Annotated in this window: 41 protein-coding genes and 1 tRNA gene (2 of these 42 only partly in view); 20 read left to right on the top strand and 22 right to left on the bottom strand. The window is 40.9% G+C overall.

What is annotated here, in order from left to right; genetic code table 11:
- Nucleotides 1-2,425, bottom strand: partial view of a class I SAM-dependent DNA methyltransferase gene (locus SJY28_RS11410; RefSeq protein WP_379544537.1) — the 5' portion only. It extends 371 nt beyond the left edge of the window; only the first 2,425 of its 2,796 coding nucleotides appear in the window; the start codon lies at nucleotides 2,423-2,425; the stop codon falls past the left edge of the window.
- Between the two features lie 160 nt (nucleotides 2,426-2,585).
- On the opposite strand from SJY28_RS11410, the gene SJY28_RS11405 reads away from it, so the two are divergent.
- From SJY28_RS11405 to mcrC, 8 genes are all read left to right on the top strand, one after another.
- On the top strand, nucleotides 2,586-3,077 hold the full coding sequence (locus SJY28_RS11405) for a hypothetical protein (protein WP_379544536.1): 492 nt from the start codon (nucleotides 2,586-2,588) through the stop codon (nucleotides 3,075-3,077).
- Nucleotides 3,078-3,132: 55 nt separating this feature from the next.
- Nucleotides 3,133-3,798 (top strand): hypothetical protein, encoded by a 666-nt coding sequence (locus SJY28_RS11400; RefSeq protein WP_379544535.1) that lies wholly within the window; start codon nucleotides 3,133-3,135, stop codon nucleotides 3,796-3,798.
- 569 nt (nucleotides 3,799-4,367) lie between these two features.
- Entirely contained in the window at nucleotides 4,368-6,434 is a 2,067-nt protein-coding gene (gene zorA / locus SJY28_RS11395; RefSeq protein ID WP_379544534.1) for an anti-phage ZorAB system protein ZorA, read from the top strand.
- 18 nt (nucleotides 6,435-6,452) lie between these two features.
- Entirely contained in the window at nucleotides 6,453-7,184 is a 732-nt protein-coding gene (gene zorB1 / locus SJY28_RS11390; protein ID WP_379544533.1) for a type I Zorya anti-phage system protein ZorB1, read from the top strand.
- A gap of 5 nt (nucleotides 7,185-7,189) precedes the next feature.
- Complete coding sequence (locus SJY28_RS11385; protein ID WP_379544532.1) at nucleotides 7,190-8,563, top strand: EH signature domain-containing protein; 1,374 nt, start codon at nucleotides 7,190-7,192, stop codon at nucleotides 8,561-8,563.
- Between the two features lie 18 nt (nucleotides 8,564-8,581).
- Nucleotides 8,582-11,809 (top strand): DEAD/DEAH box helicase, encoded by a 3,228-nt coding sequence (locus SJY28_RS11380; protein WP_379544531.1) that lies wholly within the window; start codon nucleotides 8,582-8,584, stop codon nucleotides 11,807-11,809.
- Nucleotides 11,810-11,933: 124 nt separating this feature from the next.
- Complete coding sequence (locus tag SJY28_RS11375; RefSeq protein ID WP_379544530.1) at nucleotides 11,934-14,369, top strand: AAA family ATPase; 2,436 nt, start codon at nucleotides 11,934-11,936, stop codon at nucleotides 14,367-14,369.
- A gap of 3 nt (nucleotides 14,370-14,372) precedes the next feature.
- Nucleotides 14,373-15,503, top strand: coding sequence for a 5-methylcytosine-specific restriction endonuclease system specificity protein McrC (gene mcrC / locus SJY28_RS11370; RefSeq protein WP_379544529.1), 1,131 nt, complete (start codon nucleotides 14,373-14,375; stop codon nucleotides 15,501-15,503).
- Nucleotides 15,504-15,563: 60 nt separating this feature from the next.
- Here mcrC and SJY28_RS11365 read toward each other — a convergent pair whose 3' ends face one another.
- From SJY28_RS11365 to SJY28_RS11355, 3 genes are all read right to left on the bottom strand, one after another.
- Nucleotides 15,564-15,791 (bottom strand): hypothetical protein, encoded by a 228-nt coding sequence (locus SJY28_RS11365; protein ID WP_379544528.1) that lies wholly within the window; start codon nucleotides 15,789-15,791, stop codon nucleotides 15,564-15,566.
- Between the two features lie 157 nt (nucleotides 15,792-15,948).
- A protein-coding gene (locus SJY28_RS11360) for an IS3 family transposase (RefSeq protein ID WP_379544527.1) occupies nucleotides 15,949-17,114 on the bottom strand; the annotation gives its coding sequence in 2 pieces (ribosomal slippage) (nucleotides 15,949-16,856 and nucleotides 16,856-17,114; 1,167 coding nt in all).
- Nucleotides 17,115-17,176: 62 nt separating this feature from the next.
- Nucleotides 17,177-17,509, bottom strand: coding sequence for a hypothetical protein (locus tag SJY28_RS11355; protein ID WP_379544526.1), 333 nt, complete (start codon nucleotides 17,507-17,509; stop codon nucleotides 17,177-17,179).
- Nucleotides 17,510-17,870: 361 nt separating this feature from the next.
- Here SJY28_RS11355 and SJY28_RS11350 point away from each other — a divergent pair, with 361 nt between their 5' ends.
- On the top strand, nucleotides 17,871-18,206 hold the full coding sequence (locus SJY28_RS11350; protein WP_379544525.1) for a hypothetical protein: 336 nt from the start codon (nucleotides 17,871-17,873) through the stop codon (nucleotides 18,204-18,206).
- Between the two features lie 252 nt (nucleotides 18,207-18,458).
- Here SJY28_RS11350 and SJY28_RS11345 read toward each other — a convergent pair whose 3' ends face one another.
- Nucleotides 18,459-18,692, bottom strand: coding sequence for a hypothetical protein (locus tag SJY28_RS11345; protein WP_379544524.1), 234 nt, complete (start codon nucleotides 18,690-18,692; stop codon nucleotides 18,459-18,461).
- A gap of 97 nt (nucleotides 18,693-18,789) precedes the next feature.
- Nucleotides 18,790-20,211: an antiviral reverse transcriptase Drt2 gene (gene drt2 / locus SJY28_RS11340; RefSeq protein WP_379544523.1), complete on the bottom strand. Its 1,422-nt coding sequence runs from the start codon at nucleotides 20,209-20,211 to the stop codon at nucleotides 18,790-18,792.
- Between the two features lie 664 nt (nucleotides 20,212-20,875).
- On the opposite strand from drt2, the gene SJY28_RS11335 reads away from it, so the two are divergent.
- The 4 genes from SJY28_RS11335 (at nucleotide 20,876) to SJY28_RS11320 (ending at nucleotide 26,998) form a co-directional block, all read left to right on the top strand.
- A complete protein-coding gene (locus SJY28_RS11335) occupies nucleotides 20,876-21,436 on the top strand; it encodes a hypothetical protein (RefSeq protein ID WP_379544522.1) in 561 nt (186 codons plus the stop codon).
- Nucleotides 21,436-22,086: a hypothetical protein gene (locus tag SJY28_RS11330; RefSeq protein ID WP_379544521.1), complete on the top strand. Its 651-nt coding sequence runs from the start codon at nucleotides 21,436-21,438 to the stop codon at nucleotides 22,084-22,086. The genes SJY28_RS11335 and SJY28_RS11330 overlap by 1 nt, the downstream gene beginning before the upstream one ends.
- 294 nt (nucleotides 22,087-22,380) lie before the next feature.
- Entirely contained in the window at nucleotides 22,381-23,760 is a 1,380-nt protein-coding gene (locus SJY28_RS11325) for a hypothetical protein (protein ID WP_379544520.1), read from the top strand.
- Nucleotides 23,753-26,998, top strand: a complete 3,246-nt coding sequence (locus SJY28_RS11320) for a tyrosine-type recombinase/integrase (RefSeq protein ID WP_379544519.1) — start codon at nucleotides 23,753-23,755, stop codon at nucleotides 26,996-26,998. Before SJY28_RS11325 ends, SJY28_RS11320 begins: the two co-directional genes overlap by 8 nt.
- Before the next feature lie 214 nt (nucleotides 26,999-27,212).
- Here the strand turns inward: SJY28_RS11320 and SJY28_RS11315 are convergent, their stop codons facing one another.
- The 8 genes from SJY28_RS11315 to SJY28_RS11280 form a co-directional block, all read right to left on the bottom strand.
- Nucleotides 27,213-28,484 carry a tyrosine-type recombinase/integrase gene (locus SJY28_RS11315; RefSeq protein WP_379544518.1) on the bottom strand — a complete coding sequence of 424 codons (1,272 nt, stop codon included), beginning with the start codon at nucleotides 28,482-28,484 and terminating at the stop codon, nucleotides 27,213-27,215.
- Between the two features lie 171 nt (nucleotides 28,485-28,655).
- Nucleotides 28,656-28,732 (bottom strand) — tRNA-Ile (locus SJY28_RS11310).
- Between the two features lie 95 nt (nucleotides 28,733-28,827).
- On the bottom strand, nucleotides 28,828-29,640 hold the full coding sequence (locus SJY28_RS11305) for a pteridine reductase (RefSeq protein ID WP_379544517.1): 813 nt from the start codon (nucleotides 29,638-29,640) through the stop codon (nucleotides 28,828-28,830).
- 37 nt (nucleotides 29,641-29,677) lie between these two features.
- Entirely contained in the window at nucleotides 29,678-30,859 is a 1,182-nt protein-coding gene (locus tag SJY28_RS11300) for a tRNA nucleotidyltransferase (protein WP_379544516.1), read from the bottom strand.
- A 277-nt stretch (nucleotides 30,860-31,136) separates the two neighbouring features.
- The gene (locus tag SJY28_RS11295; RefSeq protein ID WP_160021186.1) at nucleotides 31,137-33,455 is read right to left on the bottom strand and encodes an NADP-dependent malic enzyme; all 2,319 of its coding nucleotides are present in this window, start codon (nucleotides 33,453-33,455) and stop codon (nucleotides 31,137-31,139) included.
- 366 nt (nucleotides 33,456-33,821) lie between these two features.
- Complete coding sequence (locus SJY28_RS11290; protein WP_379544515.1) at nucleotides 33,822-35,288, bottom strand: YdiU family protein; 1,467 nt, start codon at nucleotides 35,286-35,288, stop codon at nucleotides 33,822-33,824.
- Nucleotides 35,289-35,622: 334 nt separating this feature from the next.
- Nucleotides 35,623-36,801, bottom strand: coding sequence for an acyl-CoA desaturase (locus SJY28_RS11285; protein ID WP_379544993.1), 1,179 nt, complete (start codon nucleotides 36,799-36,801; stop codon nucleotides 35,623-35,625).
- Nucleotides 36,802-37,272: 471 nt separating this feature from the next.
- Complete coding sequence (locus SJY28_RS11280; protein WP_379544514.1) at nucleotides 37,273-38,001, bottom strand: glycerophosphodiester phosphodiesterase; 729 nt, start codon at nucleotides 37,999-38,001, stop codon at nucleotides 37,273-37,275.
- A gap of 331 nt (nucleotides 38,002-38,332) precedes the next feature.
- Here SJY28_RS11280 and SJY28_RS11275 point away from each other — a divergent pair, with 331 nt between their 5' ends.
- Nucleotides 38,333-39,271, top strand: a complete 939-nt coding sequence (locus tag SJY28_RS11275; RefSeq protein ID WP_201548627.1) for a hypothetical protein — start codon at nucleotides 38,333-38,335, stop codon at nucleotides 39,269-39,271.
- A gap of 132 nt (nucleotides 39,272-39,403) precedes the next feature.
- On the opposite strand, the gene SJY28_RS11270 is transcribed toward SJY28_RS11275, so the two are convergent.
- Nucleotides 39,404-40,000, bottom strand: a complete 597-nt coding sequence (locus SJY28_RS11270; protein WP_057760540.1) for a cob(I)yrinic acid a,c-diamide adenosyltransferase — start codon at nucleotides 39,998-40,000, stop codon at nucleotides 39,404-39,406.
- 231 nt (nucleotides 40,001-40,231) lie between these two features.
- Here SJY28_RS11270 and cysS point away from each other — a divergent pair, with 231 nt between their 5' ends.
- From cysS to pdxH, 5 genes are all read left to right on the top strand, one after another.
- Complete coding sequence (cysS, locus tag SJY28_RS11265) at nucleotides 40,232-41,692, top strand: cysteine--tRNA ligase (protein ID WP_379544513.1); 1,461 nt, start codon at nucleotides 40,232-40,234, stop codon at nucleotides 41,690-41,692.
- Nucleotides 41,693-41,844: 152 nt separating this feature from the next.
- Nucleotides 41,845-43,830 carry a mechanosensitive ion channel family protein gene (locus SJY28_RS11260; protein WP_379544512.1) on the top strand — a complete coding sequence of 662 codons (1,986 nt, stop codon included), beginning with the start codon at nucleotides 41,845-41,847 and terminating at the stop codon, nucleotides 43,828-43,830.
- 277 nt (nucleotides 43,831-44,107) lie between these two features.
- Nucleotides 44,108-45,580, top strand: a complete 1,473-nt coding sequence (gene guaB / locus SJY28_RS11255; RefSeq protein ID WP_057760534.1) for an IMP dehydrogenase — start codon at nucleotides 44,108-44,110, stop codon at nucleotides 45,578-45,580.
- Nucleotides 45,581-45,793: 213 nt separating this feature from the next.
- Entirely contained in the window at nucleotides 45,794-47,161 is a 1,368-nt protein-coding gene (gene glmM, locus SJY28_RS11250; RefSeq protein ID WP_379544511.1) for a phosphoglucosamine mutase, read from the top strand.
- A 105-nt stretch (nucleotides 47,162-47,266) separates the two neighbouring features.
- Nucleotides 47,267-47,938 (top strand): pyridoxamine 5'-phosphate oxidase, encoded by a 672-nt coding sequence (gene pdxH / locus SJY28_RS11245; protein ID WP_379544991.1) that lies wholly within the window; start codon nucleotides 47,267-47,269, stop codon nucleotides 47,936-47,938.
- A 130-nt stretch (nucleotides 47,939-48,068) separates the two neighbouring features.
- On the opposite strand, the gene SJY28_RS11240 is transcribed toward pdxH, so the two are convergent.
- The 7 genes from SJY28_RS11240 to SJY28_RS11210 all read right to left on the bottom strand — a co-directional run bounded on the left by SJY28_RS11240 (nucleotide 48,069) and on the right by SJY28_RS11210 (nucleotide 56,487).
- Nucleotides 48,069-49,331, bottom strand: a complete 1,263-nt coding sequence (locus tag SJY28_RS11240) for an HlyD family secretion protein (RefSeq protein WP_379544510.1) — start codon at nucleotides 49,329-49,331, stop codon at nucleotides 48,069-48,071.
- A gap of 85 nt (nucleotides 49,332-49,416) precedes the next feature.
- Entirely contained in the window at nucleotides 49,417-51,105 is a 1,689-nt protein-coding gene (locus tag SJY28_RS11235) for an MFS transporter (RefSeq protein ID WP_379544509.1), read from the bottom strand.
- Nucleotides 51,106-51,503: 398 nt separating this feature from the next.
- The gene (locus SJY28_RS11230) at nucleotides 51,504-52,133 is read right to left on the bottom strand and encodes a glutathione S-transferase family protein (protein ID WP_160021176.1); all 630 of its coding nucleotides are present in this window, start codon (nucleotides 52,131-52,133) and stop codon (nucleotides 51,504-51,506) included.
- A 30-nt stretch (nucleotides 52,134-52,163) separates the two neighbouring features.
- The gene (locus SJY28_RS11225; RefSeq protein ID WP_057760524.1) at nucleotides 52,164-52,841 is read right to left on the bottom strand and encodes a type 1 glutamine amidotransferase domain-containing protein; all 678 of its coding nucleotides are present in this window, start codon (nucleotides 52,839-52,841) and stop codon (nucleotides 52,164-52,166) included.
- A 239-nt stretch (nucleotides 52,842-53,080) separates the two neighbouring features.
- Complete coding sequence (locus SJY28_RS11220) at nucleotides 53,081-54,130, bottom strand: NADP-dependent oxidoreductase (RefSeq protein ID WP_379544508.1); 1,050 nt, start codon at nucleotides 54,128-54,130, stop codon at nucleotides 53,081-53,083.
- A 167-nt stretch (nucleotides 54,131-54,297) separates the two neighbouring features.
- Nucleotides 54,298-55,509 (bottom strand): iron-containing alcohol dehydrogenase, encoded by a 1,212-nt coding sequence (locus SJY28_RS11215; RefSeq protein WP_379544507.1) that lies wholly within the window; start codon nucleotides 55,507-55,509, stop codon nucleotides 54,298-54,300.
- Between the two features lie 378 nt (nucleotides 55,510-55,887).
- Nucleotides 55,888-56,487, bottom strand: a complete 600-nt coding sequence (locus SJY28_RS11210; RefSeq protein WP_057760518.1) for a TetR/AcrR family transcriptional regulator — start codon at nucleotides 56,485-56,487, stop codon at nucleotides 55,888-55,890.
- A gap of 428 nt (nucleotides 56,488-56,915) precedes the next feature.
- On the opposite strand from SJY28_RS11210, the gene SJY28_RS11205 reads away from it, so the two are divergent.
- A protein-coding gene (locus SJY28_RS11205) for an aldehyde dehydrogenase family protein (protein ID WP_379544506.1) crosses the window boundary here: on the top strand, nucleotides 56,916-57,671 show its 5' portion. 723 nt of this gene lie beyond the right edge of the window; 756 of the gene's 1,479 nt are visible here — the first part of the coding sequence; it begins with the start codon at nucleotides 56,916-56,918; its stop codon lies beyond the right edge, outside the window.

Below are 57,671 nucleotides of genomic sequence, written 5' to 3'. Positions count from 1 at the left end.
TCCAGTCGTTATGGATAATCGAAGTTAGTATTCCAAACTCGTATATTGACCCCTCAGGAATTATGTTGACTAAATTAGTTGCAATGACTTCATGGCTATAAAAACCTATTGGTACATACTTACGACGTTCAGAAGAAACACTAGGAATAAGAATGTAATTACCTGATGTTGGTTGGCTTATATACCAAAATAAATGAGGTGTTTCGGCCATTTCTCGAGTATCTTTGTTGCTACTCTTAAGACGATGTTCTCTCACTAAATTACATACTTGCATTAAAACTTCGGAATTTTCAATATCCTCACTTGTAGCGTCGATAAGCCATAAACACCAACGATCCTTTCCATTCAGGAACTCCTGTGAGCCCAATATTTTTTTTATGAATCTACTTAACCTAGGTTCTTTTTCTAATATTTCATCTTTTTCCTCATTGGTAAAAAGCAAAAAACCACCTTCATTTGGCATGCTACCGAAAACCATAGTCGAACCACCATGAAGTGGCTTTGATTCCTTTTCTACAGCTACGCTCGAGCCTTCAACTAAATAAGGGCTAATATTACTTACTGCCTTAGAGAGCCATTGTTTATCTGAAAAACTAAAAATAGTCTTTTTATTGCAATTATCTTTATGGGATAACCCCAAAATTACAACATGGACTGCTGCATTGTTTCTAGCATTGTTTTTCCAAGGGAATGATTGATAAGCAAACTCAATTTCAATACCTAGGTCGAACAAAGCTGGGAACAGCATAGCTACTTGCATTCCTTGAGCTATAGAATTTGTTGACACTAGAGCTATTTTAGATTTCGTTTCAGTAATATATTGAGCACCCTTCCAGAACCAACAAGAGATATAATCTAGCTTCTTGTAGGATTTAAAACCTTTGAACACCAGTCGCACATCATCAACTTGCTCATCACTACGATTCCCAGTACCCCCAAATGGTGGATTACCAATAATATAAATCTCATCACTGCCATTGTTTGGACAGACCTCATTCCAATCGATACGCAAGCTATTACCATAAACAATATGTCCACTGTCTTTGAGTGGCAGCATTGGCTGAGATGCACCGAACTCCTGCTCGAATAGCACATTCATTTGGTGTTCAGCGAGCCAAAGCGACAAACGCGCAATTTGACTGGCAAAGTCGTCATACTCGATACCGTATAAATTATCCAAGCTGACCACACTATCGAAGCCTAAACCTAACAGATTGTCTTTCGATCCTAGTAAATCGCGTTGTGCCTTTAATACATCAATTTCTACCTTGCGAAGCTCTTTATAAGCAATAATCAAAAAGTTGCCTGATCCACACGCCGGGTCAAATACTTTGATTTTGCTGATACGGGTAAGCAGAGTATCTAAGCGTTCGGCTTTATTATTCTTGTGACGATTGTCATGACTCAGCGCTATGACCGTGTCTAGCTCTGCACGTAGCTCATCTAAGAATAGCGGCTGTATGACCTTCATGATATTGCTAACACTGGTGTAATGCTGTCCTAAGCTGCCACGCTGCTCAGGGTCAATCACTGCTTGAAACATGGAACCGAAAATATCGGGGTTAATCTCGGCCCAGCTCAAACGTGCGCACTCTAGCAAGATACGGCGTGTCCGCGCATCAAACTCCGGAATGGCGAACTGATATTCAAATAAGCTGCCGTTTACGTAGGGGAATGCGCTTAGGTAAGTGGGCTTTGCATGACGCTCTGCGCTAGACTCAGGCAAGTCTAGAACTTCAAATAGCTCATACAAGACGCTATCGACGTCACTGCCATCTATATTGGTGGTTCTGTCAATAACGTCATAGAACTGGTCTGCTTTAAAAATACCCGTATCTTCGGCATAAAAGCAGAACAGTAGCCTCGTCAAAAATATATTGAGAGCATGTAAGTCATCAGCAGTATTAAACTCATTGAGCTTGCGGATGTGGTCAAACAAACGACCCATTTTCTCTGAGGCTTGCACATCTGCAGGGTGCTCTGAGTATTCGCGAGCACGCTCTAGGCCGGCAAGTGGCAATAGGAAATGGTAGTTTTTATAAAGATCAGCAAAATCGCAGTCAAGCGTCTCATCATACTTAGTATCGTTAATCAGTACGGTGTTGAAGTCTGTCACCATTACCATACGGATTTTATGCTGATTGATGATTGGGCTGCTTATCACTTCACTTAGGGCTTTAGCAAGGTCTTGGCCTTCATCTACAGGCTTGAAGTAGATACGATGCTTATTAGCAACCTCGCCAGCTTCAGGATTGGCTGCGACATTGAAACGCCCGTCGTTTTTTTTAAGTGATGTAATAGTAGACTTTGAGACATCTAGCAGCGTTAGGAAATCAAAGATAAAGTCTTCTTTCTTATTCTTATTAATGACTTTAGTGGTTAATTTTTCTAAATCTTCAAAAAACTGGGTTTGGTTAAATGCCATGGTTGTCTCTATAGATGATTTACTAATATAAAAAAGTAGGCTAATGTGCAATTATAGCGCTATCTTATAATATTTAAAGGCTTAGTTGCTCTAAATGGATTGATACAATGCATTATTACTTGTTTTGTTTAAAACAAAAGTTTATTAATAGGGCTTATCGATGATAGTTAGTGACTATTTTCACGGTGATTCAATTCGTATTAGATGGATACAGCATGACAGCTATAGAGAAGCGTTACGAATTATTATTGATTTTGCTGATGATAAACATCGCCACGCTGAAAGGATAGTTGATGTTCGCACCGAATTTAGTGATTTGCGTGACGAAATAAGAGGCTTTGACCATAGAACCTTACAGTGGTTGCATGATTGTATGGCAGCTGCGTTCCGTATGGAGTATTGTCTTAACGCAGATTTTTTCACTTATAAGATATCAGACCCTCATACACCCGAAGAGACTGTGACATTTTGGCTTGAATTTCTTAGAAAAGAGCTTGAAAGAGTGTTTGCTGAGTACTTGCAGCTTCCTCGATTAATTCTTACTGCAGCTCTCTACCCAAACCCTGATCAAAAAGATAAAGATGCAGAAGATAAGATCTATAAATTAACTAGACTGCTATATCCTGAATTGAAACGCTTTCAACTTGGATAATCATTAACACAATATACTGAAGCTTGAGCTTTGTTTGGCATACATAGAGAAACTAATGAATCATACTGAGAACGAGAAAAGTACAGTCGATCCACATCAAAGCAGGTCAGTAGAGTACGACCGCGCAAAGCCCGAAATTACCCAACCAAACTCTCAGTTCGATCATGAGCTATTTCTTGATGGTATAACTCTTGCCGGCGGGTATTTTGAAAGTGGTGTTCGTGACTTTAATGACTACGCCACAGCGATGATTGACTGCTTAGGTTCTAGTATAACGCCATATTTGCTTTCTTTTTGGGAGAGTATACGACGCTATCCGGGTCTTGATACTCAAGACATGACTAGTGTAGAGGATAGTAAAAAACTACATGAGGAATTATTATTAGAGCAGCGGCGTAGAAATGATACCTCAGTAATAGAGAAAGGGCTGAGTCTACAGATGGGAGCTAGTATAAAAAAAGAGCGGAAAAAATACGAGAATGAAGACGTAATACATAATAGGGAAATGCATCATCAAATATTAGCCACTTGGAAACGAGACAGCCCACAGATGACAAAACGACTTAGAAGTTTGCAAGTGTTGGACGAGATGGCATTTGTATGTCAGGAAAGAATGTGGCAAGCAAACGATGATTACCGAGCCAGTGGAATGTCACCAACAGACGCAAGAGAAACAGCAGAGAAGGAACATCTCATGCTAGAGCCTGAAAGCCTAAGATAATGACAGCAGCCCAATATACTGACAGTTTTTAACCCATCATTAACAGAGTTTTTAGTGGCATAATAAATTGTTAGCTATCCTATGAATCTGCCATTATAGGTCAACATTCTCATTCAGATGAGCGTTTCAATTCTAAATCAAACCGAAAACTTCATCTATCCATCTAAAAGGTGATTAATAAAATCCACAGTCCTAGGGTTTAGTTACTCAATTTTTCTAAGCATAAGCATAAGCAAATTCTCCATATATGCTCAAATAGGCTTTTACCCCATTTCCTCCAATCTAACGATAAGCTATATGTTTTTTATGAATATATTCTGTCAACTATTTTCTAATCATTTGTTTGTCACCTTCAGTCTGATTAAATTTTATAAACAATAATTGATTTATGTTACTATTCTATCTTTTAAGTTACAGCTTGTAATTAAGGGTATGTAATGCCGTCGGATATATTTATTGACGTACCTCTTTCCTATGAATTTAAGCTGACATTAATTTAGTAATATTTAGACTTGATAAGTTAAATAACAAAGCTTTCAATCTTTTATTTGATGGGATAGGTGATATTGATGGATTGGTTAAAAGTAGCGCAGTTTTCGCAAGGCTATTATGTTTTTCCTGCAATAATTTTCATCTTTATTGCTTACATCAGTTTGCGATTTTTCTTAAATTATTTAAGTCCTGCTAAGGAACTAAACCATAAAATATCACAACTAGCTGATGAGTTAGACAAGCTTAATGACAACTCTAATCTTGATAAAGATTCATTAGATGTAAAGTTTGATGGCAACCCTTCTTTGAAGCAAGCTTGGATAAGTTATAAAAAAACCTTTCATGATACTTATGAAACAGTGGATGGCGAAGCTAAGGTAGCTTATTCACGGGCAACGGTACCAAGCGAGGTATTTTTCACGGAGTCCATTGTTGTCGATATACCGTTGAAGGTAGATTTTTATAAGCATCTACCAGGCATTATTACTGGTGTCGGTATTATCGTGACATTTCTTGGTTTGCTAATTGGACTGTTAGCATTCGACCCTGCTGGCAATCCTGACAAGGTTCAAGACAGTTTAGCGTTATTGCTAACAGGTGTCGCAGAAGCGTTTATGGCCTCTGGCTTAGCTATCGCAGCTGCCATGGTTATTACTTGGCGTGAAAAATCATGGCTTAGACAGTGCTACGCACAATTACAACGGTTGAATACAGCCATTGATAACGCTTTTACTGCTGATGAAAGTGGTGAGGAATACCTAGCCAAGCTACTGAAGTCATCTCAAGCAAACGAGGTCAATGCCCGACAGCTTAAAGACAGCTTAGTTAATGACTTAAAAGCCATGATGACTAACTTGGTTGAAGAGAATAAAAGAAATCAGACGGTCTTCGCCTCTCAGTTAAGTGACTCTTATGCTCAAACAAGCCAGTCGATGGCAACCCAAATTGGCGATTCGATTAAAGATAGCCTTCAAGAGCCTTTAGATAAAATCGCCTCAAGCGTGCAGCAGGTCAGCGGCGATCAGGGTTCAGCTGTGCAAGAACTTATGACTGATATATTAGCCGCTTTCATGAGTAAGCTGGAAACGACGTTTGGTGGTCAAATGACAGGTATGAGCGAAATGATGACTCAATCTGTGACAGCCATGCGTGAGATGCAGTCAGGATTTTCTCAGCTAATCACAGATATGCAAACTAACAGTGAAGTTTCGACCAAAACGTTAGAGACCCAAATGGCAAAAATGATGGATGATATTCATCAAAAGCAAAATGAGATGTCTACCCAAATGAACGAAATGGTAGAAAATCTATCTGCAGGTTCGGCCAAAATTGGAGATCAAGGGCTGCATGCTGTTGAGCAGCTGAATAGTAAAGTGTCAGAAATGGTGTCGGATTTAGGTACTTCAATGTCAGGTCTGCTATCAAATGTGGCAGAGCAACGTATCGATCAGGATCGCCAAATATTAGACAATCAACAAAAACTGCATGAGCAGTCATCTGTATTGATTGATAACTTAGGTAGTGAAATTAAAGAGTTAATTATTCATAGTCAAAACGCAGTTCAAAGTCATAAAGAAAACATCCAAAAACTCTCTCAAGTGACCACCGAGAGCATTACTGGTATGAATACTGGCGCAGAAAAGATGCGCTTAGCCTCTGAGCAGTTTACGACGGCTGGTAGCTCACTAATCACAGTGACTGGTAAAACCTCAGAACTTATTGCAGAGGTTAATACCACTTCAACCAACATGACCAGTGCTAGCAGCAATCTTATCGAGTTGATACGAGATTATAAGAACTCTCAAAACAGCGTTAATATTGCCATTGAAACACTAGAGAATCTTATTCAGCAGTCAAAGTCTGAAGCTGGCATGAGTAGTAAAATGCTTAATGATATGCAGAATATGACCACAGCTTTAGATAAAGTGAAGATGGAAATGCAAGAGTATCTATCAGAAGTGAGCGATGTTCTGGTGAAGAGCTTTGATAGCTTTGGCACTTCCGTTGAAAGCAGTCTAAATCACTCGCTAAAGTCTTTTGATAACACGCTTGACCAATCCATTAAACGTCTGGCAACCGGCATTGAAGGCCTAGGTGATGTGGTAGAAAACCTTGAAGACCTTACGCAAAGAACCAGACGCTAATTCGGGAGTGTATCGCTAATGATTGGTAATAGGTACGCTAAGAAGCATCGTTCAAAAGATGAAGGTGAAAAACCTTTTTGGATTTCATTTGCTGACTTGATGACAGCGCTAATGACGCTGTTTTTGGTAGTGATGGCAGTATCATTAATGGTCGTCACTAAGAAAATTAATGAAGCAACACAAGCGGAGAAAGAACGTAGTTCAGAGATCTTAGATATCTGTACTAGCATCAAAGATGACCCCATTTTGAAGAATCAGTTGATTACCGTAGATTGTAAAGAGAACCGTATAAATTTTGGTGAGGCGGGTCGGTTTGGGTACAACGACTACCGATTGAATGCAGAGGGTGTAAAGGCTCTAAGTGCTTTGGTGCCTGTTGTCTTAGAAGCTGCCAATAGTGAGAATGGTAAAAAATGGTTTAAGCAGATTGTGATTGAAGGTTTTACAGATACAGATGGATCGTATTTATATAACCTAAATTTAAGCTTGCGTCGTTCGGAGTGGGTAATGTGTAGTTTATTGGATCCCACATTTAATCAAGATTTGGATTTAACTGATACGCAAAAAAATCAAATCAAACAGCTGTTTCTAGCGGGCGGTGTGTCATTTAATGCCGCAAAAGACAGTAAAGAAGCCTCGCGCCGTGTAGAGCTACGAATGCAGTTCTATGGTTTAAAAGAAAAAGACAGTGCTGAGGCGCAGCCGATTTTTGTTTCTGCTCCTATTGAAACTTGTCAGCTAGCAAGGTGAATGTGATGAGTATAGCTATATTAAAGCAGGGGCTGAGTCAGAGTGTCGATAATTTTTCTAAATCCGACCAAGTACATAATAAATTTGCCAAACCGACCAAATTAATGAAAACATTAGCGCTCATTGAACGTAAGTTTGATGATATGGAAAACGCTCAGCCTATCGAAGAAAAGATTGTCAACTCAATTTTAAAGTTAGAAGAGCATGGCAAAGACTATTTAACAAAACGTGACTGGAAGAACCTAGCTTGGTCACTCAGTAAAAAACTTTTAAGTTATGAGGACAAGATACTTTTCACCTTTATAGGTGGACAGCTTATTGAGCAGTTTAGCAAAATGGAGCCTGAGTCATTAAAGTTTGTTTATTTTCCGCTGCTGTATGGTTACTTTGCAGTAGAGCAAGATGAGATAAACAAACGGCCTAACAACTGGATCCAGCTTAGAAATATCTTAAGTAGCAATCGCTCTACATTATTTCAAGCCACTCTTAAGCCTAAAAAATGGCTTACTACGTTAACCGATCATCCTGAAGTACTCTCACTAGATCCCTCAAAACGATTCATTCGTGATTTTTTACAGAATAGCGATGACAGCAGAGTCAGCAATCAGTTAGAAAGTTTAAGCATTGCACCAAATAGCTGGTTTTGGGACAGTTTGATCAATTCATCTATTAAGTCTGTTAAGACCATGAAAGAAGAGGATTACTTTAAAGTAATTCCACGTTTTCTACTGCTATTAGAAAGAAATCCAATTTATACCACCACTATTTTAACAGCTCTACTTGAACGTTATGCTTCTACCTCAAAGCGCGCGGTAGTACACGAAAACTTAAAGAATGTCTGTTTGAAGCAATGGGGTAACCCACAATACGACTCATCAGCAGGCTGGCGAAATGTCGGTTCAGATACTAGAAAAATGGTGGTTCAGTGGTTTGTCAGAGCCGACTTAGAAACCTTTTTTACTGTTTTTAGTGGTGGTGCAGACACTCGAAGATTTAATTATTGGATGAGATTCCTTAAGCAAGTAACGCTCTCAGAAATATTCTTAAATAATCAGGTAATGCTTTATCCAACAGCACAACAGGCAGAGTTTAAAAAAAATAACTTGGGAAGATTTAAAAAGATTTCTGGTAAAAGTAATGCTGCAAATGCCTTTATGATCAAAATAGGTGGATTTTATATAGTAGAGTTTTCTGAAATGAATAATGCAACTTATTTTTATCGCCAAATACCTTACTCTTCATTTCAGGAAAAAACACATAAAGTTGATATTACCAGCTTGAAATCAACTTCCCGAGCGGAGTTTTACTTATCCCATCAGAGTGCCTGGGAAAATTCTTTCGACCGAAGGTTGAAAAGTTTAGGAATATTTCCAGATTAAAATTATAGAGTGTCTTTAATGAAACTAGCATTTTGGAAGAGAAGTAACAGTACTACACCTACGGTTACTGAAAATTTAGTAGAAAGTATCGTGCCTTTACAGCTGCAATACGATGATATTGGCTTAAAGCACTGCTATACATCTGTGGCTAAAACGGATGCAGATTTCTATTGGGAGAGCTTGGCTGATGAGGAAGTTGCCTATCAGTCAGATGATAACTATATCTTACCATGGGAAGAGCTTTTTCAGATCCAACAAGACTCTGAGCATAAGGGTGTTATTGATCTGCTCAACCTACCATTATCAAATGATTTATACCCAGTCATTCGTAGTGAAAATGGCCTCAGTGATTCGGATTTCCAAATTATTTTAGATGGCTGGTGCGATAACAATAAGATTAAGTTCAAAGGCTCAGTCAAGCGTACAGGGGCAATCATTAGTCTTGCCGGTAAAGAGCATCTGTTGAGTGAGGCGACTTGGAAGCTACTAGAGAAAATCAAAGAATTCTCTCGTGTCACCGATAAAGACAAATCATTAAACCAAAAGTATTGGGCACAAATACGCAGTTTAGCGAATAAAAGTGAGGCGAACTTAGATGAGTTTCTGCGTAAAACCATCGTACTTGCCCCAGAGCAGCTTCAACTTAATCTCCGTAAAAACTTAGTGAGTACAGAGTCAGTGGTAGAGGTACAGCCTGACTTTAAAGACTCGCCCTCAAATTGGCTACAAACTTTTGATAAATATAATGACGTTCAAAACGAATATACGATTAGCTTACCAGAAGGTGGCCTGGCACACGTCATCATAGATCCGCAAGTTAAAAATGTGCTTAATGAAATTAAGAAGATGCCAAATCGTCGGATAGCTGGTGAGCGTGCACAAACCTTTTTACATAATCCTTTTGCTCAGTTAGGAGAAGATGCCGTCGAGGTTATCTCTTCAGAGGGTTTTGAGCAGTCCAAAAAAGAGGCAGAAATCTATAGCTACCGTTTGCTAATAGATAAAACTTATGATGAATTATCACATTTTAGTTCCGCTCAATTAATATTGCATGAAAACTCGAGTCGAGAAAAAGATCCTATTCTTTTGGAACTCTCAAATCTAGAGCAAGCTCAGCATTTTATCGCAACTTATGAGCGATCATCACCTGTCTTCCTATGGGCCGGTTACAGTATAGATAAAACCAACTACTTAGATAACCAAATAGAAGCGCTGAAAAGCGATCTAGAAAAAATTCAACAGTATGATGACGAATTACAAGCTAGGACTGTACTAGATTTAAGCAATTACAGCGATCGAGTGATTGGTATTGGTGAAGCTGAAAAACTGAGCTCTGAAGCCATTCAAAAAGATAGTGGTGAATCCGAATGGTTACCACAGAACCTTATTGATGAATCAACTAACTTATCCCAATTCACTTCCGAAAATACTGATGCCAGTACTGAACTACTTGAGCAACGCATCCAGCATGCAGAGGCCGAAGGAGAAAGTTTTGTTCTACACCCAGACAGCAATGTAACTATTGCATTAGAAGATGCAAAAAACTTACTTGATGAGCTTCGTGAGTCAAAAGGTGAGGGCCCAGCTGAAAACGATGTTGAACAAGAGCAACCAGATACTGATGAAAAAAAGAAAAAATCTACCTTATTGATTGCCAATAATATCGATGAGGCTGACTTTACTAAGAAGCGAGCTGAAATTCTGACTTTTGATGAAAGTAATCGCCCTCCGGCCAGATTGCCATCAAGTTTTAGAAGCCAAGAATTTAGTCTAAAAAAGCATCAAGAATACGGTATCGCTTGGCTACAAAACCTATATCAGTATGCACCCATCCAAGTCAGCGGTTGCTTGTTAGCGGATGATATGGGATTAGGAAAAACGCTGCAGTTACTTTGTTTTATTGGTGAATATTTAGAAACTGCAGAATCTAAAAAACCTGCATTAGTCGTAGCGCCAGTTTCTTTACTCGAAAACTGGGAATCTGAGATAAATAGGTTTTTTAGTGCAAAATTCGGCAAGGTCTTAAGTTTATATGGCGATAACTTAAAGCAGCGAAAAATACCGAAGCACTTAATATCCTCTCAATTAAGAAATGATTACGGAATAACGAACTTGCTTGAAGAGGGTTGGTTAGGTGGAGCAGATATCGTACTGACTACTTATGAAACCATGCGAGACCTTGAGTTCTCTTTAGGAAGGGTAGATTGGAGTGTCATGATATGTGATGAAGCACAAAAAATAAAAGTGCCCACTGCCATGGTGACTAAAGCCGCTAAAGCCCAAAAAGCAGATTTTAAGATTGCTTGTACAGGTACGCCTGTAGAAAACTCACTGGTTGACCTATGGTGTTTATTTGATTTTATACAAGAAAATCTACTGGGTTCGCTTAGTGAGTTTAATAAAGAGTATCGTCGTCCTATTGAAAAGAAGGATGATGAAGATAGCGCGATAATAGATGAGCTTCGTCAATTGATTGAGCCACAAGTATTAAGACGTATGAAGCATGATGTCGCTGAGCTACCAGCAAAACACGAAGTTAATGATTGTAAAAATATTGAAATATCAACGCTGCAACGCACACTCTATAAACAAGTATCAAATGACTGTAAGAGTTTGTCTGAACAAGGATATAAGGGTGTTATGTTAAAAGCGTTACATGACATGCGAATGATCTGTGCGCACCCTCTAAATTTTCAAAAGCAAGCAACTATTAAAGATTCACCTAAAGCTGAATGGTTAATAGACACGTTAGAAACCATAAAACAAAGAGATGAAAAGGTTATCATCTTTACTGAGTTCAGAGATATTCAAGTGTTTTTAAAACGACTTCTCCTTGAGCGATATGGATTAAGCGTTACTACAGTGAATGGAGATTCAAATACTAATAGTAGAAGAGGCTTAACCCGGCAAGGCATTATTGATCAGTTCCAAGAAGTGAACGGTTTTAATGTGATTATCTTATCCACGGTGGCAGTTGGCTTTGGTGTGAATATCCAAAAAGCGAATCATGTGATCCACTATACACGTAGTTGGAACCCAGCCAAGGAAGATCAGGCAACTGATAGAGCCTACCGAATTGGGCAGGATAAAGAAGTTTACGTGTACTATCCATCTATTGCAGCAACTGATTTTGAGACGTTTGAAATTAAACTGGATAAGCTATTATCTAGTAAGCGTAGCCTTGCCGATGATATGTTGAAACCAAACGTAGAGCTCACTCAAGAACTGATTCAGTCGATTTATTGAGTAAGCTCTTTAACAAAAAAGGTGCTTAAACACTGGTATCAATAAGAATGTTTTCAAGATAAAAAATATACAGACAGTTTGAGTTTCCATAAAACTATACTCAGTATTAAACAAGGATAGATAGATGAGTAATAATTTCAATTTAACCAATACACAGCCTTACTGGTTCGTTGGCTCTATATATGATGATAAAGATCATACGGAACGATTTATTGAAGATGGTGTTTGGGAGTTTAACCCTGAAGCTAAACCGATTGATTCAATAAAGTCTATCAAGGCTGGCGAGAGAATTGCCATTAAATCAAGCTACATAAGAAAAAATGGACTACCTTTTGACAATCGAGGACACGCTGTGTCTGTGATGGCTATCAAAGCCATTGGTACAGTGATAGAGAACTTAGGGGATGGTAAAAATTTAAAAGTAGACTGGGAAGTAAATCCTACTCTTAGAGAGTGGTATTTTTTCACAAATCGTAATACGGTTTGGAAGGTTATTCCTGAGACTGCGATAAGAGCTGGTTTGATAGATTTTGCATTTCATGGCAAAGCTCAGGATATTGACATGTTTCGCAACGATCCATATTGGCGAGAAAGGTTTGGTGATAATACTAAGGAAAATTCATCATTTAAGTGGACGAGTTTCTATGAGGAAATCGCATCCAAGCTTCTCTCTTTTAGAGATCGCCGTGATGAGCTTATTGCTGGCATTCATAAAATTTCTGAAAAAAGTGATGTTATGTCTATTCTTAACGATCAGTATGAAGAAGGTGTTGAAGGAGGGCTATTAAAAGATATATGTCCGTTCACAGTTATGGCTATGTTCAATCGGGGTATTACAGATGACAATCGAAAAATAATCGCTAAGGAATTGGCTGATTTACTTGGTGTATCGCAGCCAGTGCCAGAATCGTTCGATGGCATTCCTATTGTCAACAATCAAAAAACATGGTTTTTTGGCTATAGTTATAAACGTCAACCAGATGATATAGATAATCTGTGGGATGTTTTTGCTCGAGCGATCTCACTTACTGATTTAGACAATGAAGGTGAGAGTGAAGATACTAGATCCGAATTTATTGCTGCATATGATAAAGCGACGCAATGCTATGGCGTGGGTTGGAACCTCACTATGGGTCTATATTGGATTAGGCCTTGGAGCTTCTTAACACTAGATGGGCAGTCTCAAGAATATATTAATAAGAAACTTAATATTGAGATTAGTATGAACGGTCTAAAGGGGCGTTGTACTGCAAATGATTATTTAGAATTGCTAGATAATCTTGATACACGATTTCAAGAAGACAGCTACCCTGTACACTCGTTTCCAGAACTATCACTTGCAGCATACAAGTATCGGCCAAATAATTCGGAAAAATCGCCTAAGAGAAATTGGAACGATATTATTCCATCTCAAGTAAAACAGCTTTGTTATGAAAAGCAGTCTTATGAATTTACGGTAGATGAATTTTTAGAAAGATTTACTAATGACCTTGAAGAAAGGTATCCCGATAGGAAAGATGTTGGAGGAGGTGCTAAATATCTATTAAAAGAAATGGTTAAAGATGGAAGAATGGAGTTACTTAGCAAAGGGGTATATCGCTTGCTAAGTGAGGATCTGATCAGTGATCTTGATATTGAAACATATTCTGAGCTTGATACCCAAGTAGCTCCTGATACTTACTCTATTGATGATATTACGGCTGACGGGTGCTTTTTACCTCAATCTAAGATTAAGATGATACTTAAGCGTCTTCAGGCTAAGAAAAATATCATACTTCAAGGTCCTCCAGGAACGGGTAAGACTTGGCTCGCTAAAAGACTGGCCTTTGCTTTGATCGGACATCGAGACGATAGTAAAATTAAAGCGGTACAGTTTCATCCAAACCTTTCATATGAAGACTTTATACGTGGTTGGAGACCATCAGGTGAAGGTAAGCTAACATTAGTAGATGGCCCTTTTATGGAAATGATCGACAACGCTCTCAAAGACCCTGATTCGAAGCACGTTATCGTCATTGAGGAGATCAACCGAGGTAACCCTGCTCAAGTATTTGGTGAGATGCTTACGCTTTTAGAGACGGACAAGAGAACACCAGATGAAGCATTAGAGCTGTCTTATAAAAGGGAAGATGGTGAGCGTGTTTTTATACCAGATAACCTATATGTTATAGGCACGATGAATATTGCCGATCGCTCACTCGCATTGGTTGATCTTGCGCTGCGCCGTCGCTTCGCTTTCATTGACCTTGAACCTACCTTAGGTAAGCCTTGGCATGACTGGGTACAAGATAAAAATGGCATTGACGCAGAGTTTCTATATGACATCGAGAGGCGTATTAGCGCTTTGAATGATGAGATATCTACAGATGCAAGTCTTGGTGCTCAATTTCAAGTAGGTCACAGTTATGTCACGCCAGCCGGTGGTATGAAGATTACGGATGCTAAAGAGTGGTTCTTTGAGGTGATAGAAACAGAGGTAGGCCCTTTACTGGATGAATATTGGTTCGATGACCTTGAAAAGTCACGAAAAGTCCAAAAACGCTTGACTGAAGGCTTGTAACTAATGTCTGTTGAAGAAGATTTACTCAGCGAATCCTTTGACGATATTAAACATATAGGCAAGATACCTATTCGTAATCTTTGGTTGCTCATGCTATATGCGTCAGATATCTATAGAGAATTTGATTCTGCTAACATTGCTGTCGAAGAAAATCCTGATGACATCCCTGATTTAGTTGCGGAAATGCTTTGTCGACGTGTTGAACACCGTATTCAGCGGAATTTGAGCTATAGCTATCAATCTCGTGATGCTGTGCTTAGTCGTGTCCGAGGTAGAATAGACCTTTTAGGTACTGAAAGAGGTAGGCTGCTTGAGCGTGGTAAGGTAGCCTGTCGCTTTGATGAATTGACTGTTGATACCTCACGCAACAGATATGTGAGAGCTGCTCTTGAGAATATTTCTAAAGTCGTTAAACGTAAAGATCTGGCTCATAGATGTCGATCATTAGATACACGCTTAAGACGTATGGGTGTCAGCCAAATACGCCCTAGTCGTAGTGAAGTCTCAGTGGATAGGTTTGGAAGACATGATGCTGAAGATAAACCAATGGTAACGGCTGCACACCTAGCGTTTAATCTGGCATTACCAACGGAGTCTACCGGCACAAGGCAACTGTCTTTACCAGAGCGAGATAATCTGCCGTGGCTTCGTAAGTTATTTGAGAAAGGGATTGCTGGGTTCTATGATACGGTTCTTTCAAAGCAGTGTTATCGAATAAGCGCTGGCAAAATACTTAAGTGGCAGATTGAGAGTAAAAGTTTAGGTATCGATAAAATCCTCCCAAATATGAAGACGGATATTATCATTGATAATATAGACTTAGAGCACCGCATAGTTATCGATACCAAGTTTAATTCTGTCGTAACAAATGGTTGGTATCGAGATGAAACATTAAGAAGTGGCTATCTTTATCAGATGTATAGTTATTTGAGGTCTCAGGAATGTAGCGGTGACTCTCTTAATAATCATGCTTATGGTCTATTTATTCACCCTTCAGTGGGCGAAAATATTAATGAACACGTTATTATTCAGAACCACAAAATTCAGTTTTCTACTGTGGATCTAGCAGCATCTGCAGTAGATGTTCGTGCGCAGCTGTTAAAAGTTATTGAAGTTGATCAAATTAAAATCTAGCTCTGTAAAATCACCGCTATTTTTTTTGAACAGAGCTTTGAACTCGCTGTATAAGTATATTCAAGCAGATTCTAACGCATGCTTACAAGCCTCAGCTAAATAAGGATCAACCGTATCCTGTTTCAGCAGCCATTTCAGATATCCAGCACCATCTGAATGTGTTGCCAAATCTGCAATCGCTTCACCTTTATGTTTACCAAAACTTAAATGCGCGGGTACACGCGCCATTTGGCTAAACTCATATAAGCTTTCTACATCGTTTATTTCATGACCTTGGCTATTCGTCAAATCAATCAGACTACCAAGTACAAGCTGAGTGAAGTAAATATCAGCAATGGAAGCATGCGCATCCTTTGCTTGAGCGCGGGCTATATCTCGATGAAAGTGATAGAGAAGGGATGACCCCTGCCGTCAAATCCGTACAGTTAAACTTGGGAGATTTGAATCAAGCAGCTTGACGATAATAGTCAAACCATACCTGTCTTGGCGACTTATAGCCTAAACTCTTTTGAATCCTCGTTTGGTTGTAGTACAGCTCGATATAGCCGATGATATCATTGATTGCTATAAACCTTGTTTTATAGTCTTGGTAATACACTAGCTCATTCTTTAATGTGCCCCAGAAGCTTTCTATGGGTGCGTTGTCGAAACAATTGCCTTTACCACTCATCGAGCCTTTGAAATTATGCTGCTTGATGATTTTGTGATAGGCATGACTACAATACTGGCTGCCTCTGTCAGAGTGCACAATCAATCCTTGGCTTGGACGTTTATTCTTGATTGCCATATTGAGTGCACGACATACTAAATCTGCGGTCATTCGCTTATTGATAGCATACCCGACCAGCTCTTTGGTGTATAAATCTTTGACTCCAGCTAAATATAACCAACCCTCATTGGTCCAGATATAAGTAATATCACTGACCCACGATTCATTAGGATGCTTAGCATCAAATTGCTGATTTAGTATGTTTGGATAGACAAGCTTGTTATGGTTGGAATCAGTGGTGATTTTAAAGCGTTTGTGACGACGGCATTTGATGTCATGTTCTTCTTTAATGCTTCTGACCATATATAGGCTAATATCGTGCCCTTGCTCTATCAGCTTTGCGTGCAGTCGATCAGCACCATAACGTGCTTTTGTTTTACTATGTGCCGCTCTGACAAGTAGCTCAGATTGGTTACGGTGTATCTGTTGCTCACTAATATCACGACTCAGCCAGTCATAGTAGCTAGAATGCTTAACCTTTAGTACACGACACATAGTAGTGATACTAAAGAAGAGATCGTTGTTTTTGATAAAGGCGTACTTCACTAACTGTGCTTGGCAAAGTACGCCGTCGCCTTTTTTAATATCTCTCGTTCCTCTTCGGCTACTTTAAGCTGTCGTTTGAGCTGCTTTATTTCCTGAAGAGCCGTCATAAGATCAGGATCATATTGTTCTGTGCCGATAAGCTTGCCTTGATTGGCTTTATTATGCCAATTAGATAAGGTCTGCATGGCGATGCCAAGGTGCTTTGCGGTCGCTGAGATATTGCCATTATTGTCTGATATCTTCTTGACGGCCTCGGCTTTAAATTCGTCACTGTAGCTTCTTATTTTCTTGGTCATGATAAACTCCGATTAATACGCTTAGTTTACCAAGTTTAGGTGTACGGTTTTTTCAGCATAGCTCAGGATACTAGCTTATGGCTTTCCAATGTAAGAAGAAGAAAATTAGCCATGGCGTTGGTACATATTAATTTAGGTATATGAGTCACGCCAGCATTTTTAAGAGCTGCCATATCAAAGTCAATATTGTGACCGATCAAGTACTCAACACTGTTAGGCAGTCTAAAATCTGTGTGAGGTGGCTCATTCGTCAGATCCTCATCACAGATATGTGATATCGCCATAGAACCCAAGCTAATGTCTTTCAGAGGATTAAAGCGCTTCGCTCTTGGCGCCTGTAATACTGTCACCTTGCCATTAATGATATCAACAATAGAATAGGCGGCCTCAGTCATGTGCGGTTCAATAAGCCCTGTGGTTTCAGTGTCGAGTATGTATGTGGTCGTAATTGGCCTTAATAGATAAGAGAAGCTTAGCAGTCTGTTTTAAGTGGTTCCATTATAGTAGTCTATTTTAAGTGGTCTATTAATAGGTTTGAAGAGCACAATGACTAGTTTTCTTGGGGCATACATAATGGAACTGGCATTAACAGACTATTGCTTATTACTAATTTAGCATAAAGCCGATTAGTTCTCCTAAAGAGGAATTTGCAAATATATATATGGGCTAAGGTTGAAGGTTGGGCAATGCCGATGTATCACATGCAGCAAACGTCAAGCCCCTTAGTCAGCTATTAGAGGGGTTGGTGTTATCTATATGTCAGAGTGTGATGTGTTTAATGCGTTCATATTGATAAAGAAGCGCATGGAGGAGTGCCGTTTTGGTAAAGACCTTAATAGTGTTGCGACAGAGATTATGGTGAATCAAATTAAGTTGTATTCTATCCATTATGAGCAAAACAATATTCATGACGTAAAAGTTAGCACTATGGATGACGAATCTAGCTTTATAATACGGTGTGTCTATGCTTTCCCAGTATCGAATGGGATGAATAATGATAAATTAAATCGAATTACCACAGCAGAAGGTTCGAGTGTTAATGAGTATGCCATTCAAGCAAGTAAGACTTTATTAGGCAAAAGCACTAACTAGCCAGCCTAGCAGCACAAAACTAAGACAGCCTAAATACGTTGCCTTTTTTATTGCTGGCATGAATAATAAGTCAACTTTTACCGGCCTATGAGAGAACGCCGTACTTGCCAGCCTGTCATAGGCATCATAGTTACTCATTGCAGTCATGGGTATTATCATTGAGAGCAAGGACGACATCATTGATAACAAGGAAAAGATGGGCAAGCCAATAATATATAGCTGAGCAGATAAAATCGTTAAGCTCTATAAAACCTAACGTCTTGCAAACTTGATACCGACAGCGCCAAGCAAAAAGGCGACTAATAAACTCACGATATGATAAACAAAGAAGAACACCACCAAAAACCATAAAACCCCGAAAAAACTCTCAGGATTAACAAGGCTATAGGTCATTGTTCCAGTGATAAAAAACATGATGATCTTAAAAATAGTAGGTGAAAGCCCAGCTCTACTCGTTTGACCGCTAACAAATTCTTTTCTTTCCATAATATAACCCCTTTTAATTAATACCAAAACCAATAAAAGTACAGTATAACGCTATCGGTGGTAATAGATAATGACCTATGCATGCTCAAGTGTTAGATCAATATGGGTTTCTGGATTGGCAGAGCCGAAAGTATCTACATTGCATTGGGGGAATAGGTTTTATATATACTGAATGGATAGAGTAACTAGTTTTGTGAAAAACCATATTATTTACTTTATCTATACTTTTTATTTCATTATTTAGGAAGGTCCAGATAGGCTTAATCTGTTTTTTTATTTTAGAGGATTCCATGATATCAGCAGACCTAAGTGCGTAACTTATATAGTTTCTATTGCCATTATATGAATACTGGTTATAAAGCTTTTTCTTATACAGGTTTTTATGTGCTAGTCCAAGCTTAACCCTCTTTTTTCTAGTTTTATAAGCTAACTTTGCACTTTTTCTTATTTTAATATAGCAATTTTGAATTCCAGATGATCTTAGCAGAATATCTCTACCATCAAATGTGAACCCTAGGTACTGCAAAGGCTTATTTTGATTAACTATCGCGCCTTTGTTGAAGTGAAATACCTCTGTTTTATCAGGATTGAGCTCTAGTTTAATATCGGTAATATAACCTTTTATCTTTTCTTCATAACTTTTGGCTTCATCAGCAGTGATGTTAGGAAGAATGAGTAGTATATCGTCACAGTATCTATAATATTTCCCATTCAAGGCTTTTACTAGTTTATAGGCTCTTGAGTCAAAATCCAGCATATAGATATTGGATAAAAGCGCACTTATTGGAGATCCCTGAGGGATACCTTTTATACGTTTTCGTGCATCTCCACGCATATTGATTAAAGGTCTTATCTTCGTACGAAACACCTTATTGTCACAGAGTTTATATAAGTCTTCAGGGGTATTATGCATTGAAATACCTAAAGCTTTGTATACCGTTTTTTTTTCTACCACTGAGAATTTAGTTATAGCCTTAAAAACTTGATAATGGTCATCAGGTAAATCATCTGAACCTAATACTTCTTTCCATTTATTTTTAATTATTTTATGGTCTAGGTTATCAAAAAAACTCTTAACATCCATGGCTATTACGAAGCAGTCATTATGAAGTTTAACCTCATCAAAGACAGCCTTAGAAAAATGAGTGTTATTTTTACCTAATTTTCTAAATGCAGTAATGGAATCCGAAAAATCGCAGTTATTAAGGTAGTCTTCGTATGAAATACCCAATATGTGAGAGTAATAGCTGAATATGACTCTATCTCTATGCGCAGCATATGCTAGAGGCCTATTTTTAGGTTTGAATTTTAGGGAGTGCTTAGCGTGTTTTCTTTCTGATTTAGGCACTCTGATTACCTTTCTTATAACTAAATCGTAGGTTATAAAAGGATAAAAGTCGTGAGTTGGTTTTTTTTGGAAGTAGGCGGCGTATTGTTCAGCCTTTTTGACTCCTAGAGGGGTGTCAAAGTGAATATAGGTTTTATCCCTGAACCAGGGATGCGAAGAATTTCTATTCATATCGGAGAGCACCAAAAGCAGAACCGAGGAAGCAAGAGTACGGTGATCTCAAACTTACCACTTCCTCGGAATATTAAACTGACAAGAAAAATACTGTGAAGCATTTTTCTATGCCATCAGGCTTATGTTGAATTAGATCAACAATAGGCGAACCGCGGCGCTACATACCTTATGTGGTACAATAGTAATGACCATTGGAGATATAAACCTCGTGACCATCATGCTAATTATCTTCCTAATTGGATTAGTTCATTGGAGTGATTCGAATTCGAATCAATGTAATGAACGTCTTAATAAATTAGACACTCTACGTACATCCCTATTATCTATTCATAATAGGCTCATGAATAATATCATAAATAAAGATTCGAACAATAACTAAATTCTTGTCTAGTAAATAATCCCAAGTATATCAGAAGCTAGTTTACTTAAGTTAGGCATCAAACCCCAAATTTAAGCTCATCACCTAGTAGGGCCCAAAAAAATAACAACCTCTTACAGCTATATTAATTATGGCTTTAAGAGGTTTTTTTGTGTCTAAAATCATGTTAACTATTTAATAAAATTAATTTTTTTACGATATTAAGCACCACAACACTAAAGCGTTTGACACCTAAGTGATTATTGGATAACATGAATTATATTCACTATTATTATAACTATAATGAAAAATAATAAACCTAAGGTTGGGCAAAAACTTGCTAATCCTAGTAAGGATGATTTGTATGTACATCCGTATGCTAGATCCGCTTTATGTGTTTGGCAGAGATTGAAACCTAAAACTACTTATATCAATATGAAGTTTTTGGATAACTTCTACCGTCCACCACTTCGGTTAGTTGATGGAGGAGATAACAGTTTTTATTTCTTTAATGATTTCCAAAGAGACGATCAGGTCTTAAGGTTCGAGAATGATAGTGATTATCCATGCTTGATAATCCCTGAAAGTATTAAAGACGTTCAGCAGCTCGCATGGATGGAGGTTATAGGCTTGATGTGCTTGAAAGGTATTCACCATCCTGATCTGTTTAAAGCGCTTAAAAGTACTGCACCTCAAAGTGTTATATGTCAGCTAATGGGGGTTAGGCAACTGACGGTAAGGGAGTATTGCTATTTTGCAGGTATCAGCCAGAGTAGTTATGAATATCGCCAATGTAAGTTTGCGATAGAAGAGCGAGTTCTAGGTATACCCCAAAGTATGAGCTGGTTGGGTGGTGCGCCCTAATGAATATAAAGCAGTTTGATAATAGCGAATTACAGAGGGTTTTAGATCATTTAGTGCCACTGGATTCGCCTTACTATATGAAAGTACAAAACCTGATTATTAATACTCTTTATATTAATTCAGGCTTTGGTCTACATATTGGTGAACATGCCAACATAGATAAGCCCATATTTGCCTCATTTGAATGTGAAGCTATTACCAGGACAGTCGTCAAAGAGAAAAAAATTGAGGATTGGGCGGTGACTTATATGCTGGCCTTGTTTTACCAGAGGTATGGCCAAGTACATCCTGATAATGAAGCATGGCAGTTTATGAGTGCATATCTGCAAATAATTATTATGATTGCTATACGTAAGGATGAGCACTCTGCCAAAGTCAGTAAGCTAAGTGTGCGTCTAAGGATGGGATTGAAGGATAATAACCCACAATCTGAGATTGTTAAAAAACTGATTAATATCCATGCTCAACATGTTTCACTGACGAAGGCGCTAGCGCTGTTACGTCAATATGAAGCTAAGATAAGGAGTGATGAAGAGTCAGGCAAAGTGGTTAATCAAAAGTTGGCTGGAAAAATTGGTCAAATAAGACTTGCCTATGAAGTGGTTGCAGAGAACAAAGCGTTTGTAGGTAAAACCTATACCAACTCATAAAACAATGAGCTTAGTAAAGCACATTCTAATAAGCGATACCTTGATAGCGCTGATGAGCCAATACAAGTCACAATATTTGGTAAACCTCATAAAAATGATAACGTGGCGGACGCTGAAAACATTGCTGATGATGACCCGCCTGCGCTTCTAGACAATGACTTTAAGCCTTCCAGGACAACCGCTAAATCCTCAGAGTTGCAGCAATGGAAGCTAAAAAACAACTATCGACATGCCCGCCGTAATCAGTTTCATTTCCCTACCAATCTACGTCAACTAAGTCTACTGAGCTATCAAATGCTATTTGCTCGGTTATGGCAGCTTTTTGTCGTTGTTAGCTATAAACAGTGTCAGATTTATGCCGTTATATTGCTATCAATGCTAAGTGGCCGGAAGATCCAAGACGTGATTTATGAGCTGGCATTAGATAAAAGTCAGCGCAAGTGGTTGAGTCATGAGAGCGGTTCGGCTGCTGATAGTTATGCTATGAGTAATACTATTAACGTAACTTCAAATCGTAGAAGCCACTTATTGCCGCATCGTCAGAGTCACGATAATGAATTTAAATTACCTCTGCCAGCTAGACTGCAAGCAGTTATTGAAAATAGATTTTTTGTGGATAGCAATGAAGTCTCTGAAGTGCTGGCAAGTTTAAAAATGCAACTGGACTTACCAGCATTATCGAATCAGCATATTGACGCTTGTTTATATACAGTTATAAAGAATAAGCTGCAAGAGCCTTTACATGCCGACATGATTACTGGGGTTGATGTGAAGCACAGCTCGCCCTTGTATTACACCAGTATTGAGACGATAAGCTTAGAGAAGACCTACTACAGCGCTATACAGCTATTGACCAAATACTGTACTGTGGCCAGCCAAGGTGAGCTGCGACAGCTTAGTATTTCTAGCACAAAAAGCAATCGGTATAAAAAATATATCGGTAGTGACATGACTTTGAATGCTGATATCTGTCAAAAGTTTTTTGATGAGCTTGCTGAGGCAGCTGAGAGTTATAACGATCGATTAAAGCGTAACTTAAGCATAAGGCAGGACCGTTATATTGAGCAGTTTAATGCTTATGGTGTCTGGCTATGGCACATCATCTTTATTCAGACTGGAATTAGACCCGTAAAGCACGCGCCCGGGCTTTTAAATCAATTTGATGTTAGGCAAAGGCTGTTATGGGTGTCGGATAAAGAAGAACGCCAGGGACAAGGACAGGGAAGGCTTATTCCTCTGAGTGATTTCTTAATCACAGCGATTCAAAATTATATTGAATATATCAAGCAATTTGCGGTTATGCATAATTCTATATATCCCAATGATCAATTTCCTATAAATAAAATTTTGAACTCTAGTCAGCCACTCATTCAGCTATTTAGCCAAAATCCAAAAGGGTTTACCGGTATTACGCCTAGTAAGGTCCGCTACCAGATAAAACATTTTTTTAGTCATCAAGATAACTGGCTAAGACATCAATTACGCTCACTACTCACGAATAGGTCTCCTGAGCATTTGATCTGCGCCTTATATGGCCATGAACATCCAGATCAGGAGGCTATGCATCCAATGTCGTCATTATCCATTAATGAGCTAAAAGAATTATCCGCTGACTTAGATAAAGTTGCAGTTGAGCTTAACCTACGACAAGTTGAGGTAAATATATATGGATAATGCCGTTGCCCATCAGTTAAGAGAAGAAAATAAAAGCAAGAGTCATGAAAGTATCAAAAATGAGGCGAAAGCTTTGATAGCTGCGTATGTTGATGATAATCAGATACCCACAGGAAAAGACCTAACTGAATACTATCAAACCATTGGTAGCATACTTGAGGTGCATTTTGATACGGCACATAGCTATTATTTAGCCAGACAAGGGTTTTTAGAATACATACGGAGTTACAACAAAGCTCATGAACTGAGTTTGGATGAACCAGTTGTGCCAGTCATAGCAGAGCGTGATCATTTGACAATATCCTATGATTGGATGGTAAATGGTGCTCAAGTAAGCCTTGCTAGCCAGAAAATGATTGAAATGTGGCAACGAAAAAGAAGGTTCTCAAACAATGATTTGATTGAGTCAGCGCTCTACTGTAGCGTGATGTATGGGGGATTGAATGACGTAGACGCATTAAAGACACTCTATCAGTGGATGCTAGGTGAACGTGATATATATCACGTTCACCTACCAAAAACCGATAAATCATCAAGCTCTAATGCCAGCAGTAAACATTTAGCGCTAATCTTGCTAAGTATTGATGATGACAATTATGGTTGTTCTCATACGCAAGGTCATATTTTAAAGAATGTATCTACTACAAGCTTACAGCGCTATGTAGAGTACATACCTGACGATATGACACTTTGCTTTTTATATGCGCTGAAAGATAAAAAGCTGAACAGAGAAGGTGTAAAATCGTTTGAAACCATTATCAGTGATATTTGTAAGAGGCTAAAATTACAGAATAAAGACAAAAGTAAACCTCATTTATCGCAGTTAATTAAATATGCTGAATATCATTGGCGGCAGATGAAGGGTGCCGATATAGATAGTGCGCTGTCTATTGTTAGACAGGGAAAAATTAAAACGACTGGCTTAACTACAAATAAGCTTATTAATTATAATCAAGAGGTGATTAAATCAAATCCACAGCCGCTCACTTGGTCAGAGTTATTTGTAGCAAGCTTTTCAGGATCAGACAAAAAAAGTACCAACAGTAGGGAATATCCAAGCTTTAGTAAAAATCTGATTAAAGAAGTTCAAGATGCCCTTAAGGGCAGTAAAGCCTCAGCTATTGTGCAACTAGAGCTGTTGCAGCAGGAGTTTACTCAACCTAATGCCATGCGTCTTTTAGGGTGGGTAAAGAGCTTGTTGAGTGATAGTAGTAATAGGTTGGATACCATCAGTAAATACGTGGGATGTATTGGTCGGGATTGGCTTATGCTAACGATGGATGAAAATCTCGACGAAGGGTCTAACGAGGACTTTGAAGCTGTATATGAAGAGATTATTCAAAGTAAGATTAAGGATGGAAGAAAGCGATCTATTTTGCACAAAGACTCAGGTTTTCATGAAGATGATCTAAATACAGATGACAAATTAGTTAGTCTTTTAGATGATGAGTTAAGTCAAAGTATTATCAACGTCTCAACTAGTGAGATTGTAGAGAAAAACAAAGTTTCATATTTAGATAAACTTAAAGATACTCAGAAGTTTACCTACGGTCGGTTGAAAGCGTTTCATGATTATCAAAAAGAGTTTTGTGATGCCCCATATGTATATTTTCCGTGGGGTAATAAACGTCAGGTTGTGAAAGCGAACATGATATCACTTCGAATATATCATACGATGAAAGAGTATTTGGTCACCTCAGATTTAGACGATGAGCAGAAAAACCTGTGCTTAGTAGTTTTGAGTCTTGCGTACCGGACAGGAATGCGAATCAAAGAACTTATCGGTGTTAAAGTTCGTGATATAGCTGACATCTATATTGATGAGCATGGACAACGAATAGAGCAGCCGCAAATATGGTTAAGACCAAATCGCTATCGGAGATTGAAAAGTAGCAGCGCAAGCCGCCTTATACCGATTAACAGCCTACTTAAGAAAGACGAGCTAGAACAATTTACTCAGTTATATCGTCAGCAGAAAAGATTGAAGCGTCGTTACTTATTTTCTCAAGGTTCAGGTGATGAGCCGTTACCCAGTGTTTTTTTTAGCAATCTCATGAAGTTAATTTGGGATAGATTGCTAGGAAAGCATGACCTCACATTTCATAGCTTTAGGCATACTGCTATTAGTCAGCTGGCGTTAGTACTAAGTAAATCGCCATTGGCACAGGTAATGACTGATTATGATAATGAGCAGTGTGAGAGAATAATCAAAGGCATTCTTGGTTATCACAAGAATCAAGGTTCTTGGGTTGGGCTGGCTAGCCTTGCAGGGCATTTAACATGCGACACAACATTTGAGCACTACATCCACATTGCGCATCTGCTGGCAGGGGAGCAGCTCAGTAACGCTTGCTTAGAACTACCTATAACAGTTTTAGAGCTAACAACAGGACTTGGTTACTCTGCTATCCATAGACAAGACAAAACTGCTTATGATGCAACGACAAAGACTGTGCAGTTAAATAAGATAAGACCATATTTGCTTAAAAAAATAGCTGTTAATAAAACACCATTATTTAAGAATATAGATGGAACTGATAAGAATGCTAACCAGCAGCTGTTAAACGGTAATTTGAATGGATCGAAAGAATCTATTCAAAAGTCAATTTTCATTCACCCTAAATATGCGGACGTCATAGGTTTTTTAGAGGAGTTGCAGGAGTTAAGCATAAACTCTCGAGATAAGATGTTACCTGAGATTGCTATTAGACATGGTATAAGTTTAAATGAATCTAAATATTTATATCTGCGCGCTAGTGAGTTGTTCGACGATGACAGGCTATTACTGGGTGCACCTAAAGGTAGTAAAAATCAGGAGGTAACGATTAGAGCTTTGGATAGAGCTTATCAGATGTCCATAAAGAATCCTGAGCAGTTGAGAATGTTTATTGAGATATTTGCACATAAACATAACTTTAAAACGTCATCAATGCAGTTTGGCATCAAGTCTGATCAGTTAGAGATTCTTAAGGAGTTTATGGAGTTCGGGTGTCAGCTTATCGACTCATCACATTGGCAGATTAGAGCATCTAGCGAACAAGCTGTAGTTGACCTAAAAAAGAAACTAGGCATTGATAGGAAAGTAAGAATTGGAAGTCGTGAAAATTTTCATGGCTATGAGGTAAGGGTAGTGCAGAAAAAGCGTAAATGTTCTGATAAGAATTTAGCGATGACAGATAATTATTACGCTTCATCAGGTGTACTGAAATATCTGGGGTATTTGTTAATGGTGTTATAGTCGATTCAATTTAAAAAGAATACAGTGCTTCTGGGATAAGTTTTACGAAGCTTCTGGAGTGCGAAGCGCACAGCAAGCAAGCGAGGAAAATTTATCCCAGCAGAACGCTATTTTGAACGTCCCTCTTTTATATTGAACTGACTATAGTGAGGTTTTCAAAGCTATGAAATAGGTTTGGTCTATATATAAATATAATGAGAATTGTAGCATTGCTCTATATAAGTATTTTTGTGAAGCTGCTTTGTGTCATGCCAGCATGCTGACAATAGAAAGACTCTATTGAGTTTAAAGCGTCTCGTAGTTGCCGCTGTGACACTTGAACATACTGTAGGGTAACATCATCGCTTGATTTAGCCTCACGATGATTGAGCAATCGTTTAAGGACGGGATAGCTGATGTTCAAGCTATTGGCTACTGTTCCAAAAGTACGACGCAAGTCATGAGGTGTAATATATAGGTTTGCTTGATTACCTATGGCCTTATAACTACCACTTAAGTCTTTAATATGATCATCGCTGGCTTGCAAGTCACTTGGAAATACCCATTGCTTACCAGAACTCATTCTCCACCTTTCTTCGAGTAGGGCCTGTAAAATATTACTAGTAGGCATATGATAATCAGAACCGTTTTTGGTATCTTTGAATACTATCCTGCCAGCTTTAAGGTCGATGTCAGACCACTTTAAAGACTGCGCTTCGTTTAAACGCACACCAGTAAACATAAAAAATAGCATGATATCTCGTGCATTATTGCTATGGGGCGCTTGCATGTGTGAGCTTCTATCAACATAATTTAAAAGCGTTTTAAGGTAAATACCTATATATTCTTCTTCAATATGTTTGGTACGTGGCTTAACTCTATTCCAGTCTTTCTTAGCATTGAGTATACGTATAGGTTGCTCTTTTATTAAAAAGTCTTCGTCATCATCTAAAAAGCTATCACGGCAATAATTCCAAACTGATCTCAGAGCTCTCATAGTTGCATTAGCCTGAGCTTCGCTATGCTTGCTTATCTCCTTATGTTTATCACTTATCATTGACTTGGTAATATTATTTAGAGGGATATTTAGCCAGTCTTTCAGCTTATGTAGTATTTGACGGTCATAAGTGGTAATAGTGCCTTCAGCTAAGCTCGTCTTTGTTGATTTGAAGTAGTCATAAGCTTCTTGCAGTGTTGGCACATTATTGGTCTTATCTTTCGGGTCTTCTAGGTTTTCATGAAGCCCGTCATAAACATGCATGCCTTTTTTGATGTTAGCCATCATTATGCTTGCTTTTTCACGTGCTTCGGTTAGCGTAATTAGATGCGTTTCTTCTACTTCGTCTCTATACAGATTTCCGTTAATGCGCTTATGCAATGTATAGCGTTTAGACTGCTTACCTACACGTAGCGCAAATCCAGTTAATACATCATCCATATAGATATCAGTACCTTTAGCGGTATAGTCTATTGAATCAATAAATTTTTTCGTAAGTTTAACTTTCATATATCACCCATGCAGCAGTATATAACCACAGTGTTAGTAGTCATCATACTTTAATTACTACAAGGGTCAAAGTATCAAGATAGTATCAAAAAATTAATTATATCAGTGCACTTGCATGAAATTTAGACAATAAAAAACCCTTACAAGTCAATGAATGTAAGGGTTTGAATTTGGTGGGCCCAGTAGGACTTGAACCTACGACCAAAGGATTATGAGTCCTCTGCTCTAACCAACTGAGCTATGGGCCCTAACGTTAGACGCACAATGATACCTGATTTTTTTAATTTTTCAAGTAAAAGATAGGTAGTAATCAAGATATTTTTTATTGAGCCATATTTTTGTATTACAGGTGACCGCCAGCTATGGTTAGACTACGACCTCCATCCACGGTGATGATCTCTCCTGTGACATAATTTGCCTGAACAAGATATAGTACGCTATGAGCAACCTCATCAGGTTGGCCTATGCGCCGCATGGGGATAGCATTGATAATACTTTGTTGCTGCTCGTTATCAATAGCTTGGTCGCTAGTAGGGTCAGGTAAAATATTGACCCCAGGTGCCACCCCATTGACCCGCACTTCTGGCGCCATCTCTAACGCTAGCGACTGTACCATCATTCGATGCGCAGCCTTTGCCATATTATAAACAGTATAGTTGTTAAACGGTCTATCATGCGCGTGTATGTCCAACAAACTGATAATACAGCCTTGTTGTTGCTTTAGATAAGGTAGTAAGGCTTGGCTTAGTAATAAAGGGGCCTTGGCATTGGTTAAAAGCAACTCATCCCACTGTGCATGATTGATACTACCGAGTGGGCTAGGATAAAACCGCGAAGCATTATGCACCAATACATCAAGCTGACCAAACGCCTCTACGATATTTTTAACAAAGCTGTCTAAAGCCATACCATCGTTGACTATCATTAAATCAGCAACGATAACTTTTGCACTATTAGCACGGATGTCGTTCAGATGGTCAGCCAAGTCATTAGCGTCTTGTTCACTACGGTGACAATGAATGATGACGCGGTAACCTTGCCTATGAGCCGCTTTAACAATAGCCGCCCCAATACGCCTAGCACTACCTGTGACAAGCATCACTGGCGCTTGGTTATTCATATTTTCTGCTTGGTAGGCATTAAGTTCTTGGTTCATAGCAATACTACTTTTTTCTCTAGTGCGCTTGTTTATATTATTGTTGCGCTTTCAAGTGTTCAATCCTGCTTTGGCGTAAGGCTGAACCAATAGCGGGGCCTTTAAGGTCTGGCGCAATGTCGGTCATACCGATGGCGTGAAAGCTGTTTAGTGCTAACATCATTTGGCGATGCTGTTTTGCTAGCTGTAACACATGACTGCACACTAGCAGTTGAGAGAGTTTATCAGGCTCCTTATGTGCACCGCAGGCTTGAATTAGATCGATTTTTTCAGCCGCATTTAGACTGTTTATTGTGCTTAGTTTTTCAGCTTGCTGAGCGAATAAAGTCGCGAACTGAGTATGTATTTTTGGAACTTTGGCTTTATTACCGATAGCGTTAATATTTTTTATAGCGGTCGATACGTTAGACGTAGAATCAGAGTTTTCGCTAGTAAATAATGATGAGGTCAAGCTAGTCATTAGCAGTGCCCAGCGCTGCGATAAATTTAAATGCATCTGTCCTGCAAAGTATAATGCAGTCTGCACTGTTTCTCTTATTTGGACATTGTTCCAAGCATGATGCAAAGGCGCGAAATACTCTGTGAGTGCACCAATTTCAAACATTTTTTGCCAGTAGACTTGCGGTGATAGTTGCATAGTCGCATGGCTTGACTCTTGCCAGATACGCTCGGCACTCAAATGAGCTAGCTCTCCTGTATCAACCAATTGACGCATCAGCGTTAAAGTGTCATCCGCGATGGTGAACCCCAAATCGTAGTAACGGCTATAGAAGCGCACGGTGCGAAGCACACGTAATGGGTCTTCACTAAAAGCACTGGATACATGACGCAATGTCTTACTTTTTAAGTCTTGTAGGCCGCCATAGTAGTCGATGACTTGTCCGTCAATAGGGGTGTCGTCAGTTAAGCTGGTAACTTCGATTGCCATCGCGTTGATGGTTAAATCACGACGGCGCAAATCATCCTCTAGACTGACATCGGGACTGGCATGTACGCTAAAACCTTTGTAGCCTGAGCCTTGCTTGCGCTCTGTGCGTGCCAATGCATACTCTTCATGACTGGTCGGATGCAAAAACACAGGAAAGTCAGCGCCCACTTGTTGAAACCCTGCATCAATCATTTCTGCCACAGTAGCGCCAACGACGACAAAGTCCTTGTCCTTGATAGGACGTTTGAGCAGTCGATCGCGTACAGCACCGCCTACGAGGTAAATTTGCATAGAAGCCTCTTCTTATTATTGAGCTTTATATCACTAGCTCAATTTTTATGAATCAAAAAAACAGCCAATGCTCTATAAGTCGCATTGACTGGTTTTAGTATAGCAGAAGGGCTCTGTCAATGGATGACAGAGCCCTTCTTAATATAGTCAATCCTCTATAAATTGAGTACGGTGTCAGCCTCGTTCAGTCTACTATTTGTAGTACTTTCACTCGGCTTCCTTGCATCCAAATTATATTGAACCGATACAGTGCATTCATACTGGGTATGGTGTGTGACTATTTTTCGTTTTCTAGGTCTTGCGCTTCAGTAACGGTCAATGCAGTCATGTTGACGATACCACGTGCTGTCGCTGATGGCGTCAAAATGTGTACCGGCTTATTAGTACCCAATAAGATAGGGCCAATAGAAGCACTGCCAGTCGCTGTTTTAAGCAGGTTGAAAGCGATGTTTGAGGCATCAAGGGTTGGCAAGATAAGCAAGTTCGCTGCACCTTTTAACGGGCTTGATGGCATATCGTTTAGACGAATATTTTCGTTAAGCGCGGCGTCACCTTGCATTTCGCCTTCAAATTCAAAGTCGACGTTCATATTGGTCAATAGCTCATGAACCTTACGCATCTTGACAGCGCTGGCACGATCTGAAGCACCAAAGTTAGAATGAGACACTAGCGCGACGCGTGGCGTGATACCAAAGCGACGTAGCTGATCCGTTGCCAAGACAGTCATTTCAGCCAATTGCTCAGCTGTTGGGTCTTCATGGACGTAAGTATCAGCGATAAAGATATTACGATCTTGCATGAGTACTGCATTCATCGCATAGAAGTCGTTCATACCTTGTTTTTTGCCAATGACGCTTTCAACGTACTTTAGATGCAATTGGTAATGGCCAAATGTGCCACATACCATGCCATCTGCTGCACCATTTTCGACCAGCAAAGAACCAATCAAAGTCGTCTTACGGCGAACATCACGACGAGCAAGCTCAATGCTTACACCGCGGCGTTTATTTTTCTCGTAATAGCCCTGCCAGTAGTCTTTGTAGCGAGGATCGTCATCAACGTTGACGATGGTAATATTTTCGCCAGCTTTTAGACGTAGGCCCAGTTTCTTAATATTGGCTTCGATAACTGAAGGGCGACCAACCAAAATAGGTTGTGCTAACTTCTCATCAACGACGACTTGTACAGCAAGCAAGATGTTGTTGTCTTCACCTTCACAGTACACAATACGTTTTGGATCGGCTTTAGCACGAGCAAAGATTGGCTTCATCACAAACGCTGAGTTATAAACAAACTCAGACAGACGCTGACGATAGGCTTGCATGTCATCGATCGGTAGCGTGGCAACGCCCGAATCCATCGCTGCTTTGGCAACAGCTGACGCGATTTCAATGATTAGGTTTGGCTCTAGAGGGCCTGGGATTAAGTAGTCACGACCAAAGCTCTGCATCTTTTCGATGTTTCTAGCGCTGGTAGTGGGAGTAGCTTCAACGTGTGCCATCGCAGCGATTGCTTTTACGCAAGCGACTTTCATCTCTTCGTTAACAGTGGTCGCACCAACATCTAATGCACCGCGGAAGATATATGGGAAGCATAGCGCGTTGTTTACTTGGTTTGGATAGTCTGAACGACCAGTTGCCATGATGACGTCTGGACGTACCGCATGTGCCAATTCTGGCATGATTTCAGGTGTTGGATTGGCAAGTGCAAAGACGATAGGGTCTTTTGCCATACGGCGAACCATATCTTCTGATAGTGTACCTGGCATTGATAAGCCTAGGAACATATCGACATCGTCCATGACTTCTTCGATAGAAGTAGCCGTGATATCACGAGCATAACGCTGTTTGGTTTCGTCTAGGTTTTCGCGGCTAGTACTGATGATACCGCGTGAGTCTGAAACAATGATGTTGTTCTTATTAACGCCAAGCGCGCAAATGATATCTAGGCAAGAAATGGCTGCTGCGCCTGCGCCTGAACAAACAATTTTAATCTCTTCGATTTTTTTGCCAGTAATCAACAAGGCATTTAGCATGGCTGCGGCAACGATGATTGACGTACCATGTTGATCATCATGGAACACAGGAATGTTCATGCGCTCACGTAGTACGCGCTCGATTTTGAAACATTCTGGTGCTTTGATGTCTTCTAGGTTGATACCACCAAAGGTAGGCTCAAGTGAGGCAACCGCTTCGATGAACTTATCTGGATCATTTTGAGCAATTTCAATATCAAAAACGTCAATACCTGCGAACTTCTTAAATAGAACGCCTTTACCTTCCATAACTGGCTTCGATGCCAATGGACCGATATTACCCAGACCCAATACAGCAGTACCGTTAGTGATAACACCAACTAGGTTGTTACGTGCCGTGTATTTAGACGCAAGTTTTGGATCTCTTTGGATCTCAAGACAAGGTACAGCAACGCCTGGAGAGTAGGCGAGTGCTAAATCACGTTGGTTGGCTAGCTGCTTAGTAGGGGTTACCGAAATTTTACCTGGGCGTGGAAACTCATGGTAATGTAAGGCAGCTTGTTCAAACTGCTCTTTTTCTGTACTGAGGTTATCCGTATTCGAAGTGGTATCGTCATTCATAATAATTGCCATGGTTGGAATAAATTGGAATAAATTAAATGGTGATAAAAAACAACGTCTAACCCTCCAAAGATCATTGAATGATAATAACTGAAAGGTACAAAGACGTTAAACGACTCACGACCATCAGAATCATGGTCGACGATCAAAGATCAGGTCAAAAAAGCAAACTAGCTAAAATATTCATTCTAGCATTATTGCCAATTCACTGCCTAGTCAACAACGGTGAATTGTGCGAATAATATAATAAAATGATATTCGTTATTTATCTCGTTGATAATGCCAAAAAATGCGGTTAGATATCAACCTTAATTTCATAATGTTTCAAAATATTACAGAATTGAAAAGTGTTAAAGCGATTAACTACTAAGATGAGCAGCTAATGGACATCTGCGGTGTATCAGGCGCAGGCGCACTGCTATCTAAGTCACTAGCAATATCTTGCACGCTATAAGGGTTGGCTAATAAGCGAAAAACCCGATCAACTTCTTCAAACTGGCCTTGCTCTGCGGCAGTAATTGCACGCTGCGCCATGCTATTACGAAGGACGTAGACAGGATTGTTGGTCTGCATGTCGTTAACTGCCTGCTCAAGTGGCAGCTTCTCGATCTGTGCCAGATAACGTGTTGACCAGTCTTGCCATACTTGCTGCGCATCACCGCTTAATTCAGTGGTCATAGTAGCCAGTAGCTTTTGCTCATAAGGATGATCTGCTGGTGCGACCAAACCGAGTAGGGCGCGAAAGCTATTAGTATAGTCGAGCAAATTGTCTTCTAATAGTGTCAACCATTCAAAGGCTAAGCTGAGACTCTCTCTTTGATGCGGTAAGCCAAGCTTACGGCACAGACCTTGCTGATAGTGCTGCATAAAGGTTGCTTCATAAGGTGCTAAGCAATCAGCGAGCGTCTCACGAGTGACACCTTCTAGGCGCATAAAGTGTGGCAGCCAAACATTTAGATTCCAGTGCCCGATAGCAGGCTGATTCTGATAAGCATAGCGACCCGTATGGTCTGAGTGATTATTAATCCATGCAGGATTGAAGCGCTCCATAAAGCCAAACGGCCCGAAGTCCAAAGTACTGCCTGTTATAGATAAGTTATCTGTATTCATGACACCGTGAGCAAAGCCAATCAATTGCCAATCAGCAATCATACGCGCCGTACGCTCGACCACTGCGGTCAAGAAAGCCAAGACAGGCGTTTCGCTATCGCGGCATTCTGGATAATAAGTGTCAATCATATAGTCGGTGAACTCACCCAGTACATCAGGGGCAAAGCTGGCAATCCATTCGACATGACCGAGACGAATATGACTATCTGCCACACGCATCAACGCTGCACCTGCTTCGATACGCTCACGGCGCACTCTCGTATCAGATACCACAAACCCCAAAGCGTTAGACGAAGGGATGCCAAGCTGGGTCAATGCATGACCGCACAGGTACTCGCGAATAGTACTACGTAATACTGCGCGTCCATCACCCATGCGTGAGTAGGGCGTCAAACCAGCACCTTTAAGATGCAAGTCTTGTGGCTGTTCATCATTATCGAGTACCTGCGCCATTAGCAAGCCGCGTCCGTCGCCCAATTGCCCAGCCCATTGTCCAAATTGGTGACCGGCATAGGCCATCGATAATGGTTTAAAGTCAGCTGGCACGTATTGACCGCCCAATATCTCAACCCAATTGGTCATCAGGTCCTCGTCGTCGGCCCAGCCTAACTGCTGTGCAACTTGAGTATTGAAGTGACCGGCACGAGGATTGTCTAGTGGCGTCGGTGGCTGCTCATGATAAAGGCGCGTGTCTAGGTTGACGTAAGTGTTTTGATAACGCATACAGGCCGTTTCCATTAAAATATAAAAGTGAGAATGTCACTATAGCATAGCTCTCATATGGCATCGTTGCACTCTGTCCGTCTCTTGTAATATCTAACCAAAAAATAAATTCCTCTGTCTTTAATTGACTGACTCTAATGGACGAGATTGTTATTGTTTTTAGATTAGAGGTCGTCACAGTTTAGCCGATGTATTTGACCATTTATTATGATAATAAAATCATTAGAAGTAGCTAAAATGACATAAGCGATAAACTATAAGCAAAAAAATCCCCCTATCTAGGACGGATAGGGGGATGGAGAAGCTTCAAAATTATAATGAAATCAGAGGTTAATTAAGCCGCTTTTTCGTTCGCGCCAATAGAGCGGAAAGCGGTTTTTAGATTGCTATTATGCTCAAGGATTTTTTGTTCAATTTTGGCATAATCATGCTTTAACTTATCATCAACTTCATGCAAACGATCAGCAAACTCTGTTTTCTTAAGCTCGATAGTTTTTGCTTTTAGCGCTTGCCATTCTTCAACAGTCTGCGTAAAGGCATCATATTCAAACTTAATACGGTCTTGGAAGCTCTTCATCGCATGAGGAAGATCAATGCCGCTTACTGCTGCTGTATCGATTTGCTGCTGAGCTTTTTTAAACTGCATTTGCACTTCTGCATGCTTGATGGTTGTATCATCAACAGTACGCAGCTCAGAAGTCAAACCAAGCTTTGATAAACCAGCGATTAACCATTTGGTTGGGTCATATTGCCACCATTTCACGCCATTACGATAGTCGTATTGGAAGAAGTGATGGTAGTTATGATAACCCTCACCCCATGTAAAGATAGCCAAGAAGAAGTTATCACGAGCACTGTTGGTATCCGTATAAGGACGTGTGCCAAACATATGGCAGAACGAGTTAATAAAGAACGTAAAGTGATGCGTCAATACCAAACGTAATAGGCCTGCGATAACCAACGTACCCCAAACATCACCAAGCAACCAACCGACAGCGGCAACCATACCAACGTTCATGGCAACTACCCATAGACCGTAGTATTTATGCTGAATCTGTAAGACTCTATCTTTAGTCAAATCAGGAATGTTTTTGTAGTCGAACTTACCGCTAGGGTAGTTACGTAGCATCCAGCCAATATGACTGAACCAGAATCCACGCTGTGCTGAATACGGATCATCCAAACGATCATCTACATGACGATGGTGAGTACGGTGACCAGAAACCCAATCAAACGCAGAACCCTGTACCGCTAGGGTAGAACCAAGCAGTAAAAAGTTTCTGACAATTGGATGCGCTTTATAAGCACGATGCGCCATTAGACGATGGTAACCTGCAGTAATACTGATACCAGTCCATACCATAAAGGCGCCAAATACACCCCAAACAGGTGCGCTCACTTGATGAGTGAACAAGTACCATGGCGTAATGATAGCAGCAGCAATAGGCGTCGCTACCAAGATAGTCGCCGGAATCCAGTTGATCGGTGCTTTGGTAAATTCAAACTCGCGCATATCAATGCTTTGCTCTTGCGCAGAAAGATCCGCTTGCTCAGAAGCTTTAGCATAATTGCGTTTGGCAACAGGCTGCTCATCAAGCGCCATTTGCGCTTTTTTCTCATCAAAACGAGTTTTAAAACGCGTTACTTGAGTGCTGGCGGTCTTTACAAGCGTGTCACCAGATTTGATAGCGAAACGTAAGCCTTTAAGCGGTAAGCCAAGTGCTTTTTTTGCAATCATATAATATCCCTAACGGTATTAATTTAAGCCACCATAGTACCTTAAAAAGCGTGTAAAGTGAACACTTATACACTATAAAAATATTGCTAAATAACAATAACTTGTATGGATTATAGAATGTACTGATCAAAAATACGAGTGACTTATCAGACATGAAGGAGAAGTGTAACAAGAAGGGTAGATATGTAGGAAAGAATGCGTTTATCGAAAAAATGATTAAATATCAAAAAAGTACGGATAAATCGGTTAAGGCAATAGCAAATGACTTGGAAAATCCGTAATGATGACATCGGTCTGCCATTTGATGAGCTGTTCAATGGTGGGAATATCATTGACCGTCCAAGCACTTACAGGTAATCCATAACGGTGGCTATGCTTGATGACAGCTTGGGTCAAAAGCGGATAATGAATGCCCAGTTGAATACAGCCGAGTTGCAATGCGGTATTGGTCGCGCTTGCCAACGCTTCTGGCGTACGAATGAGTAAGCCGCGAGGCATATGAGATAATAGTCTGTGACGTTGCAAACGGTTATGTAACTCAACATCGAAACTCGTCAATACAACTGGTAAGTTGGCAAGAGGTGTATCAATAAATGCCTGCCGAAGCGCTGCAATCAACACCGCATAATTGGTACGGCTATGTGTTTTAATCTCAAGCTCAATAACGTTAAATCCACTAAGCGCAGGCGCTATGCTTGCGAGCGTCATAATGGGTTGACCAAACTGCAACTGGCATTGAATCTCTGTGAGCTTTAACTGATCAATACGTGATTGTCGCCCGCACATACGCTCTAGATCGTCATCATGGAATACGATTAAGTGACCGTCAGCGTTTAGTTGTATATCAAACTCTACGCCTGCTAAGCCTCTTGACTTGAGATTTTGAGAGTATTGAAAGCCTGAAAAGGTATTTTCTAACACCTCACCGCGTGCGCCTCGATGACCTAATAACAACGTATCTCTAAAATTTATCATATGCACCAATTATTGATGATTTTTATGCCCAATCATATAGCGTCATATCAATGACGTCTAACAAAAACTGCGATGCAATCCGTACTTTTTTAAATATGACTTCTTAGGGACCAAATCTGCGAATGTTTGTTATGTTTTTGCAACCAAACCCAGGTTTTTTCCACAATGAGAGGCACTATTTGTATATCCATGGGCTACACTAATGACCATTTGATTTAAACACCGTATAATGATGTGGTTTTCATATCTGTAGCAGCTAGCGTTGCGATTTGAATGTTGAACACTGTCAGTCAGTGGCGGTACGAACCTGTAAATTGGGAGTAGAGTTAGTATGAGCGTAGCAAATATAAGTTTGAGCAAGTGGCATAAAGTTGCTGGGATTGGATTGGTATGTGGTTTGGCGCTTGCAGGCTGTGATCGCTCAGATAAAGAAGACACTACTGAGCAAGCAGAGCTAACAGAACAAGAGACGGTCGATGCTGAAAATAGCGTTGCACCTGCGATCAGCTGTGATGATCCTATGGTGCAAGATCGCCTTAAGTCAGCTCTAAAAAATACGCTCAATCAACAAGCACAGTCATTGGCTGCCAACTATGCAAATGATGCTGAAATCAGTTTAGCCAATGGTGTGGTTAGCGAAAAAACCAATGGCGTTGTCATTGATGTCCAAAACGCTGCCATCTTGCAACAAGCCAATGAGAACGGCATGACCACTTGTCAAGCAAGTGTCAGCATGACGCTACCAAGTGAAGACTTGTATCAAGCCAGTCAGGTACAAGCAGCCAATAATCAGCCAAGCTTACAATCACGTTTAGCGCAAGACAATATCCGTATCAATAACAATATGCTCGTTGATGACGCTTTCACTTACATCGTCGGTACTCAAGGCGGTCAAGTGCGTACGCGTATTGCAGGTCAACCTGCTTTGATTACTGTTGTTGCAGATGTAATGGCAGGTTCTGTATTTAAAACTGCAATGGATGAGCAACGTGCCCAACGCGCTGCTGAGCGTCGTGCAACGCAGAACAATGATACGACTCAAACAGCGCCAATCCGTCAGCCAAGAACCGTAACGCCAGTTGAGCCAATTCGCCCAACTGAACCTACGCCGCCACCAACCATTAATAAACCTGCTGAAAATCAGAGCAGTTCGACTGCAAACACCCAAGCAGCAGCTGCCGAGCCTAGCAAGCCCGCCACACCAAAAGCCGTACCTAAAGATGAAACCATCGATATGGTCATCATTGAAGACAACAGCGCGACTTATTAATTTATCATTGTAGTAAGAGATAGCGATATCCAGTAAACCGAATTGCTGTCGCTGAATAATAAAAACCCCGCAACAATCATGTCGCGGGGTTTTTTGTGTTTAAGCTATTTATTGTTAAATACTTAGTTTGTATTATTGACTGTCAGTGAACGTTTTCAATGCTTGACTGTCCCACAATACCTCAGAGACTTTTTCTGGGTCTGTACAAAAGCGTGCAGCGACAAACAACCAATCAGATAAGCGATTGATAAAACTGACAGCAGTACTGCGAATCGCTTGTGGACGCTGCTGTTGCAATATCACAGCTTGACGTTCAGCGCGGCGACACACACTACGCGCCACGTGTAATTGACTCACCAATATAGAACCTGTTGGCAAAATAAAGTCTTTTAACGGTGGCAATGTGGCATTCATCATATCTATTTGCTGCTCTAACCATTCAATATGAGTGGCATTAACTCCTTCATATTCTGGCATGGCAAGCTCGCCGCCTATATTGAATAACAAGTGCTGAATGATGACCAGGGCTTCAGAGAACTCTTTCTCTATAGATTGACCTTTATTATGCTTTAGTTGCGCACGTACCAAGCCGATATGCGAGTTGAGCTCGTCGATGTCACCCATGACGCTAAATAGATCGTCCGCTTTACTAAGGCGGCTGCCATCAGCCATACCAGTGCTGCCGTCATCTCCAGTACGTGTGTATATTTTGCTTAAGCGATTGCCCATCTTTACATCCTTAACGGTTTTTATGATTGAATAGCGTTAGTTGCACGCTCATTGTAGTATTTTACGCCTATTTTCGCTAAGATAATGGGTTACGTTTTATATCACGACGTTTTTTGGTCTGAATTTTTATTTTCCTGATTTATAGTCACAGTCGTTGGTATGGCTTATTCATACACGGCGGCTGAGATTTCCCATTTCTCTATTTTATTTACGTTACAAGGCTTTTTTACTATGACCACACCACTTGCAGATGCGATGTCCCAACTTGCCATTTACGATTCATTGACTGGCAGCAAACGTCAGTTTGTACCACTCAAAGCAGGGCAGGTTGGTATGTATGTGTGCGGCATGACTGTTTATGACTATTGTCATATTGGTCATGCGCGAGTGATGGTCGGTTTTGATATGGCCGTTCGTTGGTTGGCACGCTTGGGTTACGACGTGAACTACGTACGTAATATCACTGATATCGATGATAAAATCATTGCCCGTGCTGCTGAAAACGGTGAAGAGATTGGTACGTTGACGCAGCGTTTTATTGAAGCGATGCATGAAGACGCGACTGCGCTTGGTTGTGAGATGCCAAATGCTGAGCCACGTGCGACCGATCATATCGATGATATGCAGGACATGATCGAGACGTTAGTCACTGGCAACTACGCGTATGCAGGCGACAACGGTGATGTCTACTATGCCGTCGATAGCTTTGATGGTTATGGTAAATTATCTAAGCGCAATCTGGACGATATGCAGGCAGGTTCGAGAGTCGAAGTTGAAAATGATAAACGTAATCCATTTGACTTTGTACTATGGAAAGCGGCAAAACCTGACGAGCCGCAATGGGCATCACCATGGGGTCAAGGGCGTCCAGGTTGGCATATTGAATGCTCAGCGATGTCGACTAAGTGCTTAGGTAGCACCTTTGATATTCATGGCGGTGGTCATGACTTACAGTTCCCGCATCACGAAAACGAAATCGCCCAGTCTGAGGCAGCGACTGGTTGTGAGTATGCACGCAACTGGATGCATGTTGGTTTTATCAATGTCGATGGCGAAAAAATGTCTAAATCATTGGGCAACTTTTTTACCATTCGCGATGTCATGGCAAAGTACTTACCTGAGACGGTGCGTTTTTTCTTATTATCGAGCCATTATCGCAGCCAAGTGAACTTTTCTGATAGCGCATTGGATGAAGCGCATAATAGCTTAAGTAGGTTGTACAATGCACTAAAATTGGCTGAGCAGCAAAAAGGACAGTCAATCGTAATCAATGAAGACTCAGTGGCTGAAGTTTATAATAGCGCGGTTGGTCAAGACTTCATCAAGGCGATGAATGACGATTTCAATAGCTCGACGGCCATTAGCGTCTTATTCGGATTGGCACGTGATATCAATAAAGCTATCAAGGCGGAAGACGTCGATACCGCATGGCAATTAGCCCAGCAACTAAAAGCGTTGGCGCAGGTGTTAAATATTTTACAGCAGCCAGTGCAGCAGTTTTTGCAAGCAGTGACTGGTGATCAGGAAGAAGATGGTCTAACGGATGCGGTTATTGATGGTTTAATTATCGAACGTGCAGAGTCTAAAGCCAACAAAAACTTTGCCCGTGCTGATGAGATACGTGAGCAATTAAAAGAGGCGGGTATTGAGCTCGAAGATAGCCGTGCTGGCACGACATGGCGCCGCGCTTAAAATAATGTTTGCCGTCTATATGGTAAATAGCTACAAATCTCGTAATAAATTAAGTCAGCTTTAGGCTGGCTTTTTTTGCTTACTGAATTAGGTTAAAGCAGCAGCGATATATTTTTTATACTTTCCTTTTGTAGACTGATGGCTTTGAAAACATGAATACACTTAAAGACAATCCTATGAACCATCATTGTGCCGTTTTGCGCTCAGATGATAATCATCAAGTAGATGTAGAGAAACATCGTTTTCAAAGCCATGTGCTGCAAGTACTGTTGGGCTTTTTGATTGTCGCTATAAATGTCATCTATTCACCCGTTTATGCAGCAAATAGTGAAAATGCACAGAGTGCGAGCGAGCCGGAAAAACAAACGCCTAGTAAGCCTGATAGTTTTTCTGAATATGCGGCTCAGCAAGTCAATGCGCTTAAAGATGAAAGTGTTAGTATTTCTGGTATTACTGAAGAGATCTTTGATCCTACTGAACGTAACGCAGTAGAGCAGGCAGGCAGGCTACAAGGGGATACGGCACTGACCGGAGAATATAGTGAGAGCTACTATATTCTCGATAAACTAAATGCAGGGTTGCCACCGTTATCTGAGCCAGCTAATTTAGAAACACCGCTTGCAGCCTTAGAGTTTTTTCAATCAGCATTAATGAAACAGCAGTATGATTTGGCCGCTTACGCACTAAATATGAACTTGATTGATGAGAAAAGCCAACGTAGTCGTGCGCTTGATCTCACAAAACGACTGGATTTTTTATTGTCCGAAAAGGAGCTATATGTATTCGATGATATGCCAGATCGTCCCGATGGCTTAATTGAACCACCTCTTGGTAATAATAGCAGTGTCATGGGTATTGCCAGACGTTCTATTCAGCTTGGCTATGTTGATTATCGCGAGCGCCGTGTTCCTATTTATTTGCAACGAGTACGAGTAGGGGATGAAGCCCCTGTCTGGGTGTTTTCGGCGCAGACAGTAGGTAATATTGATAATCTCTATGAGCAGTATCATCCAGCCGAGTTTGAGCGTTATTTGCCCACTTGGTTAAAGCTAAAGTTTTTTGGAATTGCGCTATGGGAGTTTTCAGCGCTGATATTGTTCTTTTTATTAACCATGGGGATGGGTTGGCTACTGAGTAAAGGTACTGCAAAAATCATCAATCATTATATCGATGAAGAAAAATACAGCATGTATGTTGGCAGTACCAACGGCGTCGCAGATTTGGTTAGCAAGCTGACAGTACCATTAACATTTGCCATCAGTTTTTCACTGGTTTTTACCTTGGTTTCTGGTGGTTTTCCTTATTTAGATGCAGTCGCCTCATCTACTCGTCCACTTATTTGGATTGGTCTGGTATTTAGTACCATGTGGTTGGGTATTCGTATCATTAACTTTTTTGCCAATCGCTATCAAGACATGCAGATTGAGAATCTGGCTGCAGAGCATTTTGATAAAGAACGTCGTCGCCGTACTTATGTATCGATATTCCGTCGTGTGTTTATTTTCGCGATGATTTTGGGAAGTTTCTGGATAGGTCTTAGTGAATTTGCCAATATGGAAGGCCTTGGCAAGACGTTACTGACTTCAGCGGGTATCGCAGGTGTGGTTATCGGTATTGCAGCACAGCCGATATTGGGGAATATCATCGCTGGTGTACAGGTGGCAGTGACGCAGCCAGTGCGGATTGGTGATAGTGTGATCATGGATGGTAATTTTAGTACGGTTGAAGACCTGCGTTACACGTATGCCGTGTTAAAAACATGGGATGAGCGTCGCTTGATCGTGCCGATGCGTGAGCTAATCACTGAACGAGTGGAAAACTGGTCGCATACAGAAGTTCATCAGACCTGTCCTGTGTTTTTATATATCGATTATGGCGCAGATATCGACGCTATCCGAGAGGCATTTATATCGATGGTCAAGGACAATAAGCTTTGGGATAATAAAACGGAACCCGAAATGTATGTGGTTGATGTGACCGAAAATACCATTCAACTGCGCGGCGCTGTTTCATCAGTAGGGCCTATAGAAGCATGGACGCTGGCCTGTGAGATACGGGAGCAAATGCTTGGTTATTTGCATGCGCAGCAAAACAAATATCTACCTACAGAGCGCTTTACGTTAACAAAAGACGACTAGAAATTGGGAATAGCGATGAGCCTTTCGAGCCGGATTGTTTTCAAAAGAGAGCTATTAATGGTTTGAGACATGATTGTCATCGATAAAGACGCACTTGTGTAAAATAATCTGACAAATATAGTGTGTCAGCGAGGCGCTTATTTGTTATAATGTGGCGTTATTTTTATAGGATAACTGAGTGGTTGGCGATGAATCGGCACTGTGCTTGCAGCTGCAATGATTGATACGCTTAACCCTGAGCTCCTACCCATCAAAATAACCACCACTAGGGGTCTGTATGTTGCGAATTGTCGATGAAGCCTTAACCTTTGATGACGTTTTATTATTACCAGCCTATTCTGAAGTTCTTCCAAAAACTGCTGATCTGTCTACTCGTTTGACCAAAAACATCACACTTAATCTTCCGCTAATCTCTGCGGCGATGGATACTGTGACTGAGTCTGAAATGGCTATCACTATGGCACAGCTTGGTGGTATGGGTATTTTGCACAAGAGCATGGACATCGAGAAGCAGGCCACACAAGTACGCCGTGTCAAAAAATTTGAAGCGGGTACCGTCGTTGATCCTATCACTGTACATCCAGAGATGACGATCGGTGAATTGCTGCGTTTGACTCAAGATAACAATATCTCAGGTGTGCCTGTGGTTGAGAAAGGCACAGATAACGTTGTGGGTATTGTTACCCATAGAGATTGGCGTTTTGAGACCAACTTATCGTTGCCAGTTAGCCAGATCATGACGCCTAAAGAGCAGCTAGTAACTGTGCACGAAGGTGAAAGCAACGAAAATATCAAAAGATTATTGCATGAGCACCGCATCGAAAAAGTCATCGTTATTGACGATAACTTCCGTCTGCGTGGTTTGATTACTGTTAATGATTTTGCCAAAGCTGAAAACAATCCAAATGCGTGTAAAGACGAGCAAGGTCGCCTACGTGTTGGCGCAGCTGTTGGTACTGGTGCCGACACGCAAGCACGCGTTGAAGCATTAATCGCTGCTGATGTCGACGTTATCGTCGTTGATACTGCGCATGGTCACTCAAAAGGCGTGATCGATAAAGTATCTTGGATCAAGAAAAACTACCCGCACGTACAAGTAATTGGTGGCAACATCGCAACAGGCGAAGCTGCAATCGCTTTACGTGACGCAGGTGCTGATGCAGTAAAAGTAGGTATCGGCCCTGGTTCTATCTGTACCACGCGTATTATCGCAGGTATCGGTGTACCACAAATCTCAGCCATTGATAATGTCGCTAGTGCTTTAAAAGACAGCATTCCATTGATTGCTGACGGTGGTATTCGTTATTCAGGTGATATGGCAAAAGCAATCGCTGCTGGTGCATCATGCATCATGGTTGGTTCACTCATGGCTGGTACTGAAGAAGCACCAGGTGAAGTTGAGCTGTTCCAAGGTCGCTACTATAAAGCTTACCGTGGTATGGGTAGCTTGGGTGCGATGTCAGGATCAAACGGTTCTTCAGATCGCTACTTCCAAGATGCAAAAGACGGCGTAGAGAAGCTAGTACCAGAAGGTATCGAAGGCCGTGTTCCTTATAAAGGACCAGTTGCGGGTATTGTTAATCAGTTGGTTGGTGGTTTACGTTCATCAATGGGTTATACTGGTTCTGCCACGATTGAAGATATGCGTACCAATCCCCAGTTTATCAAAGTAACCTCAGCGGGTATGAAAGAGTCGCATGTGCATGATGTGCAAATCACTAAAGAAGCACCGAACTATCGAGTAAACTAGATCGTTCCGTGAAATACTTCTCTTTTGTAAATTTCAAACGTATTGATGTTAGCTGAGACGTAAGGCTGCAGCGAGCTTAAGATACAAACAGCCAACAATGCTCTGTTATTGTTGGCTGTTTTTTTTGTAAAATACAGAAACAGATTATTACAACAATAGTATTGCCTGCATATACGTTTGGCCTTTTATTTTTTTTGACTTGAGGAACACATAATGAGCTATTTTGGTACTGATGGAATTCGCGGAAAATTTGGTGAATTACCAATTACACCGGACTTTATCTTAAAACTAGGCTACGTCACTGGGCTTGTCCTCATAGAAAAAAATGAAAATCCTACGCGTAAGCCAAGTGTGGTGATTGGTAAAGATACGCGTCTGTCAGGCTATGTGATAGAGGGAGCATTACAAGCAGGTTTTAATGCTGCTGGTGTTGATGTTTATATGCTTGGTCCATTGCCGACTCCAGCGATTGCGCATTTGACTCGTAGTTTCAATGCAGATGCTGGCGTGGTTATCTCAGCCTCGCACAACCCTTATTATGATAATGGTATCAAGTTTTTCTCAGGTGACGGCAAAAAACTTACTGATGAGATGCAAACTGCAATTAATGATAAATTGACGGCAATTATGAACGACGTTAGTAATGACGTTGCTATGATGCCTATTCTTGATCCTGCAAATTTAGGTAAGAACAATCGTATTAATGATGCAAAAGGTCGCTATATTGAATTTTGCAAAGGCAGCTTTCCTTATCAATACGACCTCAGTCATTTGACGGTAGTAGTGGATTGTGCCAATGGTGCGGGCTATAGTGTAGCGCCTAGAGTAATGCGCGAATTGGGTGCCAACGTGATTGCCATCAATAATACGCCAGACGGTATCAATATCAATGCTGAATGTGGTTCTACTCATCCTGAAAGCTTACAAAAGGCTGTGCTTGAGCATGAAGCAGATGTCGGTATTGCACTAGATGGTGATGGCGATCGTATCGTAATGGTTGATGAGACGGGTAAGCTAGTCGATGGCGACGGTATCTTATATGTGCTTGCTACTCAAGGTAAAACCAAAGCTGAAGGTGTTGTCGGCACACTCATGAGTAATATGGGATTAGAGCTGGCGCTAAAAGATGCAGACATTCAATTTACTCGCGCAAAAGTGGGTGATCGCTATGTGATGCAGGATTTAGAAGCTAATGGCTGGATATTGGGCGGTGAGCCATCGGGTCATATTCTTTGCTTAGACAAAAGTCGCACAGGGGATGCTATCATTGCTGGCTTGCAAGTACTGGCAGTCATGCAAGCCAGAGAGCGTGCGTTAAGTGAGCTTGTTGAAGGTTTTGAAGTGTTGCCGCAAAAGCTAGTCAATGTACGCTTGTCTCAAATGCAAGATCCATTTAAACATGAGGAGTTGGTTGCTGCTTTTGATAAAGCACAGGCAACGCTAGAGGGTCGTGGTCGTCTGTTGATACGTCAGTCAGGTACAGAGCCTATGATTCGCGTGATGGTAGAATCAGATGATGAAATAGAATGTGATGTAATGGCTAATCACTTAGCTGATCTTATAAAATCGGTACTAGGCTAATAGTATTTGAGGCAATAAGTGGCATTCAAGATAATGACTGATATCTAAATGACTGGTATTTAAGATAATAATATTATAGTTTTCAAATAAGGAGTTGCCATGAGCATGGACTTTACCGACCAACGCCTCTCATACGAGAAAGGTGAGCTTGACCAACAGTCAGTACCGACGTCACCATTCGAGCTTTTTAAAGCTTGGATGAATGAGGCGCTAGCGCAAAAGGTGCAAGAGCCTTATGCAATGAGTTTGGCAACATGTGGCGCAGACAATAAGCCTAGCGTCCGTATTGTGTTACTACGCGAAATTACTGAGACAGGTATTGTTTTCTATACCAATTATGAAAGCGCGAAGGGGCAGGATATAGAAGAAAACCCTAATGCCGAAGCGTTATTCTTTTGGCATGAGCTGGAGCGTCAAGTCCGTATCAGCGGTAGTATCGCTAAAATTGATGCTAATAAATCGGCTGTTTACTTCCAAAAGCGTCCCCATGATAGTCAAGTAGGCGCTTGGGTCAGTCAACCACAAAGTGGTGAAGTGGCCAATCGTGAAGTCATGGAGCAAACGTTTGAGCAGCTTCAAGCAGAGCACCCTGACAATACTACTGTACCAACGCCAGAGTTTTGGGGTGGGTATGAAATTACGGTTGAAAGTATTGAGTTTTGGCAAGGTCGCGCCAATCGGATGCATGACCGAATTGTGTATACGCAGAGTAGCGGCGACAACAGTGAAGTCAGTGAAGGCAATACAGGCTGGACAACCAAGCGTTTATTACCATAGTTGCTGTAGTTTGAAGCTATAGATTATACAAAACTAAAAAAGCCACTTTAAATCCAATTTCTTTGGTATCTAGAGTGGCTTTTTTACGTTAGCTATTGACCTTAGTTGGCATTATTTTTTATCTAACTTTTTATTCAACTTCGGTATCGACATCCACTGAGACTGACATACCAGGGCGTAAGCGTGCAAGTTCAGGCTGGTTTTGGTCTAGGTCGATGCGTACAGGAATACGTTGAGCAATTTTTATGTAGTTACCTGTTGCAGGGTTGGCAGCAGCAGCACTAAACTCGCTACCAGTCGCTGGCGAGATATTACTCACGTGCCCCGTAAATTTGGCGCCGCCAAGCGCATCGACATGAATGGTTGCAGGCTCGCCGATTGCCATATTGGCTATTTGAGTTTCCTTAAAGTTTGCAATAATCCAAATGCCTTTTGGCACGATATACATGAGCTGCGTACCAGCGCTGACGTATTGACCCTCTTTGACACTGACTTGGCTTAGCTGGCCAGATTCAGGCGCAGTGATGATAGTATTGTCTAGATTGATTTGTGCTTGCTTGACACCTGCTTCAGCATTTTTGATATTTGCGTCCAGCGATGAGCGACTGCCGCTAGTCTTTTCACGGTTTTCTTGGGCGGCTTGCAAATTAGCCTCTGCTTGCTGTACACCTGCTTGTGCTTGAGCCAATTGCGCCTTGATGTGAGCAACTTCTGCTTTTGATACCGCACCAATAGCATCTAAACCTTGATAACGGTTAACATCTTCACGCGCGCTTTCTACATTGATTTTGGCACTATACAAATCAGCTCTACGTGCTTCTATTTGTGCTTGGCTGGTTTTCGTGTCTTGATCATTGGTAGAGCGACTGGTAAGAGCTACTTCGGTATTCGCTTGTGCCTGATCGAGCTGCTGCTGAAAGGTTCGATCGTCAATCTTTATGAGTAAGTCGCCCGCTTTTACGTTGGCGAAGTCTTGCACGGCTACCTTGGTGACATAGCCAGAAACTTGCGGGCTAATAATAGTCGTCTGACCTTTGACAAAGGCATTATTGGTTTGCTGTACCGTTGGGGTGAACGGTGGGAGCTTCCATGCATACAAAATCAATGCCACGCCAATGACAATCAATAAAATTAATAAGCCTAAGTTTAGATAGGATTTTTTCTTGGGCGACCAACCAGTAGTATCGGGTATTGGCTCTTTTGGCGGCATTGGTGGTTCATTGCTATCTGAACTGTTTTCTACATCACCTTCTGCTGTCTCAGTTACTGATGGCGAAGAGGTTGTAGCAGGCTCTTCTTTACTTATGTCGGACGCTATAGGTGTGTCTGTTGCTGGAGCGCCAGTGGCCGTCTGAGGTGTTTGATTAAGCTCATTTGGTTTTTCTTGGCTCATGACGTGCTCCTAAATTTTTAATAAATATTGAAATGGACTGGCTATAAATGAATGGGGTGAAACATTATTAATATAATAAACTGAGTTATTTTGACTCACGCATTTTTGCAATAACGGCAAGCTCTTTAGCCAATGGATTGCGCTTGTGGTAACGGTTATAAAAATAGTTGATCAATAAAATGGCTGTAACGAAAGTAGCAAAACTGGCCATTAAAAAGAACAGATCGCTATAAGCTGAGACAGTTGCTTGGCGCTGAATCCCTTGCAAAACTTGGCTCATCGCAGCCACATTCGCTTGCGCTGTGTGCGTCGTTTGGTTTGACAATACACTACGAGTACCAGCAATTTGAGCGCTGAACGTAGGATCACCTAAGTTCAGTGAGCTGACCATATCTGCATAATGCACTTGTGTACGAATGGTCGTAAATGCCTGAATAGCCGCTGCACCTGCCAATCCACCAACCGTTTGGGAAATACCAAAGATAACCGAAAAACTAATGATATAAGCAGGCCCACTCGCAATAGCTCGCAGAAATCCTTCGAAAACCAAAGGTCCCATGAAATATACCGCGGCAAATGCAATCAAAAACTGGCTAATATAAAACATATAGGGTGCAGAATTAATAGAGACCCCAACGTCCATCCAAGAGCCCAAGGCAATCAATGCCACTGCAAAAATAACGGGACGGCGCAAGTCCATCGGATTGGTACTAAAAATACTAATTACCAAAGCCAACACACTGGCAGCCATTATGACAGCATAAAAAGTAACCAACTGATCGTTACCATAGCCCAAATTGGCAAGTAGGCCTGCAGCACCGACATTTTGCTCAGATAGCAAAATTCGCATGACTGCGCCGGTAATCATAAAAGCAATAATATTGCGGCTACGCATCCAGCGGACTTGTAACATCGGGTTTTTGCGATGCGTTTCAATCCATAAAGCGACGCCAATCCCAACGATAGCAATCATCAGTGGATAGACGAGCCAAGGCGTCGTCCACCATAAAATCCTACCTTGCACTAAAATAACAGCCAGTGCAGCTAGACCGCTCGCAAAAAAAGCAAAGCTTAAAAAATCGAGTTTCTCAAATACTTTTTCTGTATTGCCTGGTGGTAGCTCCAATATATTAATCAGTCCAAAACAAATCAATGCCAAACCAAATTGAAATAAAAATAAGTTTTCAAGCTGACCGTCGATGGCGAGATAGGGCGAGATGATTCGTGATAATGGAATACCAAACTGCACCAAGCCAAAACCCAATATCAAGCCACTAGTACGCTTGACGGTTGGCATACCTTGCAAACAATAGAATAAACCTAAAATGGTCATGCCACTTGCGACCATACCGCTAAGTCCCCTTGCGACAATCTCTAGGTAATAAGGCTCAATTCCTATATTAGGCGTATCTAATAAGTGACTACTGATTAGCCACTGTAAACTCGTGGCGGCCAACAAAAAGAACAGAGTGATTTTGCTAAAAAGTGACATACCAAATTGTTGGCGAATTTTGTACAGCAGAACGGTGATACAGGCATTGGTCATATTATAGCTAACAGATATCCAGCCACCTTCAGCTGGCGTTAAGCCCAGTTGACCCTGAATTTGAGTAAGGTTTGCGACGAGTAGACCGTTTTGGAAGCTAGCAGTGAGACCAACGAAAATTCCGATCAGTAAGTAAAATAATTTGCGACGTGCAGGATGATCAGGATTGGCAGGAGAGCCCACCATTATCGGTTGTTCGTGGGGCTTAAACTGATATTCGTTACTCATGGACGTACCATCATCTGTATAAGGAAATAGAATGGCATAGAACAGATTCCAGACGCAAAATCAGGTCAGTACGATGAATGTTCATAGCTTAAAAAACAGCGGGGTAGCTGATATAAATGCTGGTCAAACTGGAAAGATAACCTAAGAAATGCAGGGCATATTTTATCATAACTTTTACAGTGCTTTTGTCATCACCGCGTAACTCATCGGCGCTGCTGAATAAAGATATAGCAGTGTCTCATGCAATTTAACGAACATTAAAACAAACGATGCAACAAGCAAAAAATACTATACGCATAAAAAACAGCTCTATACAGAGCTGTCTTTGTGTATCGAAAAATTGGTCAGTTAATACATAATATTTTGGCTAATACCAAGGTATCAATGAATGTCAAATACTAAATTGATTCATCGTATTTCGCTTCTAGCTGCATCGCACGCTGATAGCTATCAAGACCGGCCAGCTTTTCAGCATACTGTTTGATATGCGGATAGGCATCAAGTTTCTGACGCTTAGCAAGAATAATCAAATCAAATGACAGCATAAAGTCGGCACCGCTTAGCTTATCACCTACAATAAACGACTTACCTTCAACTGAGGTATCCAGATACTTAAACAATCTGGTTTTTTCTGTCTCGATATAGCCGTTTAAAAACTCATTGTCATTGATGCCTGCTTTGTTAGTAAATAATTCAAGCATTAATGGCAACATGAGCGAGCTTTCTGCAAAATCAATCCACTGTAGATAGTAGCCATAGTCTGAGCTTCCTGTAGCAGGGCGCAGACGCTCGGGCGCAAACCGTTCAATCAACAGCTCAGTGATGGCACCTGACTCAGCATAAATCTGTCCATCCATTTCGATAACCGGAGACTTACCGAGTGGATGTACAGCCTTTAGAGAGTCTGGTGCTAAATGAGTCTTGGCATCGCGCTGATGACTGACGACTTCATAAGGTACGCCTAGCTCTTCTAAGAGCCATAGCGTCCGTAATGAACGTGATTGATTGAGATGATGTAAGCGAATCATGGTATCGACCTTATTACGTAGTGGATTTGACTAACCTTTCAGCTTCGCCATTAGACGCTTAGCAGCTTCTTCTGATGATGCAGGGTTTTGACCTGTGATTAGTAAACCATCTTCAACGACAAACGATTCCCAATCAGCCGCTTTTTCGTAGTTACCGCCATTGGCTTTCAATGCGTCTTCTACTAGGAACGGTACTACGTCTGTTAGGCCAACTGCGTCTTCTTCAGAGTTCGTGAAACCAGTCACTGTTTTGCCTTTTACTAAGTACTCGCCATCGACTTTAACGTTTTTAAGCGCTGCAGGAGAATGACAAACAAAAGCAACAGGCTTGTCTTGCTTAACAAAAGTCTCGATCAGATTGATAGAGTTTTTATCTACTGCCAAATCCCACAATGGGCCATGGCCACCTGGGTAGAATACTGAATCGAAATCTTCAGCGTTCATATCAGCAAGTTTTTTGGTATTAGCCAAATGCTCTTGCGCGTCTTTATCGTCTTTAAAACGAGTGGTATCTTTGGTTTGCGTGTCTTCTGTGTCACTACTAGGATCTAGTGGTGGCTGACCGCCAGCTGGAGAAGCTAGAGTTACATTTACGCCAGCGTCAAGAAATGCGTAGTAAGGAGCAGCAAATTCTTCTAGCCAAAAGCCAGTTTTCTTACCAGTATCGCCTAAACGGTCATGAGACGTTAGTACCATTAAAATGTTCATAATTATCCTTGTTTATTATTTATGTGTTAGTAACTATATAGCCAACAGTCATAAGTTTTACGTTACATCATTAGCCGTTTTTACTTAATTAGCCTAAATGCAAATAATGACTGTTAGCATTATTCCTGCTTTGTAAGCAACTTTCAGTAGTGATATTAGCAATTTATGTTGTTAAGTAGTTATTCACAACGATTGCTAACTGTCAGTAGCTACTTAACTAGTGAATGTTTAACCAATAACTATTTAACGTCAGATACTTTGATTACGGTTTTACCAAAGTTATCACCGTTTAACATACTGACAAATGCATCTGGGGCATTATCTAAACCGTCAGTAATGTGCTCTTTGGTTTTTACTTCGCCTGACTCCACCCATTTGCTCATGGTTTCTAAGAACTCTGGGAAGTGGTCGCCATACTCTTCAAAGATAATGAAGCCTCTGACAGTTAGGCGTTGGCTTAAGATAAGACCCATCAACATACCTAGGCGATCTTTGCCATCAGGTAAATCAGTTGCGTTGTACTGCGATACCAGACCACATACTGGAATACGTGCGTGGTCGTTAAGCAATGGCATTACCGCATCAAATACTTTACCGCCAACGTTTTCATAGTAGATGTCGATACCATCTGGACATGCTGCTTTTAATTGCTCAGCGAAGTCGTCAGCTTTGTGATCGATACAGATATCAAAGCCAAGCTCATTGACTGCAAAGTCGCATTTCTCTTTACCGCCTGCCACACCGACAGTGCGCAGACCATATTGATTACCCACTTGACCGACAGTGGCACCGACCGGTCCAGTTGCTGCTGCTACGACTAAAGTTTCGCCTTTTTGTGGTTTACCGATATCAGTCAGACCCATGTAACCGGTGAACCCTGGCATACCTAACACACCTAAACCATAAGAAGGGTTTGACATGTTTTTGTCTAGTTTGAGGACGCCTTCGCCATCACTAACACTGTAGTCCTGCCAGCCTGAGTTTGATACGACTAAGTCGCCTACCGAGAAGTTGTCGATATTCGACTCAACCACTTGCGCTACGGTACCACCCATAATGACGTCACCAACTTCTAACGGGTCTGCATAGCTTTTTGCATCACTCATACGTCCACGCATATATGGATCTAGTGATAGATATACAGTGCGTAGTAGCATCTCGTTATCTTTTGGCGTAGGAATGTCGCTAGTCGCCATGTCAAAGTTGTCAGCAGTAGGTACGCCATTAGGACGGCTAGCCAATTTGATTTGACGGTTTGTTTGTTGATTCTGTTGTTTGTCGAAGCTCATTGTAGGACTCCTTTATATTTATTAATTGTCATTATTATAGTGGTGTTAAATGTAGTAGCTACTCAGCATGGAATAGCTACTACTATAAATAGCATAACGATATGTACTTATTGTTACTGCCGAGATTTTTCTTATAATTCTTCTGACAGTTCTTGCTAAAGCGCTTATTAAGACGCTTTGCTAGTTACAGCGCGCTGCAAGATACGACGTGATACTTCTAAGTCGTTGGTACCATGTTCACCAAGCTTGACCATGTTATGCACTTCAAGTTGCTTGATAATTGGATCAATCGCTGATTCAGTCAAGTCAACGTCTTCTAGGCTAACTGGCAAGCCAAGCTCGCGGAAGAAGTTTTCAGTGTAAACAATGGCCGTTTCGATGATAGCATCGTCATCTAGGTCAGTATCGGTAATGTTCCATACGTTACGTGCATACTGAAGCAGTTTTTCTTTTTTGCTTTCTTTTAGTTCACGCATAACTGATGGTAATACGATGGTTAGCGTACGTGCATGATCGATAGCGTGTAATGATGTCAGCTCATGACCAACCATGTGAGTTGTCCAGTCTTGTGGTACACCAGTACCGATCAGACCGTTCAATGCCATGGTTGCTGTCCACATAATGTTTTTACGTGTTTCTAGGTTTTCTGGATCTTGCTTAACAACTAGACCTTCATCGATAAGGATTTTAAGCAAGCTTTCAGCAAAGGCATCTTGTACTTTAGCGTTTACTGGGTAAGTCAGATATTGTTCCATTACATGAACAAATGCATCAGCCACACCATTCATAACCTGACGTTCAGGCAGGGTAAGTGTTTTGATTGGATCTAGAATTGAGAATTTAGGGAAGGCAAATGGGTTACCAAACGGTAGTTTTGCTTGACGTTCGCTATAGTTGATCACGCCGCCTGAGTTCATCTCAGAACCTGTGGCTGGGATAGTCAATACAGCACCCAAGTCGACAGCAGAATCGATGTTTTTGCAATAACCAGTTAAGGCATCCCAAGCTTGGTCACGTGAGACAGTGCCGTCCTCTTCAGTCAATGAAGAAACGAGTGCGACAAATTTGCTGCCGTCAATCACAGAACCACCGCCAACTGCTAATAAGAAGTCGATGTTGTGCTCATTAACCATATCAGCGGCTTTAAGTAATGTGGTGAACTCTGGGTTAGCTTCAATGCCACCAAATTCAAATACAGTACGGTTACCGCTTGCCGCTAATGCAGTTTTTACTTCATCTAAAGTACCAGTACGCTGTGCTGAACCACCACCATAAGTGATAAGAACACGTGCATCAGTAGGAACTAGATCTGATAATTGCTCGATTTGACCTTCACCAAAAACGATACGGACTGGGTTGTAGTATTGGAAGTTATTCATAAGATTCCTAATTAATAATAAAAAGTGTTTAATAAAAACGGTTCAATTAAATTGTTTTGACATGAGATATTGTCTGATATCAATCAATGAATGATAAGCAATGCTCGTATAGACATTCATTCTTAATATTTGTGCGCATTGTACACCAATTAGACCAGTCGTCTAGTGATATTTACAAAACTCTCGTATAACTGTTTAAGCCGTCTGCAAATGTCTTTAAGAAATTTTTTTGGAAAAGAGAAGACAATAAAGCACACTGAATACTCAAGCATAGTACTGACAGCTACTATCTAGAAGCGTTATGAATATTCAATGTGCCTTAATGTTTATGATGCTTGTGCTAAAGGTGCAGTCGCTAGAAATTCGAACAGTTAACTATTAGCGTCCCATTTGGGTCGTGGTCATCTGCCAAATTTCTGCTAAAGGGGTATTGGTTTGGCTAATCTTTGCAATCAAGCTTGCGCCAAGCCATGCAAAATACCAACGCTTGGCCATACTCTCAGCCGAGATGTTATCGTGACGAGGGACAGACTCATCGAGCCAGCCAGCTTTGATCTGCTTGGCGAGCCACATGGTCGTCTGCTGATAGCCAGTATCGAGTGCCTTACGCATGGTTTCTGACATATCAGCTACCTCTGCGCTGAGCTTAACCACCAAGCACTTCTCATGGTCACAGCCGTTCTGCTGCGTGTCATACCAGTTTTGAAAATAATCATATAGCTTTTGCTGCGCACTGACATCTTGTGCATCGATAACATCTAACCGAGTCTTATATAAGCTAAAATAATGATTAATAATGGCTTCACCAAAGGCTTCTTTAGAAGCAAAATAATGGTAAAAAGAACCTTTTGGCACGCCTGCTGTATCTAAAATTTGTTTTAGACCAACAGCGGTAAAACCTTTTTTAGCAATTAATTGGTAGCCAGTAGCAAGTAAATGAGCTTTGGTATCTGGGGTAGTTGCGTCTGTATTAGACATAAACAGGATTGTCTCCCTTGGTAGTTGCTTATATTAGCGTATGTATTAGATAGTCAGTTAAAACAGTTAGCGTTCATTTGAACGTCACGTTGATGGCGTATTGTAATAGGATATATTTATATGTGTTACGTTTTATCAACAATATTTACTGACAAAATAGTCTTGTTTTATTAATAGCTATGGTAGCATTAGACCAGTCGTCTAGCAAGGTAGGTTTTGTTGTTATCCGTTACCGTTAGTATTTATTGCTAAAGAGCATTTTTCATTAGAGCTCTTTTTAATTGAGGACTATTGATTGATAGCTTGGTAACGATTTCAGACTTACTTCTTGCCAGATATTTTCTCATTAAGATATCGCCGACTTAATAATTTTATTTTAATAATCGCAAACCAATACTTAACATAACAAATTAAAAATAAGGATGATTATGTCAACCAATACGACTAGTACATATAGTGATTTCCATTTACAGTTCATCGCTGGTGAATGGCAAACCGGTAAAGACGATAGCACCAACACCAATACCAACCCATATAACGGTGATACGCTTGTAGAGATCCAGCAAGCGACCAAAGATCAGTTGAACGAAGCCTATGATGCTGCGACCCAAGCTCAAGAAGCGTGGGCCAAGCAGACGCCAGCAGAGCGTTCTGCAGTGTTGTATAAAGTCGTAAACATACTTGATCAGCGCCAAGAAGAAATCGTCGATTGGCTAATCAAAGAGTCGGGCAGTACCCGTATCAAAGCCATGGTCGAGTTCGGTGCGACGCGCGCGATTACCCTTGAAGCAGCGACATTCCCTAATCGTGTACATGGTGAGATTCGTCCATCGAATACCCCTGGTAAAGAAAACTTCATTTATCGCGAGCCAATCGGCGTTGTCGCTGTCATTAGCCCATGGAACTTTCCGCTACATTTAACCCAGCGCTCTATCGCGCCTGCCTTAGCACTTGGTAATGCTGTCGTGCTCAAGCCTGCTAGCGATACGCCAGTGACAGGTGGCTTGCTATTGGCCAAAGTGTTTGAAGAAGCGGGTCTACCAAAAGGTCTATTAAACGTCGTGGTCGGCTCAGGTAGTGAGATAGGCGATGCAATCGTTGAGCACAAAGCGCCAAGCCTTGTGTCGTTCACAGGTTCGACCTCAGTGGGCAAACATATCGGTGAGCTGGCCAATGGTGGTGAA

The sequence above is a fragment of the Psychrobacter sp. R86515 genome (assembly GCF_042466315.1).
Lineage (GTDB): Bacteria > Pseudomonadota > Gammaproteobacteria > Pseudomonadales > Moraxellaceae > Psychrobacter.
This window is presented reverse-complemented; position numbering and strand designations above follow the sequence as displayed.

Excerpts from the sequence above, each read along its gene's own strand:
- SJY28_RS11220 (WP_379544508.1), bottom strand. The coding sequence starts at position 54,130 with ATGAGCTTCGACAAACAACAGAATCAACAAACAAACCGTCAAATCAAA.
- SJY28_RS11315 (WP_379544518.1), bottom strand. The coding sequence starts at position 28,484 with ATGAAAGTTAAACTTACGAAAAAATTTATTGATTCAATAGACTATACC.
- SJY28_RS11335 (WP_379544522.1), top strand. The coding sequence starts at position 20,876 with ATGAAAAATAATAAACCTAAGGTTGGGCAAAAACTTGCTAATCCTAGT.
- SJY28_RS11240 (WP_379544510.1), bottom strand. The coding sequence starts at position 49,331 with ATGAGCCAAGAAAAACCAAATGAGCTTAATCAAACACCTCAGACGGCC.
- cysS (WP_379544513.1), top strand. The coding sequence starts at position 40,232 with ATGACCACACCACTTGCAGATGCGATGTCCCAACTTGCCATTTACGAT.
- SJY28_RS11225 (WP_057760524.1), bottom strand. The coding sequence starts at position 52,841 with ATGAACATTTTAATGGTACTAACGTCTCATGACCGTTTAGGCGATACT.
- SJY28_RS11385 (WP_379544532.1), top strand. The coding sequence starts at position 7,190 with ATGAGTATAGCTATATTAAAGCAGGGGCTGAGTCAGAGTGTCGATAAT.
- SJY28_RS11320 (WP_379544519.1), top strand. The coding sequence starts at position 23,753 with ATGGATAATGCCGTTGCCCATCAGTTAAGAGAAGAAAATAAAAGCAAG.
- SJY28_RS11375 (WP_379544530.1), top strand. The coding sequence starts at position 11,934 with ATGAGTAATAATTTCAATTTAACCAATACACAGCCTTACTGGTTCGTT.
- SJY28_RS11345 (WP_379544524.1), bottom strand. The coding sequence starts at position 18,692 with ATGGAAAGAAAAGAATTTGTTAGCGGTCAAACGAGTAGAGCTGGGCTT.
- mcrC (WP_379544529.1), top strand. The coding sequence starts at position 14,373 with ATGTCTGTTGAAGAAGATTTACTCAGCGAATCCTTTGACGATATTAAA.
- SJY28_RS11400 (WP_379544535.1), top strand. The coding sequence starts at position 3,133 with ATGAATCATACTGAGAACGAGAAAAGTACAGTCGATCCACATCAAAGC.
- SJY28_RS11285 (WP_379544993.1), bottom strand. The coding sequence starts at position 36,801 with ATGCGCGAGTTTGAATTTACCAAAGCACCGATCAACTGGATTCCGGCG.
- SJY28_RS11270 (WP_057760540.1), bottom strand. The coding sequence starts at position 40,000 with ATGGGCAATCGCTTAAGCAAAATATACACACGTACTGGAGATGACGGC.
- SJY28_RS11295 (WP_160021186.1), bottom strand. The coding sequence starts at position 33,455 with ATGAATGACGATACCACTTCGAATACGGATAACCTCAGTACAGAAAAA.
- SJY28_RS11260 (WP_379544512.1), top strand. The coding sequence starts at position 41,845 with ATGAATACACTTAAAGACAATCCTATGAACCATCATTGTGCCGTTTTG.
- glmM (WP_379544511.1), top strand. The coding sequence starts at position 45,794 with ATGAGCTATTTTGGTACTGATGGAATTCGCGGAAAATTTGGTGAATTA.
- SJY28_RS11275 (WP_201548627.1), top strand. The coding sequence starts at position 38,333 with ATGAGCGTAGCAAATATAAGTTTGAGCAAGTGGCATAAAGTTGCTGGG.
- SJY28_RS11210 (WP_057760518.1), bottom strand. The coding sequence starts at position 56,487 with ATGTCTAATACAGACGCAACTACCCCAGATACCAAAGCTCATTTACTT.
- SJY28_RS11405 (WP_379544536.1), top strand. The coding sequence starts at position 2,586 with ATGATAGTTAGTGACTATTTTCACGGTGATTCAATTCGTATTAGATGG.
- zorA (WP_379544534.1), top strand. The coding sequence starts at position 4,368 with ATGGATTGGTTAAAAGTAGCGCAGTTTTCGCAAGGCTATTATGTTTTT.
- SJY28_RS11215 (WP_379544507.1), bottom strand. The coding sequence starts at position 55,509 with ATGAATAACTTCCAATACTACAACCCAGTCCGTATCGTTTTTGGTGAA.
- drt2 (WP_379544523.1), bottom strand. The coding sequence starts at position 20,211 with ATGAATAGAAATTCTTCGCATCCCTGGTTCAGGGATAAAACCTATATT.
- SJY28_RS11290 (WP_379544515.1), bottom strand. The coding sequence starts at position 35,288 with ATGCGTTATCAAAACACTTACGTCAACCTAGACACGCGCCTTTATCAT.
- SJY28_RS11305 (WP_379544517.1), bottom strand. The coding sequence starts at position 29,640 with ATGAACCAAGAACTTAATGCCTACCAAGCAGAAAATATGAATAACCAA.
- SJY28_RS11355 (WP_379544526.1), bottom strand. The coding sequence starts at position 17,509 with ATGACTGAGGCCGCCTATTCTATTGTTGATATCATTAATGGCAAGGTG.
- SJY28_RS11300 (WP_379544516.1), bottom strand. The coding sequence starts at position 30,859 with ATGCAAATTTACCTCGTAGGCGGTGCTGTACGCGATCGACTGCTCAAA.
- SJY28_RS11330 (WP_379544521.1), top strand. The coding sequence starts at position 21,436 with ATGAATATAAAGCAGTTTGATAATAGCGAATTACAGAGGGTTTTAGAT.
- SJY28_RS11280 (WP_379544514.1), bottom strand. The coding sequence starts at position 38,001 with ATGATAAATTTTAGAGATACGTTGTTATTAGGTCATCGAGGCGCACGC.
- SJY28_RS11350 (WP_379544525.1), top strand. The coding sequence starts at position 17,871 with ATGTCAGAGTGTGATGTGTTTAATGCGTTCATATTGATAAAGAAGCGC.
- guaB (WP_057760534.1), top strand. The coding sequence starts at position 44,108 with ATGTTGCGAATTGTCGATGAAGCCTTAACCTTTGATGACGTTTTATTA.
- zorB1 (WP_379544533.1), top strand. The coding sequence starts at position 6,453 with ATGATTGGTAATAGGTACGCTAAGAAGCATCGTTCAAAAGATGAAGGT.
- SJY28_RS11230 (WP_160021176.1), bottom strand. The coding sequence starts at position 52,133 with ATGATTCGCTTACATCATCTCAATCAATCACGTTCATTACGGACGCTA.
- SJY28_RS11325 (WP_379544520.1), top strand. The coding sequence starts at position 22,381 with ATGCTATTTGCTCGGTTATGGCAGCTTTTTGTCGTTGTTAGCTATAAA.
- pdxH (WP_379544991.1), top strand. The coding sequence starts at position 47,267 with ATGGACTTTACCGACCAACGCCTCTCATACGAGAAAGGTGAGCTTGAC.
- SJY28_RS11235 (WP_379544509.1), bottom strand. The coding sequence starts at position 51,105 with ATGAGTAACGAATATCAGTTTAAGCCCCACGAACAACCGATAATGGTG.
- SJY28_RS11380 (WP_379544531.1), top strand. The coding sequence starts at position 8,582 with ATGAAACTAGCATTTTGGAAGAGAAGTAACAGTACTACACCTACGGTT.